This is a genomic window from Patescibacteria group bacterium, from assembly GCA_041661505.1.
In the GTDB taxonomy this organism is placed as follows: Bacteria; Patescibacteriota; Patescibacteriia; order Patescibacteriales; family JBAZCA01; genus JBAZCA01.
Genome location: JBAZUF010000004.1, coordinates 1 through 57463, shown reverse-complemented (window position 1 = coordinate 57463; position 57463 = coordinate 1). Strand labels below are relative to the sequence as shown.

Here is a 57463-nt window from a genome sequence, read left to right as displayed (position 1 = left end):
TCCCTTTGACCGGCGAAGTAATTACCCTTAGTCCGTTGGCTAAAGTGTGTATTTTATAAGTCATAGACGTCCTATATTAAGCCTGAAGCATTAAGCTTAAATTAATCCATTTTTATCGCCCCAAGGTCTTTTTTTACCTGGTCGATTAAATCTTTCTCGCTATTAAAATCTATGGCTTCCCTTAGTTTTTTACCCAAAATTACCTCAATCTCGGAGCCATAGATATCGCCGTCAAAATCGAAAATATTGGCTTCCAGCAGGTCTTTCGCTTTCGGTATAAATATCGCCGCCTTATATTCCTTCGAACCGATTGCCACCCGGCCATAATAGACGCCGCTCCCTATTTTTTCTTCCAGTTCCGGCAGGGCGATATTAGCGGTCGGGAAGCCAAAGGCCTTCCCTTTGCCTTTCCCCTTAACAACTTTTCCTTTAATTTTTATCGTCTTCATATTAAAAATGAGGGATATCCCCCATAATCCTTACCATTACGAGGCGAGACAAATCCTACTTCTCGTATTCCAAAATCGCCTGCAAGACTTTCGAATCTTCAGCCAAAGGCTCCATATAAATAATCTGCGAACGGACGACGTTTAGGCTGCCGGTCGGGCCGTGGGTTTCTTTTCCGCGCTTAACCAGCTTCAGGTTGGCGGTTTCATCCACTTCCTTTTTAACGTCCTGGGCTTGCTCGTAGTTATAATATACGTTTTCGATTACTACCGGATCGGATTTGGTATCTTTTATTTGGCCGTAGAAAATTTCGCCGTCCACCAGCTTTACCGCGTTCCAGTTGCTCCCCTTCGGTAAATTTGCTTCAGGCTTTGAGGCCGTATTTGAACCGCGGAAAAATAAAAACCATATTCCGGCTCCAACCAGGATTACGGCAAAAACAATCAAAATATATCTAAAAGCCGGATTGGCTTCCTTTGGCGCCCGGGGAACGGAAATCTTTTGCAGTTCTTTTTTTCTTGCCTCCCCTTCCCGCCCGTAAACTTTTTCAAAATCAGACTCCTTGGGCTTGGAATTTTTTTTCTTCCTTTCCGCCTCTTCCCTTAAATCGACGGTTTGTGAAAAATTGTCTGGCATATTTACTCTGTATTATTCTGCGGCAAATTAATTACCTGGACTTCTTGCGTCTGGGAATCGGTACTGCCGCCGGTATTACCGCCCGCGCCCGCGCCGGGAGTATCCGCGCCGATTCCCGCTGATCCGCTCGAACCGCCCCCAGCATTAGCGCCGTCGCTTCCGGCATTATCGCCAGCGGCCGGAGGATTTACCGAATCAGCCGGCCCGGAAGTATTGCCGCTTTCCGCCGGAGGATTTGCCTGGCCGCCGTTATGCTCGGCTACGTAATTTAAATATACTTGCGTTAAATTATCAGAACCGGAACCGCCGTCTATATTTCGTTCAATTTGCGCTGTCAACGCCGGGTCAGTGGCCGGAGTCGGTAATTCTACTTTTTTTACCGGTTCGTAATTTGGCAAGATATTGCCGGCCAGGTTCAAAGTCTTCCCGATTAAGCCGGTATATTCGGTTACCTGGATCCGCTTTTCCTCTCCTTTTTTTATCGCCTCATCTTTAGCTTCTTTTAATTCCTTTAGCCTTTTTTCCTGGATATCTTTCAATTCCCCGCTTAAATAATTTCCAAGATCTTCAGGAATATTTTTGGAGACTTTTATCGCCCCTTCCCGCATCTGGTATTGCCAGGCGCTGTTTACGACCGCGATATCCAGAAAAGTAAAATTAACGTAGTAATATTTTTCGTCGCCCTCGATTTTTTCGATTTTAAAATCAAACTTATGCTTGTCCAGATCGGCAGCAAGCAAAAGCTTATTGTCGACGCCCTGGATTGCCGTCTGTTTCTTTCCAACAGCGTCTCTTCCGGGCTCGCTAGCGAAAACCGCTCCGCCAAAAAGTAAAATCACCGCGATAATAACGATAGCGGCATTATTGTATTTCAAAAAATGGCTAATTTGGCGTCCAAAATTGGGCATATCTGGCTAGGTATCCTAAAATCGCTTATGTAGCTATATTTTACCATAAGCCCATTTTTATTTCCAATACTTAACCTTTGCGATTTTTCCGGCAAGCCTCTTAGAGTCAATTTTCACCGCGTCCGGTATATTTTTCTCCGTGAATACAACGTCAAAATAGTATTCAGTTTTTCCTAAGAGCCACTCCCCTTTCCGCTTATTTTCAATAACGACAAAAAGGCTTCGCCCCCTAAACTTATTTTTATAATCCAGAGCCATTTTTTCGCCCAGAGATTTTAATTTGGCGGCCCGCTCGCTTTTTATTTCTTCAGGCACGCGGAAAGGCAGTCTCGCGGCCGGGGTTTTTTCGTGGGCCGAAAAAGGAAAAACATGCAATCGGCTGAATTTCATCTCCCGAATAAAATTATATGTCTCTTTAAAATCTTTTTCGGTTTCTCCCGGAAAGCCGGTAATCACATCCGTTGTCAGCGCTATATCCGGTAATTTTTTCCTTATGGCTCTCGCTCGCTTCCTGAAATAAGCCGCGGCATAAGGCCGGTTCATTAACTTTAAAATTTTATCCGAGCCGGATTGCAAAGGTATGTGCAAATGCCGGCAAATTTTTGCCCCGCTCTTTTTCGCGTCAGCCTGCCTGGTGTAATCGGCCATTAGCTTTATAAGCTCATCGCTCACTTCCGTAATCTCAATTGAACTTAGCCTCACTCTACCCAAGTTTTTTATCTCTGCCGCCTTTTTCAGTAATCCCGCCAGATTCACGTTTCTCGTCCTGCCTCCTGTTCCCAATTTTTTATTTTTAAAATCTTTTCCATAAAGCCCGAGATGGATTCCGCATAATACCACTTCACGATAGCCCTTCTCCACTGCTGTTTTAATTTCCTCTAGAACTTCATCCATTAACCGGCTTTTCATTTTTCCCCGGGCATAAGGAATTATGCAATAGGAGCAAAATTGCTCGCAGCCGTCCTGAATTTTAATCGAGTATCTCGCCCGATCGTTAGCGCTTATAACCTTCGTGCACGGCATTACTTCGTCATCCTTAACCGGGCCACCGCCATCCGCCTTGTTTCTGCTTCCCATATCTCTGCCGCTAAATCCGCTTATTTTCTCCAGTTCTTTTTCGTTTCTTACGACTACCACGCTTTTCTCGTTTCCATAACCCGCCTCCTTATAAACTTTTGGCCAGCAGCCGGTAATAATAATCCGCGCCTTAGGGTTCTCTTTCCTGGCTTTAACAACCATCTTTCTGCCCTTCCGTATCGCCGTTTGCGTAACCGCACAGGTATTTACGATTGCTAGGCTCGCGTTATTTTTTACCAATAGAAAGCCCGCCGCCTTTAATTTTCCGGCCAGGACGCCAGAATCATACTGGTTAACTTTACAGCCGAGGGTGTAGATTTTAAATTTTTTTGCCATGTTTCGCGCAGACAAACCAAATTAATTTACATTTTAAAAAACTCCAGAAAAAAGGGCCGCATTGTACTGCCGGCCCCTGTGTTGTCAAAGAGCATTTAAATCGCCCGCACTCTTGATCTTAATAATTAGCTGATCAAGCCTTTTCAGAGTCAAGTTTTCGCGCGAGAACCAAACTCTTTCATTGGAAGGGACTTTTCCAGGCTATACATAGCGCTTTTAGATATGCTATAGCGTACCCGCCTCGAAGCGCCGCCTTCAGCCACTTCCAAACTTACATACTTCTCTTTGTCGAGGCACCTTTTTCCGTAGTCCAGCGGGGCCCAGCTCTGAAAGTAGCTGACCGGGACGGTCTTTCCGCTAGCCAAGGTTATGACCAAAATTCCTTTGGCGTCCCAGTCAATCGCACGGATTTCGTGATCATCCGCCCACGCTTTCTCACGCCTCTTATTTTCCTTCGCGATTATGCGGTACCGGCGGATGAAGAAAAGAAATATAACGACACCGGCAAACAAAAGAGCCAACATACCCAGCAATCTCCAATCAACGGACATGGCTTCCTCCTAGGTCAAGAAGTGAATAGCTCTGGATCCGGCCAACCACGGAACGCAAATTTATTTCGACAGACTGATTAACCAGCCTGACATAGCCAAGAGCATGGGAATGTTGTAAAAGTACAGACTTATTTTTTGGAGCCGAAAGTCGGACTCGAACCGACAACCTACCGCTTACAAGGCGGTTGCTCTACCATTGAGCTATTTCGGCAAATTGATAGAAAATAGATAATTGTACGCCGTACAGGACTCGAACCAGTGACCTTCTGCTTAAAAGGCAGTTGCTCTACCAACTGAGCTAACGGCGCATGTTGCATTGCTAACCGTCTGCCAACTTATGGCTAACGGCGCAAAACTAAAAACAATTCTGCTTAGCGCAGAGATTATTTAGTATAATAACAAATTGCCGCAAATTTTGCAATACGCGCCTCCACAGCCAATTGTTCGGTCTAGCTTTAAAATTCGGCTCTTTTAGCCCGCCCTTTCCCTGTGCATAACTAGTGAAAAACTCGTGGAAAACTTGAGCTTTTCAAAGCCGAAGAAACAGTGTAGTATGAACTTATCAATCACGCTTTAAAAATTCATTAATCCCCAGCTTATGACCGTGCCCCAAGTCGCCGAAAAAATGCCACCGCAAAATTTGGAAGCCGAAGAATCGCTTTTAGGCTGTCTTTTGATTGATAAAGACGCGATTATTAAGGTGGCCGACATCGTCTTTGATAAGGATTTCTATAAGGAAAGCCACGAACTGATCTACAGCTCGATGAAAGAATTGTTTAGCCGGCGCGAACCGATTGATATCTTAAGCTTAACCAACCGCCTGGAAGAAAAAGGCGCGCTGGCGCAAATCGGCGGCCGGACTTATCTTGCCCACTTGTCGACTATTGTCGCCACCTCATCGCACATCGTCCATTACGCCCAAATCGTCCATCGCAAAGCTACGCTCCGGCGCTTAATCGAAACCGCCGCCCAAATCGGCGAGATGGGCTATAATGAAGAGGAGGATTTAGAAAAACTCCTGGACGAAGCCGAGCAGAAAATTTTCTCGGTTTCCCAAAAATTCGTAAAAAATATTTTTATCCCCATCGATTCCCTTTTGACCGAAGCTTTTGACCGGATTGACGAATTGCATAAGCAGTCGGGAAAATTGCGAGGACTCGCGACCGGCTACTATGAGCTGGATGAAATGATGGCCGGCCTGCAAAAGTCCGATTTGATAATCATCGCCGCCCGGCCTTCGGTCGGAAAAACATCCTTGGCGCTTGATATCGCCCGCCAGACGGCGGTAAAAGTGAAAGCGTCAGTCGGCTTGTTTTCTCTGGAAATGTCTAAAGAGCAGTTAGTCGACCGGATGCTTTGCGCCCAAGCCGGCGTCAGCCTCTGGAAAATGCGAACCGGAAAATTATCGGACAAGGAAGAAGACAACGATTTTATGCGGATTGGCGACGCTATGGGCCAATTATCCGAAGCGCCGATTTTCATAGACGATTCCCCCAGCTGTTCAATCATGGAAATAAGAACCAAGGCCCGGCGCCTGCAGATTGAAAAAGGACTGGATCTTCTAATAATTGATTACTTGCAGCTGATGGAGGGCCGGGGAAAATACGGCGACAACCGCGTCCAGGAAATTTCAGAAATTACCCGGGGCTTGAAAGGCATTGCCCGCGAATTGAACATACCGGTGATCGCCCTTTCCCAGCTGTCGCGCGTCGTCGAACAGTCAAAGCCGGCCATCCCTAAATTGTCGCACCTTCGCGAATCCGGCTCGATTGAGCAGGACGCCGATATCGTAATGTTTATCTACCGCAAAGCCGCCGACCGGAATTACCGAATGGAAGATTTAAACGACGACGACCGCTACCGGGCCGAACTCCATATCGCCAAGCATAGAAACGGCCCGACCGGACGCGTTGACATGTATTTTGACGAGCAAACTACCAGCTTTAAAAATTTAGACGCAAAAGTTAACACCGGAGTTCCCCAGTTTTAATTTATCATTACTAATATATAAGCACCATGTTCAACAAACTAAGACAAATCAAAGACTTAAGAAGCCAGGCCAAATCCATCCAAAACGTCCTGTCCCAGGAAACGATTGAATCGGAGAAGGGCGGAATAAAAATCGTTATGAACGGCAATTTGGAAGTCCAATCCGTCAGCATTAACGACGGCATCGCCAAAGAAAGCCAGGAAGGGATATTAAAAGACCTGATAAACGATACGATTAAAAAAACCCAAAAGATCATGGCTAAAAAAATGCAGGAGATGGGCGGACTGCCGGGATTCTAAAGCCAGGCGCCAAAAATAAACCCATCCAGCCAAAGCCGATGAAATATCCAAAAAGCATCGAAAACCTGATCAAGCTTTTTTCAACATTGCCGTCCGTCGGGCCGAAGACCGCGGAACGGTATGTTTTTTATTTATTGAAAAAATCCCCGGAAGAATTGCGCGACTTCGGCAAAGCCCTGGCGCTTTTAAAATCAGAAATTTCCATCTGTAAAAACTGCCTGGCTTTGGTGGAAAAAAATTCCTGCCCGGTTTGCTCCGACCCTCGCCGCGATTCATCGCTTTTATGCGTCGTGGCCGACAACCGCGACATGGCGGCCATCGACTCCACCCGGAATTATAACGGCTATTACCATATCCTAAACGGCGAACTAAATGCTATTGAAGGGATCCGGCCGGAAGATTTGCACATCAAGGCGCTGATTGAAAAACTGCGCGGGAAAAAAATCAAAGAAGTGATCTTGGGCTTAAACCCGAACTTGGACGGCGAAACGACCGCTATGTATCTGACCAAGCTCATTAAGTCCGCTTTTCCCGGCATCAAAGTAACGCGCCTGGCCCGGGGCCTGCCTATGGGCGCCGATATCGAATACGCCGATGAGCTCACTTTGTCGAATTCCTTAAAATACCGAAGCGAGATGTAGTAATTACGGAAATCCGGGGACAGGCTTAAAGACTGCCCAAATTACGTCAACAAATTGCGTCAAAAAACCCGCCTCACTGGGCGGGTCTTTTTTTGAGTTCAAGTTATTAGGCGGCAATATTGGTAATCTCAACTTTAGTAAACTGCTGGCGATGGCCTTTGGTCCGCAGATACCGGATCTTATTTTTATACTTTACCACCGTTATTTTTTTTGATTTCCCGTTCTCTAAAATTTTTCCGGCTACTTTCGCGCCTAACGAAGGTCCGCCGAGGTTTAGGGTTGCCCCGTCTTCGGAAGCGACCATCAGGGTTTCAAAATCAACTTTTGAGTCCTTTTCACCGGCCAGTTTTTCAATCTTTATAATCTGGCCCGGCTTTACTTTATACTGTTTTCCGCCGGTTTTTATTACTGCGATTGTCATAAAAAAATATTGAAATTAAAACAGCCCTGCAATAAGCAAGCGCTAGTTCCTATATTATACATGTTTTTTCTTGCTTGTCAATTCGCTTCCGATCAGCCGGACAAAAGCTGATTTAACTGGCGGATTAATGGCGCCCGCAGCAACAACTACAGCCGCCGCTTTCTTTTTTGTCCCAAAATTCTTCCGCTTCCTTTTCCATCTTTTCCAGCCGCTCGTAATAATCCGGAAATTCCTTCATGTGCGCCAAAGCGATTTTTCCGGTAATAATTTCGTCGTCGTTGGTAACGTTGGTTTGGGCATCTCTTGATCCATGTTCCAGCTCGACGTCCATGCCGGCCCGGAATTGTTCCGGATCAAGCTTATCAAAATCGGCCCCGATTTTTCCGCCCACCCTTTTGGCGTCTTCCAAAGTAAAATGTTTTTTTTCTGAAGTCATAAATTTTATTTAACTAAATAGCCAGTCGGGCTGCGCGGAATCGAACCGCGGCTACATGCACCCCATGCACGCGTACTGCCACTATACGACAGCCCGTTTAAAACACTAAAGCTCCACCAATGGTCCTGTCGCCAAATACGCTTTCGTAGCGAAATTTGAAAATTTTGAAGCGAAAAGTTCAAAAAGCGACGATGTTTACAATAGTAAGCGGAGGAGCTTTTTGGACTTTGCAGCCAAAATTTTCAAATTGCAGTAGAAATGGCATTTGGCGACAGGGCCAGGCCGGTTAAATTTTGGCCTTATTCTAATGGATGCTATCCCGAAACGGGACAGAGGGCCTAAGAATTCATCTCGCAGTAAACAGGACAAAATGCCGATTCACCGCTTAACAATCCTAAAGGCGATTTAATCCTTTGAGCCTATCCCGACTCGCGAACGAGGCGGGAAAACGGCTAGCCAAAATTATACAATTTGATCCAAAATTTATGCCGGCTGGTGAAGCTTTATTGCCCCGCAAACTGCGGGGTATTTTTACTTTAGCACGCCTTTATTAATATTTCAATTAAGGAACGCCTTTATGGCCAGCCGGTTTTTATATCAGTTCTTTTCCAAAATTTCAATGACTTTATCAAAATTTTCAGCGGTAAAATCCGCTTTTTCGATTACCGATTTCCGCGCCGCGTTTTCAGTAAAAGCGATGAACTTATCCGCCGCCCCGGCTTCTTTGATTTCATAATCGGTCCAGCCGTCGCCGATAACGATTTTTTCTCCGGACAGGTTCAAGGCTTTGAGCTGCTTCCATTTGCCGCCGGTCTGGGCCAAAAAATTCTCCTTGTCAAAACCGATTATATTTCCCTCCTTGTCAAAGATGTAGTTATTGGCGCAAACGTTCTCGGGCAAAAGCCCCAGTTTAATAACTATGGGAATTACGTAATCCTTAAAACCGCCGGAAAAAACATAAATATTTTTGGCATGCTCTTTTAAATATCCGCGGTTTTTCCAAAACGACTCGGTTATATGCCCGTGCAAAAGTTTTATGAATTCGTCCAGTTCTTTTTTTCCCGCCTTTACCAGAGCCATCCTTTTTTCAAGCGACTCCCCGAAAGAAAGCTTCCCTTCCATCCCAAGGCGGGTAATTTCGGAAAAATCCCCCATAATTTTTACCTTGTCCGGATTCCCTTTCAGGGTTAAAAAAAACAATTCATCCAGGCATTCGATCTGGACTAAAGTGCTGTCAAAATCGATAATCAAAAATTTTTCTTTCATGATAGAAATGGCTTACATAATTGATTAATGCCCGGAAGGCGGAAAAAATATTTATTCTTTCATATCGTCAATCGCCTTGGTAAGCCGCTTAAAATCCTCTAAGGTGTGGGTCGGAAAATTAGCTAAGCGGAAATGAGTTTCCTTCATCTCCTTATAGCCTTTGCCGGAAATTATCCCTTGGGCGTTTAATTTTCTATGGAAATCCTCCGCGCTAACCCCGGCCGGAAGTTTTATGCATAAAACCGTCAAAGCCTTGTATTTTTCTTCCCGGGCTAAAACTTCCATCCCCTTTTCCCGGGCCCAGCTATACAGGTATTCGGCCTTTTGGCGGGTTTCTTTCTCAATTTCATTCATTCCCTTGTCCTTAAACCGTCCGGCTTGTTTTGACAACAAATACAATCCAAGAACATTAGGCGTTTCAAAAGTCTGATCTTTTACGCCGTATTTTTCCAAATTGGCAATCGAATGGACCGCGCCTACGTCTTTTCCTTCAGCGTCCATCTTTAGCGCTTTGGCTTTAGCTTTTTCATTGATAATTAAAACGCCCAAACCGGCCGGCAGCCCAAATCCTTTTTGCACCGAAAAAAACCAGGCGTCGGCCAGGCTAAAATTAATTTTATGCGCCCCGGCCGCCGATACTATATCAACGGCGATTAAAATATCCGGGTATTTATTTCTGAAAGTTTTGAGCTCGCCTTCAGCCAGGCTTACGCCGGCCGGAGTTTCGGTATAAGTAAGGGCCGCCAGTTCAACTTCTTTATCCGTTATCTCTTCAATAGCATAGTTAAAACCGTTTCCAGGCTCCACTTCCCGAACGACAGTCTCCTTGCCGATTTTTTTCAAAGTGCTGGCGAAGCGCTTGGAAAAAGATCCAAAAATAAAATGCTGGCTTTTTTTGTCGACTAGATTCCGGCCGAGTATTTCCATGCATTCGGTAGCCGAAGAGACGAAATATATCGAATAGTTTCTTGGAATATCTAAAAATTCATACAAGTTTTCGCGGGCCGAGCGAAAAATCGCTAGAAAATCTTTGTGGCGGTGGGAAAGGGAAAGAAGATTATTGTCGGCGGCTTCGCAGACGTCCTTTTTTACTTCTTCCGAGATGGCCGATGGTCCGACGTTAAAAGTCAAATACATATTTTATTTTTATAAATTAACAAGCCTTAAGGCGGTAAAACAGGCTAAGCTTTTGGCGGATTAACCGATCCGATTGTCCGGCCTTCAGTTAAAAACCTATAAACCTTTTCGCTAGTCGATAGCGCGATATCCATCTGCGCCTCTTCGGTTGAAGCGCCGATATGCGGAGTTAAAATAACGTTTGGCAGGTCCTGCAGTTCGCAAACGAATTTTTCATCGTTAGTTTTCGGCTCGCTTGTGTAAACGTCAATCGCCGCTCCGGCCAGATGCCCGGATTTTAAATATAGAGCTAAAACAGTTAAGTCAACCACATTCCCCCGGCTTAAATTAATTAAATAGCTTCCCTTTTTCATTAAGCCGATTTTTTCCTTGTTCATTAGATTTGGCGATGGGGCGTGCAAAGCTACAATGTCGGCGGCGCCTAAAAGCTCTTCCAGCGTCCCCATCTTTTCCGCGTTCCCCATCGGCAGTTTGTCATAGGGATCAAAAAAAACAACTTTCATCCCGAAAGCTTCGGCCAAAACCGAAACCTGGACGCCGATATTGCCGTAGCCGACAATCCCAAGAGTCTTGCCCCGGACTTCAAAAGATCCTTTGGCGCTTTTTTTCCATTCGCCGGCGTGCATTTCCCGATTCCGGTCGCCTAATTTTCTAAAAAGCGAGATTATGAGGCCAATTGCCAATTCGGCTACGCTTCGGGTTGAAGAATGGGGAGCGTTAAAAACCGTTACTCCGGCATTAGTGCAGGCCGGAAGGTTAACTTTATTTAAGCCGATGACGTAGCCGCCGATCACTTTTAGATTCTTGGCCGCGGCAAGCACTTCCTCGTCAATTTCGGTTTTTGAGCGGATGCCGAGCACTTCAACATCTTTAATTTTCTCTTTTAATTCCTCTTTCGCTAAAGTGCCTTTTACGAGCTCCACCTTATAACCCCTTTCCTCAAAATAAGATTTTGCTTCCTCTTTAATCCCTTCCAAAAGCAATACTTTGGCCGCCATATGTTATCTTTAAATTTGTAAATTATATTATCAAAGTTGATACATGGAAGATGATTGGCGGAAATTGGAGCCCGAGAGACGCTCCATGGCAGAATTGAGTTTGCCAGAATAGCGTCTCTCGGGTTGCGAGAACTAACTGCGGTTAGCTCCAGTCCTCATTGTTGTCGTCATCAGAGGGCTCTTTCGCGTCCACGTCCTCCAGGGAGGTTCCCTCTTTAGGGGTATTGTCTACCTCTCCCTTAGGCTGGCCCTCCTTAATCACCCTGTACCCGGCGATTGACATACTCCCTCCTCGGCGGCTTCCTATGCCGTCCTGTTTGAAATTTTTTTATTTCTGCCCCTTGCATGACAATTTCTCAACATCCCGTCGACGCTCCGAAAGAATATTTATTCGGCAAGTAGTCGGGTTTGAGTGTTTGTCAGGCTTGTCGCCTTCAATTATCGGGAATCCGCATATAGAACAAGTTCCGATAATAACGCTCCTTTCGTTTTTTTGGGACATCCTCTAACCTCCTTTCGTTGGAAATACATTGAACAGGAAACCGAAAACTAAAATTTTTCTACTTTCCGCTTTCCTATCCACTGGACTTTTGAAAGATCGAAAATATAAAATTACTCAAACAACTTTGTGCTTAAATATTTTTCTCCCCGGTCCGGAAAAATCGTAACAATATTCCCTTTATCAATTTTTTTGGCGATTTCCAGCGCCGCGAGCATAGCCGCTCCCGAAGACATGCCGACAAATATCCCTTCTTTTTTTACGATTTCCCTTGAAATTTCAAATGCTTTCTCTGTATTAATCATTATAACATCATCCAGCTTTTCGCGATTATAAATTTCGGGAACAATCGCCTCCTGCATATTCTTTAATCCCTGGATATAATGCCCTAAAACAGGTTCGGCCGAAACCACCTTGATATTCGGATTCATTTTTTTTAAATAAGCGCCGACTCCCATCAGTGTTCCCGAAGTACCGATAGCGGCGGCAAAATAGTCGATTTTACCGCCCATATCTTTCCAAATTTCTTTACCGGTTGTCTCATAATGGGCGATTTTATTATATTCATTCGAGAATTGGTTCGGATTAAAATATTTTTCCGGGCAGCCGGCTACCATTTCCTTTACTTTCATTATAGCCCCGTCCGTCCCTTTGTTCGAGCCGGTTAAAATTATACTAGCGCCAAAAGCCTTTATCATTTTTACCCGTTCCGGCGAAACAGCCGAACTCATTACAATTTCCACCGCGTAGCCTTTTAAACTTCCAATCATGGCCAGGGCGATTCCGGTATTTCCCGAAGTCGCCTCAATAATCGTTTTTCCTTTTTTTAACTTCCCTTCCTTTTCTCCCTGCTCGATCATTTTTAGGGCAATCCGGTCTTTAATGCTTCCGCCCGGATTAACGCCTTCAATTTTAGCGTAAATATTAACGCCTTCTTTATTGAACAAATTATTAATTTTTACCATCGGCGTATTGCCGATTGTGTCTAGGATATTATTGTAAAGCATTCTGGTATATAAATCTGATTCTAAATAAGGAATTAGGAACCGGAGGCGTTCCCTGAAGGCAAAGCTTGTCCTTCTAGAAAACACCTCCGGTACGCGGATCAGGATGGTACGGCGGGGTGGTCTTCGTAGACGTAAATTTCACCCTCCAGCTTAAAATTTGCCGGGGGTATCTCTTTACGCCATTTATCGCCGAATTTTTCCCATCTCTCCCCGCAGTGCAGGCAAGCAACATGTTTATTTTTACCCGCACTGTCCGTCGTCTCACGACAACAGTCTTTCATTTCATCACCTCCCTTCCGGATAATCTCCCATTTTTCCGAGGACAAAATCTTCTCGCCACTTCGTTCTACGGTCCAAAAAAACTTGCCCTGCACAGGCTGAGGAAAGCTGAAACACATGATCTCTCCGCGATGTTCTCCTCTTATGCAGAGTCCGCGGATTAGACCGTTTTGATTCCCGCTTTCCGCGCCCTCGGCAACGACTTCCGTAAAATCAAATTGATTCATGGCTATTCCTCCCAAATTTTCAAAAAGAGCGTTCACTGCATTATACCCCTAAAACGCTAAAGCCATCCCTTTGAGGATGGCTTGTGTCTTATTTTAGCTTTGTTGCTAACCTATGCATGTTCTTCTTTTTAAACCATCCTCAAAATTGCTCAATGCATGAGCCACTACCGCCACAACCGCCGGAAATGGGGGATCCAATTTTGACTTGGTTTAAATTCATATTGATTCCATTGTAGCGAAGAGCCTACCAAATGTCAATATAAAATATTTACTTTAACCTTAGCTAACATATAGCTTAGGAAACGGTTCCATGGATAAAATCCGTTTTTCTTCGTCTTCGGATATAACGCTTTTCCCTCGAAGAATCTCTATCAAAATTCTTAATTTGGCGTCTTCTTTTCTCATGGTTACAATCAAATCGCCTTTTAAATCGCCAAGCTTATCATCAAGATAATCCCGGGTTACCATATTGGCCTCAATGGGCGCTAACCGTTTTTCCAAGAAATCTTTAGTTACCATGGTTAATTCTATCGGAGTCAACCGTTTTTCCAAAAAATCTTTAGTCACCATGGTTGATTCTATATTCTCAAGCCGCTCATCAGTTTTTGTCGCAAAAACATTTATGGCGTCTAAAACATCATAAAGAGTCGGTTCTTTATCAGCCGGCTTATTTTGGTCGTTGATTATATTATTATCAGCCATAATAATAAATTATTCTTCTTATTTAAACATAGCTTATCCTAAAATCCGTGTCAAATTTTCCAGCCTGAAGCATAAAATATTAAAAAATTCTTATTTTTCTTCTTTATACAATTTGTAATTAAAACTATCGACTAAAGCCATCCAGCTTGCCTCTAATATATCAACTGATACCCCGACCGTGCCCCAGTAGTCTTTATCGTCGCAGGATTCAATTAATACCCTTACCCGGGCCGCCGTACCGTCATTCGTCGGCAATACCCGGACCTTATAATCCGTAAGCTTCATGCCGTTTAGCTGGGGATAAATTTTTTCCAAAGACTTTCTTAAAGCATTGTTTAGGGCATCAACCGGGCCGACGCCTTTGGCCGTGCTATGCTCTTCGCGATCTTTTACTTTAATCCTTACTGTTGCCTCGATGGACGGCGCCTCCCCTTCTCCGGCCTTGCAGTCAGTCACCCGGTAATCAACCAACTGGAAATAATTTTTGTTTTTCCCAAGCAGGCGGCTGGCCAAAAGCTCAAAACTGGCTTCGGCCGCTTCAAACTGATAGCCGTGGTTTTCCAATTCCTTTACTTCATTTAAAATTTTCAAGGCCGCCGGATCAGTCTTGGATAAATTAATGCCAAAGTCTTCCAATTTTTTCGCTATAGCCGAGCGGCCGGAAAGATCGGAAACTAAAATGCGCCGGATGTTCCCGACCAAAGCCGGATCAATATGCTCATAAGTCATCGGATTTTTCAAGGCGGCGTTAATGTGCACTCCGCCCTTATGGGCAAAAGCGCTTTGTCCGACATACGGCTGATAGCGGTTAGGATTTAAATTCGCCAATTCGCTGACAAAGCGGCTCGCGGCCGATAATTTTTTTAAATTTTCTTTCGGCAGGCACATAACACCCTTTTTTAAAATCAGATTGGGAATTATTGAGCATAAATTCGCGTTTCCGCAGCGTTCGCCAATCCCGTTAATCGTTCCCTGAACCTGGACTGCTCCGAGCTTAACCGCCGTCATGGTGTTGGCTACCGCCAGCTCGGAATCGTTATGGGCATGGATGCCTAATTCCGCCGCAGGAAACCTTTCTTTGACTTTAGTGATAATTTGCCGGATATCGCTTGGCATGCTTCCGCCGTTAGTATCGCATAACACCAAACAATCAGCCCCGCCTTCTAAGGCCCTAGATAAAACCGCCAAAGCATATTCCGAATCCGCCTTATAACCGTCAAAAAAATGCTCGGCGTCAAAAAAAAGCTCTTTAACCCGCGGCCTCAAAATTCTTAAGCTTTCTAAAATTATTTCCAAATTTTTTTCCAGCGGGATATTCAAAGCTTCTTTTACCTGCACGGTCCAGGCTTTGCCAAAAATTGTTACGGCTTTCGCGCCGGAATCGGCCAAGGCTTTCAGGTTCAAGTCATCTTCGGCTAAAACCGCCGGATGATGAGTCGAGCCAAAAGCAACAATAACCGCGTTTTTCAATTCGTGCTTTTTTATTTCATTAAAAAAAGCCGCGTCCTTAGGGTTAGAACCCGGCCAGCCGCCTTCAATATAATGCAGGCCTAAATCATCAAGCTTTAAGGCGATCTTTATTTTATCGGAAACCGTCAGGCTGAAATTCTCCGCCTGGGTCCCGTCGCGCAAGGTTGTATCGTAAATCTTTACTCCTTTTGGCATATTAAAAAGTTAATTAATTTATGCGCTTTATATTTTATGTCAAATGATTTTTTTGAAGTGGAGCAGGGGGAGAAATTTTTTTCTCCCCCTTCTGACGCGCTTAGTGTTGCGCCTTGACCCTTTTTAAGGGCCTCTTTAAGACAGTCCTTGATCTCCTCCGATCGGATAGGTCGGATGCCCCCTAATCCTGACTGTTTTAATCTTGCCAGAACCCGATATCGGCCAAATCTTTAACTCCTGCCGGTACGGAGGTTGGGGGTTTCTCCAGCGCCCAAAGATCTTCAAGTGGTGTTTCTGATACATAACCATCAGACAACACCTCTTGGTGCAAAATGAGCCGGGAAGTAATACTCCCCCAGTCGCTGCCGCGGCAGGTAAAGCATCTCCTCGTCTTCATCACGATCTCGAAATTTTCCACCGACTCCTCAAACCAACGGCGGCATTTCGAACAAACACCTTTAATTACAGGTCCTTGGTTTATCAGGAGATCACCGGGTTGAGGACCGATTGGATATTCCTCACCTGGCTTCAGATAGAGATCACCCCATGCAGGTTTTGCCATTTTTTCCCCTTTCTAATTGCTGGCATAAGACACAAATTTCAGCCCCGTGTTTAGCTCTTAATGCATCTTCCTCGCTGGAGGCCGTGTAAAGAAAGTCTCTTAAACAATTCTTGCACGGCACCAATAGAGTTGTTGATACAATCTCCCCGGCCTTAGTTATTGCCCTACCGCCTTGGGAAATACAATTACCAATGGCCAGAACGACTGCTTCGTAACACTTACAGTCAGGGCAAGGCAATTCCCCTCTCTTTGCTTTCCCTCTTTCTTTCCAGCTCGTGGGTACTAGCTCATAATCCAGCCCGCAATCCGGAGTCGAACACCTGCCTATTACTGCCCGCCACATAAGCCTCATTTTTTTCTCCCCCTCGTTTATAAAAAGATCACTGACTACTTTAGTATTTAGAATCCTCCTCAACCCAAGCCTTATCTTTAAAGATAAAAATTAAATTGAGGAGGGGAGAAAGACAAACTTCTTTGTCTTTCTCCCCTATCCTATCCCCAGTTCTATTTTGCATTCCTTGCAAACCGGGGACGCCATTTTGCGGATCAGGTCTTCTGGATAGTCTCTCGCGACCACCAGCTTGACTTCCTTTCCGCAAATTCCGCAGTTTAGAACGGTTACCTTTTTTTTCTCCCGCGGAACGGAGGACTTTTGAAGGAACATAATATCTCCTTTTATATCCCCTGAAAAACAATGCTCTTGGGGGCGGAGATTAATTGCTCGCGTTCCCGCTCGCGACAAGCATCGGAGCAGGAAAGCATGTTTTTTAGGGCGGCGGCGTCAAGATTGCCGCCCCTTGACTCAACTACCATTTTTTTACCGCATACGCGGCAAAAACAAACAATTCCGTCATTCTCTTCCATGCTAACCTCCTTGTGTCTGATATTTTTCGCAGTAAGACATAACTCTGTTTTCCAATAAATAATAGCTGAAAAATAAAATAATGCCTGCGAAATATTTAAAGCAGCAATCAGCCGGAAAAAATATTAAAAATGCCGTCCGGGTGTGGACGGCTGCTTATTTCAATTCGCTAACTTGACTTTATAGCTTTACCGTCCACATTAAATTCCCGGTCATAATAATGCCGGTCATCTTCATGGTAATTGTGGAAACGGTAAATTTTCTCATGTTTATATATTACCGGATAGGCTAGAACTTGTCAATAAATGCGCGGATAATAATCTTAACCGGGATTTCTTTCACGCCTCGATTGGCTAAGCTTTTGATATTTTTAACACCCGCTTACCGCTCCTGACCCTTTCTTCGTCAACTTGCAATCCCTCGATCTGGGCGGCAAGAGTCTCCGGAAAGAGGCTGTCCGCGTAAATATATAACGCGCCGCCTGGCTTTAATATCCGGCGGATTTCTTCCAAATATTCTTTTCTCGCCTGGTCGTCTTTAAGGTATTGATAGGCGCCCATGAAATCAACAACTGTATCCGCGGAATTGTCGGCCAATGCCAATTTTGGCGCTTTCATGGCGACTGAACCAGGAACCTCTTTTAACGACTGGTATCTTTTTTTCCAGTGCCTCCTTTTTTCGCTCTCGGTAAGCTCGCTTAGCTTTTCTTCCTCGATATCATCTAAGAATTCCTGGCCCAAAGGCTTCTTCGCGTATATCGCGGTTTTGTCGTGGGGACTGGTAGGAGATATAACCGTCCACTGATTATTTTTAGATTCTTTCTCTGCTTCGCCTTTCGTATAGTCTTCCAGCCCCAAAGAGAAATCTACCGAAACGAAGTTAATGTCCGGCCGCTCTTTCAATAATTCTTTTTCGAAGAGCTTTTCCACTCCGCTTCCCATATTTACGACGACGGCATTAGGCGGGATAATTTCCTTGAGGTTTAAGTCTAGAAAAGCCCGATTATGTATTTCTAAATTCTGGTCAGAGACGGAAATTATCTCGGCGTCGTCATAGGCCGATGGTTTTTCTTTCATAAATCAAAATTTTATTTCTGTTTCCGGTAAGCTTCTTTAAATATTGAATGGTAAATCCCTTCAACAAAATTCTTGTCCATCTTGAATTTTTTCACTTTATCTTTTATTATATCTTCTTCCCTTTTTTTGTCCTGGATTGGCAAGCCTTTTTTACCCTTAATTTTTCCTATCGCCCTAACTTGCCGGAAACGGTCTTTTAATAATTTAAAAACCCGGCAGTCGATTTTATTAATCGCCTCCCGCCGGAAACCCAGTTCGTCTTTTACATTAGCTTTTCTAATCCGCTCGTCCATTGATTCGCAGGCTCCCATAAATTTAAGGCGCACTGATTCGGCGTATGGATTATAATTGTGCATGTCGTAAAACAATTGCCAGTTATCGGAAGTGGTATGCGGCAGGATGGAAAGCAAGTCCGTATAGCCGGGAGTATATATTTCCTGTTCGCGGGCGCCGGCGCCGAGCAAAGCCCGCCCGACAAAATGGACGAGGCCGAGAGTATAAGCGTTTTGGCGGTCATGGTCTTCCGGGGTGGTTATGATAACTTTCAGTTCCAAGCCGGTTAAAAAATTTTTCACCGCCCCAAGGCGCGCGCCGCCGATTCTTATCGGACATAAAACGATTTGCAGGCCTTTTAACTTATAGGATTGTTTTTCAAAATTAAACTTGGTCGTAACCGGGCCGAATTGCGGATGGGTACCCATGATTTCTACGCTTTTCGGCAAATATTTTTTTAGCCAGCCGCAAGGGTATGCTTTTACTGAACAGGTGTCGACAATTAAAGATCCGGGGCGGACATACGGAGCGATTTGTTTAATCACTTTTTCGGCCGCAGAAATAGGAACTGCTAAAATTATCAAATCCGCGCTCGCCGCTAATTTTAAATTTACGATTTTTGCCCCGATTTTTTTCGCTTTGAGTTTATGGTCATTTTTAACGCGGCTTTCATATATTAAAACTTCCGCCCGTTTCGAAAAGACGCTTGCGGTTAACTGGCCGAAGCGTCCGAACCCGATTATGGAAACTGTTTTTTTAATAGGCATGCTCGTTCGCGGCTACGATAAAAGACGTAAAATTAAATTTTAAATCCTGGATGCCCTCTTCGGCCAATTCTAAATCATACAATTCGGCGCAGATTTTCGGGGCGATTACGGCGGTAGTTTCCGGCAATACTCCGTCGGCTAAATCCTTGGCGGCCGTCGCCGTATCCGGATATTCGCAGAGTTCGGCTTTGGGATATTTTCTTTTTAAATACATCCGGCATTGACGCAGCGCCTGCTGGTGCGAAGTAATTGATTTTATATCTTCCGGCTTTATTCCTTTTTTCATAAGCAGATTCATCTTTATCTCAATTTCGAACATTTTTTCGATGGCAAATATATAGCGGGCCATAGCTTCCACCGCCTCAATAACAACTCCTCCGGTCGAGTTTTCGATCGGAAAAACGCCTTTATCGATTTTTCCTTTACCCAGATCGCGCAAAACATTTTCTACGGAAGTGAGATAGGCAAGCTCATAATTTTGAATCTTTTCTTCGGTGCAGTAGTGCTTGGCGGCCTCTTCGGTAAAACTTCCCTTGTTTCCTGAAACCCCGATAATTATTTTGGCGCTCATATAAATAAGTTATATTTAACTCGCCTGCAAGAAGCCAGGCTAATCCAATCTTACCTTTATTTTCCCAAATTTTCAACCCCCGCGGTTTTTACGGGCAAATGCCGTAAAACCTTTGCAATACGTATTTTTTGTTATATAAATTACTGTTGGCTTTAAACATTACTGCTCTTTAATAATCTTTTGTGATTTGCCGCAGCAGAAAGGAGTTTGCCCGATTCGCGCCCAATCTCTTTCCTTCTGCGGCTAAAATACACTTAACTAATCCTAAATCCTAAAAAACAAGAAAAGGGAGAAAATCATGAACGCGCGCATTAAAGAAGGGTTGGAAAAAATTCAAGTAGTGCTGGGAACGCTTTCCTATGCCAAGGCTTTTAAAAACCAAATTATGGTATTCAAGTCAGGCGGCAGTGTAATTGAAGATCCTGAACATGAGGACGACCTGCTTTCAGATCTTGCAGTCTTGCAGATACTGGGTATAAAACCCATTCTCGTACACGGGGGCGGACCGGAAATCAACAAGCTTTCGGAAGAGAGAGGGATAGTAACCAGGAAAGTAAACGGTCTGCGTTACACTGACCAGCCCACTCTGGACGTAGTGCAGGAAGTGCTGAAAAAGATTAATCGCAGATTGGTCAGCAAAATCTACGAACGCGGCGGCCGAGCCTGGCAGTTGTACGGTGAGGATACTTTTACGGCAGTAAAGAAAAAAATGCTTGACGAATCGGGAATGCCCGCAGACTTAGGATTGGTGGGCGAGCCGATACGCGCGGATATTAATCAAATTGAACAGATGCTGGGACTGAATATTATCCCTATAATCACCCCTCTCGGATATTTCGAGTGTGGCCAGTTCTGCAACATGAATGCCGATGAAGTGGCGTTCTTTGTAGCAAAAACCCTTAAGGCCGCGAAGCTCGTATTTATCTCCGACGTTCCTGGCCTTCTGCGCGTTCCTGGAGATGAAAATGATGAAGATTCGGTAATAAGCACCCTGTGGACTGACGAGGTGGAAGGCTTAATCCAGGAAGGCGTAATCACCGGAGGCATGCGCCCAAAAATCGAGAGTGCCGTGGAGGCGATAAACTCCGGCGTCGGCAAGGGTGCATTTGATTGACGGCCGCTTGCCTCATTCCGTCCTTTTAGAGTTCTTTACCAAAGAGGGAATCGGAACCGAGGTGGTCCGACGGCTAATCACCAATTAACTGACTCCGGAGAGATGGTGCCCCGGATTTCTCCACCCTCCTGGCTCGTCAAAGTCAGGAGGTGTTTTTTATTAGCGAATTTTAACCAATTTTTACTGCTCTTGACACGTCTTTTGAAAATGTGTATTATTTAGGATATACAAAAATCACCAATATTTTATGAAATTCGGCCAAATCTGGTTTAGCTACTTTTATTTCTATTTTAACCTTATTAAAAGGCCGGCTTTTTGCAGAATAAATTAAAGACTAATAAATTACTTAAGAATATAACCCGGCCTTGAAAGACAGCCGGTTTTTTTAAATTTAGGGGTCTCGCGCGAAACGCGTAAATCCCTTTCAGCCAATACTATGACTAACACCAAGCGTGAGCTATTGTCAAAAATTATCAACCCCATTTCCAAGCGGACAGTTATTGTTCCGATGGATCATGGCGTTACCGACGGGCCTATTCCCGGCCTCATCAAGATGGATGAAATAATCAAAAAGGTTAAGGCCGGCGGAGCCGATGCCATTGTTATCCACAAAGGGATTTATAAATTATACAAGGATGTTATCGGCGATTTGCCGGTCTTTATTCATATTTCGGCTTCCACCGGCCTTTCCGGCTCGCTTCGAAAAGTTTTAATTGCTACCGCCCGCGAAGTTAAAGAACTGGGCGCCCAGGGCGTTTCCATCCATCTTAATTTAGGAAACGAGCACGAAGGGGAAATGTTAAAAGATTTGGGAACCGTGGCAAGAGAATGCCAGGAAGAAGGCCTGCCTTTACTCGCCATGATGTATCCGCGGACCATGATTGACGGAAAGATTGTCCATTACCGGGATACCGCCCGGGTTAAGCATGCCGCCCGGGTAGCGGCCGAGCTTGGCGCCGACATCGTCAAAGTCCCTTTTACCGGCGACGCGGAAAGTTTTCGCGAGGTGGTCGAAGGCTGTCCGATTCCGGTAGTAATCGCCGGCGGAGCCAAGGGTTCGGAAGAAATAATGCTTTCCTCAATCCGGGATTGCGTCCGGGTCGGCGCGGCCGGAGTCTCGGTCGGAAGAAATGTCTTCCAGTCCGAGGACGTTTCGGGCATGCTTGAAAAAATTAAAGACGCGGTTTACAATGCTTCTAAAATTGAGGTAAACTTAAAAAGATAACCAGGCTCCATGATTGCCTTATTAAGCCATAATTAATGGCGCCTCGCATATGCAAAAAAAATTCTGGTACCAGCCGCCAAACTGGGATAAAAAATTAATTACCGCCGCGATCGAGTCGGGATTTGAAGCGATTTATGTCGCGGAAAAAGATATAGAAAAAACCAGGGAACTTTCCCGGGCAAAAATTATTTCTACCAAAGCTCCGGCTGATTTCATCATCGGAGAAAATGCCGATGAAGTGAAGATAGAGAACAAGGAATGCGAAAACCGGGTGGTGGCCTATAAGGGAAAGATTCCGGTCATCATAAGAAATTTTGACTGGACTATCATCCCTCTGGAAAATTTAATTTCCAAAACTTCCAATTTAATCCAGCACGTCAGAAATTATAATGAGGCTAAACTGGCTTTTCTAACTTTGGAAATCGGTTCTGACGGAATTCTTTTGGAAACCGGCGATTTAAATGAAATAAAAAAAACAGCCAAACTGATAAAAGAAATCCAAAATGAAAAACTAGAGCTTTGCGAGGCGGAAATCATAAGCATTGAACAGCTGGGCCTGGGCGACCGGGTAGTAGTTGATACTGCTTCCACCTTATCCCCCGGCCAGGGCATGCTAGTGGGGGACTCTTCCAAAGCTATGTTTTTAGTATATAATGAAAATGTGGAGACTCCTTATTGCGACCCCCGCCCCTTTCGGGTTAACGCCGGCGGCACCCATGCCTATATCCGGATGCCCGGCGATAAGACCAAGTATTTGGGAGAATTAAAAAGCGGCCTCAAGGCTTTGGTAGTTGACCAAAAAGGCAATACCGAGGAAGTGATTGTCGGCCGGGTGAAAATCGAGCGGCGGCCGATGCTCATTGTCCGCGGTATTGCGGGCGGCCGGGAGCTTTCTTTAGTTATGCAAAATGCCGAGACTATCCGCCTTACAAAAAATGACGGCAGTCCTGTTTCCGTAACCAAGCTAAAGCCGGGCGACCGGGTTTTGGCTTTTATCCAGGAAGAAGAGATGGGCCGCCACTTTGGCCAAAAAATCAAAGAAACCATAACCGAAAAATAAGATTAAATCGCGCCAATAATAATTTTTGGAAAAATAAATTATGCCAAAATCCGGGACTAAAATCATCGTCAATAAATTCGGCGGAGGGATAATGATAAAAAAACTTATCCCCTATACCGAAAAAAGGATTTCCGAACAGCTAAAAGCCGGCTACCGGCCGATTGTAGTGGTTTCAGCGCTAAAAGGAGTAACTGACGAGATTATTTTATTTCTTGGGCATATCAAAGAAAAAATAAGAAGGAATCAAAGACTGGGCGGAGCGAGCGAAAAATATATCGACAGCCTGATAAAACCTTTCGTCAATAGCTTGAACGAAAAGCACATGAAGCTTTTGGAAGAAGTTTGCGTTTCCCGGGACTGGAGAAAAAACGCCAAAGCGCCCCTGGATCGGGTTTTCGGTGAGCTCGAAAATGATCTCGTCACCCTTCTCCGCTTCGGATTCTTGCCAATTTTTGACGATAAAATTACGGCTTATGGCGAAAAGCTGGCGAGCGTCTGCTTTTCCTATTATCTTAAGTCGCGGGGGTTTTCCGCCCGGGCGGTGTTTGCCGAAGAAATCCCCATCATCACCGACGATTGTTTTAAAAATGCCAACATCAATTATGATCTTTCGGCCAAATCCGCCCGAAAAACAATTTTGAAAATCAAAGAAATTCCGGTTATCCCTGGATTTTGCGGAGAAACTTTGGAGGGCAATACAACTACTTTAGGCCGGGGCGGAACCGATACGACCGCCTGCTTCCTCGGGGCGGCCTTAAAAGCGGAAAAAATTATTTTATGGAAAGACGTGGAGGGAGTTTTATCCGCTGATCCAAAAATCGCCAAAGACGCGATAACCGTTCCATTCATAAGCTATGCTGAAGCGGCCGAATCCGGCAAGGTTATCCATGACAAGGCCATCCAATACGTAAAAATGTTTAAGACTCCGGCCGAGGTGGCGGCGATTATCGACCCGGCTAAAAAAACCCAAGTCGGGCCCTATATTAAAAGCGTTAAGGGCGCGAAAATCGTCAGCTTCAAAAAAAACTTATCCCTCTTAATTATTACCGATGACCGGATGAATAATTACGGCTACCTGGCCAATGTAACGCGGATTTTGACCAGCCATAAAGTAAATTTGGACATAACCAGAAACACCCGGGACAAGCTCATTTTAGTGGCGGAAAATAACGGCAACGGCTTTGAAGAGATGATTGCCGAGCTAAAAAAGCAAGTAAAAAAACTGGAAGTATCGCCGGTTAACATGGTGATCTTAATCGGCAATCTTGATTGGAAAGACGTAAACCGTTTTAATGACATCCTGATCCGTCTTTGCCCCTATACCGAGCTCGGCGCTTTTCCTTACAAAAATTGCGTCCGGCTGGAAGCGGTCGTAAAAACCGAAGAAATGGAAAAAATGGTCCGGGCCCTGCACAAAGAATTCATAAAATAAAATATTAAGGCATTTTTATGCCCTTTGCCTGTCCTGCCAGCGAGCTGGCGGGGCTCGGTTATTTCGTTTATGAAAAAATTCAAAGTCGGGATTCTCGGGGCTACCGGCATGGTAGGCCAAAATTACATAAAACTGCTTCGCAACCACCCCTGGTTTACGGTAACTCACGTCGCGGCTTCGGCTAATTCCGCCGGCGTTAGCTATGAAAGATCGGTGGCAGGCCGCTGGCAAATGCCTGTCCCGATCCCTGAAAACGTAAAATCCTTGATTGTCGCGGATGTTGCCAATATCAAGGCGGCAAAAAAGCGCTGTGATTTTGTTTTCTCGGCCTTTGAACTGCCGGATAAAAATCTTATTAAAAAAATGGAGGAGAAATACGCGGCCGCCGGAATTCCGGTCGTATCGAACGCCTCGGCCAACCGCTGGACCGAAGACGTTCCGATGCTCATCCCGGAAATAAATCACCGGCATCTTGAAATAATTCCGGTCCAGAAAATAAACCGGGGCTGGAAAAAAGGGTTTATCGTTACCAAGCCCAATTGCAGTTTGCAAAGCTATATTACTCCGATTTTCGCAATAATTCAGGCGGGCTACCGCATAGAAAAAATCTTTATTGCCACCCTGCAGGCTGTTTCCGGCGCCGGTTATCCGGGCGTCCCGTCACTAGACATGATCGGCAATGTCGTTCCCTTTATAGCGGGCGAGGAAGATAAAACCGAAGAAGAGCCTTTGAAAATATTAGGCTCCATTAAAAAAGGAAAATTCGCCAATACCAACTTTTTGAAAATTTCCGCCCATTGCAACCGAGTGCCGGTAGCGGACGGACATCTGGCCTGCGTCAGTTTTAAGTTTAACGGCAAGAAGCCCAAGCGTGAAGAAATAATAAAAATCTGGCAAAAATTCAGAGCCCTTCCGCAGGAATTAGAACTCCCTTTCGCGCCTTTGCGGCCAATCATCTACCGCCGGGAAGACAACCGGCCCCAGCCGAGAAAAGACCGGGACGCGGAGAAAGGCATGGCCGTAACCATCGGACGCCTCCGAAAATGCAAAATTTTTGATTATAAATTCGCCGCTATAAGCCATAACACGGTTCGCGGCGCCGCCGGAGGAGGAATTTTAAACGCCGAACTATTGGTAAAAAAAGGCTACATAAGTTAATCTCAATAAGCATGGCGCGGGTACAGCAATACTTCACTGCAGGCCATTATAATACAGCTATTACATTGTAAAATGCGGCCATACAAAATCCAACCCTTGAAAAAATTAATCAATAAATCAATTATAATGCCCGGTTCCAAAAGTTTTTCTAACCGGGCTTTGGTTATGGCCGCGCTTACGGACGGCCGGACGATTTTACGGGGCGTTTCCCTTTCAGACGACACCCGGGTGATGATTAACGCCTTAAAAAAACTAGGAATCCGGATAACTAAAGTTGGGGACAAAACTAAAATTGTAGGAAATGGCGGCCGCTTTAAACCATTTAACGGCCGCATTAATGTCGGTCCAGCCGGAACTACTTTCCGGTTCCTTGCCGCCCTTTCCGTCCTCACACCCGGAGAAATAACATTAGACGGTTCTCGCCGCATGAGAAAGCGGCCGATCGGCGATTTAGTAAAAGCTTTGGGGTCGCTTGGAGCGGAAATAAAATACCTGGCAGAAAAAAATTGTCCGCCCATAAAAATTATCGGGGGTAAAATCACCGGAGGAGAGGTAAAAATGCCCGGCAAAGTATCCAGCCAGTTTTTCACTTCCCTTCTCTTAATCGCGCCGGCATTAAAACGGGGATTAAATATAAAAGTTTTAGGCAAACAGGTCTCCAAATCTTTTATCGACATGACTCTGGAGAGCCTGAAAGAGCATGGAGTTTTTGTAAAAAATAATAACTATAAAAGATACTCGGTAAGCCCGGTCGCGCGCTATAGTCCCGGCCAATACCGGATTGAGGGCGACGCGTCGGGTGCCAGTTATTTCTGGGCATTGGCTTCCATTACCGGCAGCCGAATCAAAGTAAAAAATATTCCGCCTAACTCATCGCAGGGCGACGCTAAATTTCCCGATTTACTAAAACGCATGGGCGCCAAAGTCATAAAAAATAAAAAAGAAAACTGGATTGAAGTTAAGGGGCCGGCAACTCTAAAAGGAATTAAGGTTAACATGGAAGATATGCCTGATACGGCCCAGACGCTAGCGGTTGTAGCGGCTTTTTCAAAAGGATCTACTAAAATTACCGGCTTGTCCACCCTGCGCCACAAAGAAACCGATCGGTTAAGCGCGTTAAAAACCGAACTCAAAAAAATGGGCATCCGCTCCGCTATCAGCCATGATTCGATAACCATCCAGGGCGGAAATCCTCGCGGCGCGAAAATCAGCACCTACAACGATCACCGCATGGCAATGTCCTTTGCCATAGCCGGCGCGAAAATCCCGGGCATGGTTATTAAAAATCCCGAAGTCGTGTCAAAATCATTCCCTGAATTCTGGAATATAATTAAAAGCGCGGGAATTAAATTAGCCTGATAGAGTAAAGTGCTTAACCTTATTATATGAACATCGTCTTAATCGGTTTTATGGGTTCGGGAAAAACCAGCCTGTCAAAAATCCTGGCTAAAAGGCTGGGATTTCAGGCGGTTGAAATGGATGATTTGATTGTTAAAAAAAGCCGGAGAGAAAACATCAATGAAATTTTTGAGAAAGGCGGGGAAAAAACTTTCCGGCCGCTGGAAGCCCGGGTGGCAAAGGAATTGTCGGATATTGATAAAAAAATAATTTCCACGGGCGGAGGCATTGTTATGAATGAAAAAAATATCCGCAATCTGAAAAAGAACGGAAAAATCATCTATTTAAAAGATGGGTTTAAAAATATCGAAAAAAGGCTGAAAAACGACAAAACCCGTCCGCTATTTAAGGACCGGGAATCGGCCAGAAAACTTTTTAAATTGCGAAGCCCGCTATATTCATTGTACGCGGATGAAGTTATTGACTGTATAAAAAACCCCGATCTTAACGCGATTAGCGAGAAAATTATAGCCGTCCTGGAAAAAGATTTGAAAAAAGTCTGCCTGATAATCGGCGACCCGATCGCCCATTCTCTTTCGCCCGCCATGCATAACGCCGCCTACCGGGCGCTTAAAATCGACAATCGGTTTATTTTTTTATCCGCCCGGATAAAAAAACCCGAAGTAAAAAACGCGGTAAAAGCGGTTAGAATATCCGGCATCCGCGGCTTAACCTGCACCATGCCGCACAAGGAAGCCGTAATGAAATTCCTTGATAAAATCGACCCGGTAGCAAAAAAAATCAAAGCGGTGAATACGGTAGTGAATGACAAAGGCCGGTTGACGGGCTATAATACTGATTGGCAGGGAGCGGTGATTCCTTTGGAAAAAATGACCCGGCTGAAAAATAAAAAAGTAGCTTTGCTGGGTTCCGGCGGCGCTTCCCGGGCTATCGCTTACGGCGTAACAAGAAAAGGGGCGAAGCTAACCGTATTCGGGCGGGACGCGGAAAGGGCCGGAAAACTTGCCAAAGAATTCAAGGCGAGTTATTGTGATTTTTCGGAAATTCACCGGGTTAATAATTTTGACATTATTATTAACGCGACACCGGTCGGAATGAAGCCGCGGATTAACAAAACGCCGGTCCCGGCCGAGTTTTTACATAAAGGACAAATTGTTTTTGACGCGGTTTATTCGCCTCCTATAACCAGATTATTAAAAGACGCGAAAAAGAAAGGAGCGAAAATTATTCCTGGGCTGGAAATGCTTTTATACCAGGGCGCGGCCCAGTTTGAATATTACACCGGGAAAAAAGCGCCGGTTCGAGCCATGAGAAAAGTATTGTCTAAAAATTTAAAATAATAATATCGGCAAGATTAATATGAGAATTTGCGCGGTGGTTGCGGAAAAAAATTTAAAAGAGTTCTTGTCTAATCTGCGGATTGCCCAAAAGCAGGCTGATTGGGTTGAGTTAAGGGCGGATTACATTAAAAATTTAAAGCCGGAACATATCTCCGCCATCAAAAGAGCGGTTAAAAAAAGTTCCATTTTTACCTGCCGGAAAAAAAGCGAAGGCGGTAAATTTCCGGGCGCGGAAAAAGAAAGGCTCGCCATATTAAACACAGCTTTAAAATCCGGTTTTGATTTCGTTGACATAGAATTGCCGGCCATTTCAAAAATTAAAATTCCGGGCGGGCCGAATGGTTCCAAGATAATCTGCTCCTACCACGACTTTAAAAAAACCCCGGCCTTGCCGAAGCTTAAGGATGTTGTGAAAAAGATGGGAGTTAGCAAAGCTAATATAATGAAAATTGTTACCATGGTTAATAATGAAAAAGACAATCAAAAACTTTTTGAACTGCTAGCCAGCCGGAAGAAAAATCAAGAAATGATAGTTTTGGGCATGGGCGAAAAAGGAAAAATTACACGGCTCTTATCGCCGCTTTGGGGCGGATTCCTCACTTTCGCTTCTATCGGAAAAACTACCGCGCCGGGCCAGCTTACGGTTAAAGAATTGAAAAATGTTTACCGGAAAATGGGCATCATTAAATAACATATTAATATCCAATCGAGAAAAACTATGAATACTTTTGGAAAATTATTTACTATTACTACTTTCGGCGAATCGCACGGAGCAGGCGTAGGCGCCATAATTGACGGCTGTCCGGCCGGATTGGAAATAACTGAAGCTTACATCCAAAAAGAGCTTGACCGGAGAAAGCCCGGGCAAAGTAAAATTACCACCCAAAGGAAAGAAGAAGATAAAATCCAAATTTTATCGGGCGTTACCGGCGGCAAGACCACCGGCGCTCCGATTCTTTTACTGGTTAAGAATAGCGATGCCCGTTCGGAAGACTACGAAAACTTAAAAGAAGTTTACCGCCCGGGGCACGCGGATTTTACTTATTCGGCCAAATACGGAAACCGCGAATGGCGCGGCGGCGGCCGGGCGTCGGCCAGGACGACATTAGCCCAGGTGGCGGCCGGAGCCATCGCCAAAAAATATTTAAAGGAAAAATTTTGCGTTGAAATTATAGGCTTTGTCGATCAGGTAGGAAGCGTAAAATCCGAAGTTGATTATTCCAAAGTAAGCTTAAAAAAAATCGAAGCCAATCCGGTAAGATGCCCGGATGAAACAGCGGCGAAAAAAATGATTGCCCTTATCGAAGCCGTTAAAGCGGAAGGCGACTCAATCGGCGGAAGCGTATCGGCGGTAATTAAGAATGCCCCGGTCGGCTTAGGCAGTCCGGTATTTGATAAATTGCCGGCCGATCTGGCCAAGGCTATGCTCGGGATCAATGCCGCCAAAGGTTTTGAAATCGGGTCAGGCTTTTGCGCCGTGGAAATGCGCGGGAGCGAACACAACGACTCGTTTTACGCGGAAAAAGGCCAAGTCAAAACCCGCACCAATTTCTCCGGCGGAACCTTGGGCGGAATATCAAACGGCGAAAATATTTATTTCCGGGTGGCCTTTAAGCCGACTTCAACAATAGCCAAAGCCCAAGAAACGCTCAACCGCCAAAATAAATCCATCACTTTAAAGGCCGCCGGCCGGCACGACCCCTGCATCGTTCCCCGGGCGGTTCCCATCGTCGAGGCTATGGCCGCCTTGGTAATCCTTGACCATTACCTGCGCTATAAAGCCTATAAATAATTCTTCTGCCAGGCCCATCCTAATATGCATAAAGCGCCGAACTTGCATTAAAACAAAAATCGCCCCATCAAAGTCGGGCGGTTTTTTTAGCGGAAAGTTCTGGGCGGGCGGGGAAAGCGCGTGCTTTGCTTCCCTCGCCCGACGTGCATGCTATTTAGCAGAGATCTCTCTCGCATTCTCCGCAATTGCTTCCGCATTGAACGCGAAAAGGATTGCGGAATCTCACAGGCGGACGCCGCGGAACTTGGCATATTGCCACCACGCCTTTCATGCTTCTTATTCCGCTTCTGATTGACAGCTCGACTTGCCTGTCAGGTTTTAAACTAGTATCCAGGGTCAGCCGATCCTGACCCATCACAACCACTCCATCGGGAAAATCCTTTTGCAGAGTGGTGTGTATTTCACTGGCCATCCCAGGCTGTGTCGAAATTACAAAAAGGTTCATAACTTTCTCAATTCTAGGCAGACTTATCTCTGCCGGTTGGAATTTAAGACTCCAGGCACCTAATACGGGCTCCGCCAATTATTACTTTTTAATAAAGAGCGCAATAAAACCGGCTTCATTATTGAGACCGGTTTGCATCTATAATAGATATTATCATGCTACTGCTTTTTCTGTCAAACCGGGCGTTTATTGAAAAAACCCCCAGAAAATAACCATAACTTTCGGGCATTTGACAGCAGTTTAGCTCTGTGCTATAAATAATATTAAGCAATTTAACAACTATAAAGCCTAAAACTGGATCCCTTGGTTCTGCCAAGGGACTGGGTCTAGTTTACCCCGTCTTGCGCAATACAGGACGGGAAAGGCGGCTCTTGCGCTAGTGAGGGCCCGGCTTCCTCCGTAACCAGAGGATAACTGATTTCAATTTACGAGTCAGTAAGCGTTCTCCGCCTCGGGCGGAGGAAAAAAGGGTGGCACCGCGGGATAACCTCTCGTCCTTTTATCTAAAATATTTTATTTAGATAAAAGGATGGGAGGTTTTTTAATTCCAGCGGCCGGATAAAAAAGCTGGCAACATCTTTTCCTGAATTACCCGCCGCATGCGAACGAGAAAAAACAAATTAATCTTATGACGCTGCCGAAAATAAAACTTAAGAATAAAAAACCGAGCTATATAAAATTCGCCGAGGACGCTGATTTTTTTGAGCTATTCAAAAAAATTGAAGAAAATTTCGAAGACTGCTTCATTCTCGAATCCTTGGGCGAAGAGGGCGGCCGCTCGCGCTATCACGTAATCGGGTTCGGCCCGGAAGCAATTTTGGCCGCCGCCGGAAATGAATTAAGCCTTACAAACTGCCGCGCCAAAAACGGCAAGATTGAAACTAAAAAATTCCGGGTCGAAAATCCGTATTACGCCTTAAGGAAAATTGTTCCCAATAACGTAATTTCCCGCCAATACGCCGGAGGCCTTATCGGCTATATCGCCTACGAAGGCATGAATTATTTTGAGCCGGCTATTAATCTAGCGCCGCATAAAAATTTTAGCCAGTTTAAATTCGGGGTTTACACCGACGGATTGGTTTACGATAAAATGACGGGCGAATCTTTTTACTTTCACTACGGCCAAAACCGCGCGCCCTTGATAAAAAAAATGGCCTTCGGCAAAAAGGGCGGCGGCGCAGCGGTAAAAAATTCCGGCCCGAAAAAACTTAAGGTAAAATTCATCCGGGACACAAAAACCAAAAAAGAGCATGAGGCGATGGTAAAAAGGATAAAAAAAGACATAACCGAGGGAAAAATCTTCCAGTGCGTGGCCGGGTTTAAAAGCGAATTTGAAATAAGGGGAGATGATATTTTAATTTATGAAAGTCTGCGGAAGGTCAATCCTTCGCCCCACATGTTTTACCTCAAATTCGGTCCGGAAAAAATAATCGGCGCATCGCCCGAGCTTTTATTCAGGTTAAGAGAGGGGGAAATGGAAACTTTTCCCTTGGCCGGGACGGCCGCTCGCGGGACCAGCCGGGCCGAAGATTTAAAACTTACCCGCCGACTTTTATCCGATCCGAAAGAAATCGCCGAACATTCAATGCTAATCGACTTGCACAGAAACGACATCGGCCGGGTCGCCCGGTTCGGTTCCGTCAAAGTGAAAAACGCCATGGATGTAAAAAAATTCAGCCACGTCCAGCATATTTCTTCAGAAGTGGCCGGCATCATCCGGGAAGGCGAAGACGCCTTTTCCGCCCTGGCCGCCAATTTCCCGGCCGGAACCTTGACTGGCGCGCCAAAAATCGAAGCGATGAAAATAATCGAGCGCGAGGAAAATGAGGCGCGCGGCCCTTACGGCGGCGCGGTCGGGCATTTCGGCTTTTCCGGCGAATGTACTTTTGCCATTCCCATCAGGTCATTATTCATTTACAAAAATAAGGGCTACGCCCAGACCGGCGGCGGGATTGTTTATGACTCAAAACCGGGAAAAGAATACGCCGAAATTAAAAGTAAGCTTTTCGCGATGAAGAAAGTTCTAAAAGAATTTGAATAATTCTATGAAAATCCTGATAATCGACAATTACGATTCCTTTACTTACAACCTTTACCAGTATATCGGCGAAATTTTAGAAGCCGAAAACCGGCCCTTTGAGCTTATAGTAAAAAGGAACAGCGAAATTACCGCCGGACAGATTGAAAAAAGCGGCTTTGATAAAATAGTAATTTCCCCCGGCCCCGGCGATCCGTCCGAACCGGCTTATTTCGGGGTGTGCGCCGAGGTTATAACCCGGCTGGGAAAAACCATTCCGGTTTTAGGCGTTTGCCTGGGCATGCAAGGCATCGCCCATTACTGCGGGGGAAAAGTCATAAGAGCCAAGCGGCCGATGCACGGAAAAGTAAGCCGGATAATGCATGACTCTAAAGGGTTGTTCCGCGGCCTGCCCCAAAACCTTGAAGTCATGCGCTACCATTCTCTTGTAGCCGATGCTAAATCCCTTCCCTCATGCCTTGCAATAACCGCCCGCGCCGCCGATACCGGCGAAATTATGGGGCTAAAGCACAAAAAATATCCAATCTGCGGAATCCAATTCCACCCGGAATCTTTCGCCACTGAAGGCGGAAAAATACTGCTTAAAAATTTTATTTTAGGAGATAAATAATTTTTATGATAAATGAAATTTTAAAACTGCTGAAAGGCAAAAAAAATCTCACCCGTGAACAAGCATGCGAAATGCAGATGAACATCATAGAAGGACAATTGGCTAAAGATGAAATTATTGGAATTTTCAAATCTTTCGAGGAAAAAGAAATGACCGAAGAGGAGCTCGCGGGAATTGTCGAAGCGACGCGGAAAAAAATGGCCAGGGTAAAAATAGATTTCGATACGCTGGATAACTGCGGAACCGGCGGAGACGGGTTCAGTACTTTTAACATTTCCACGGTTTCCGCGATAGTTTGCGCGGCCGCGGGAATTCCGGTGGCTAAGCACGGCAACCGGGCCGCTTCAAGCGAATGCGGTTCGGCCGACGTATTGGAAAAACTGGGCGTGAAAATAAATCTTGATCCGGACCAGGCGAAAGAATGCTTAAAAGAAGCCGGCATCGTATTCATGTTCGCGCCGAATTTCCATCCAGCCTTGAGGCATGTTAAAGACGCGCGGGCCGAATACGGGAAAAAAACATACTTTAATATTTTAGGCCCAATGCTGAATCCCGCCCAAGCCACCCATCAGCTGATTGGATTGGCGGACGCGTCCAAAGCCGGAATAATCGCCAAAACTTTGATACAGACCGGCGCTAAAAAAGTAATTCTAGTTCACGGAAAAGAAGGTTTAGACGAAGTGAGCATCGGAGGCGATACAGAGCTTTATACTTATGAAAATGGCCGGGCCGCGCGATGCGAAATAAATCCTCGCGATTTTGGCTTAAAGCTGTATAATATAGAGGAAATAAAAGGCGGCGGCGCGGATCAAAACGCCAAAATATTCTTAAACGTCTTAAATGGCAAGGCAACCGAAGCCCAGTTAAACGCCGTACTTCTAAATTCGGCCGCGGGCATGCTCGCTTTTGGGAAAGCCGGAAAAATGGAAGAAGGGATAAAATTGGCGAAAGATATGATTGAATCGGGAAAAGCTCTTAGCAAGCTTAAAGACTTTATTGAGATTTCAAACAAAGTATAGGCCTGCCTGGCCGGAGCGGCCAGGCCGCATTAAATTATCCAGATATCTTTATGCAATACAAAAAAACCAATACTATTCTTGATAAAATTTGCGAAAACAAAATCCTGGAAATTAGTGAAAGGATGAAAAAAACCAGTTTGGACGGATTGCAAGAAAAAATCAAAGCCGATAAGGAGGGCAATAATTATGAGAAAAGGGATTTTGCCGGAACCTTAAAGAAAGAAGGGCTTTCATTAATCGCGGAAATTAAAAATTTTTCCCCTTCTGCCGGCCAAAAGGCCTTCCGGGAAGGATTCAATCCTTTGGAAATCGCCCAGATTTTCGAAGACCATGGAGCCAGCGCTATATCGGTTATAACCGAAGAAAAATTTTTTAACGGCAGTCTCGGCTTTCTTCCTTTGGTAAAAGGGGCTGCCGGTTTACCGGTCCTCTCCAAAGACTTTATTTTTGATCCTTACCAGCTATATGAATCCAAGGCTTTCGGCGCCGACGCCGTTCTTCTGATCGCCGCGATTCTAGAGGAAGAGCAGCTAAAAGAATTATATTCTTTGGCTGGCCGGCTGGATCTTGATGTTTTGGTCGAAGCGCACGATGAGAAAGAATGCCAAAGCATAGCGCGGCTTATGTCCAGTATAAAAAAACCCGGCTCAAGCATCATCGGCATCAATAACCGGGACTTAAAAAGCATGAAAATTGACATAAATAATTTTCCGCGGCTTTCCTCTTTAATCCCTGATGATATAATAAAGGTGGCGGAGTCGGGAATTAATTGCCGGCTGGACGCCGTAAAAATGAAAGCGGCCGGCGCGAACGCGATTTTAGTCGGCACATCCTTAATGAAAGCCGGGAATATCGGCGAAGCAATTGACGAGTTAATGGCCTTTGATGATGGCGCCGCCGAAAATATATGAAAGTAAAATTTTGCGGAATTACTAATTTGGAAGACGCGAAGAACGCCATAGCGCGGGGCGCCGGCTATCTTGGTTTTATTGTTGATTTTCCCAAAAGCCCAAGATCTGTTTCGATTGGCAAGTTTCTGAAACTGGCAGAAGAAATAAAAACTCTTAAATCAGTGTCAAAAAATTTTCCAAAGATCGTTGCCGTTACCGTTAACATGGAAGAGTCAAAACTGCTTAAATTAGCGTCAAGCGGATTGGTTGATGTTTTGCAATTCCACGGCGATGAGGCGCCGGAATTTTGCAGCCGGTTTAAAAAAAATATCGAAGTCTGGAAATCATTTAAAATAAAAGGGGAGGAAAACGAAAAAGATAAAAAAACGGAGCTTGAAAAATACCTGGGAAAAATTGATAAATTTCTTCTGGACGCTTCCAGCGCGGAAGATAAAGCCGGGGGAAAAAAGATAAAATTCGAAAATTACAAAATTTTCACCCGGCTAAGAAAACTGGGCTGGCCTTTAATCCTGGCCGGCGGCATAAGCCCTTTGAATATAGATTCATATATTAATAAACTCAAACCGGAAATAATCGATGTATCGCAGGGAGTTGAAGACTATCCCGGAAAAAAAAGTAATGATAAAATGAAACTGCTTATGAAAAATATAATCGCGGAATAAAAAAATATGAACATCTTTATAAAAACTAAGTATGACGCCGATCGGGGCGGGCACTTCGGAAAGCTCGGCGGAAGGTATGTGCCGGAAATGCTTATCCCGGCCCTGGAAGAATTAGAAATCGCTTACGAAAAAGCAAAGCGGGATCCGGGATTCTTAAAAGACCTCATGAGCCTTTACGAAAACTACGGCGGCCGTCCGACGCCGCTTTATTTTGCCGAAAATTTAACCCGCCGCCTGGGCGGAGCCAAAATCTTTATTAAGAATGAAGGCCAAAATTTAACCGGCGCCCATAAGATGAACCACTCCTTAGGCCAGGCGCTCCTTGCTAAGAGGATGGGCAAAAAAAGGCTTATTGCCGAAACCGGAGCGGGCCAGCACGGCCTTGCCACCGCGACCGTGGCCGCTAAATTCGGCTTTAAATGCACGGTTTACATGGGCAAAGTCGATTACCAGCGCCAGCGCCCCAACGTCTTTTGGATGGAACAATTAGGCGCCGAAGTCGTCCCGGTTTTGCACGGCACCCAAAGGCTAAAGGACGCGGTAACCGCCACCCTGCAAGATTGGATAACCAACGTTGACGACACTTATTACCTCCTGGGTTCGGCTCTCGGCCCCCATCCCTACCCGTCAATCGTCCGGGACTTCCAAACCATCGTCGGGCTCGAAGTAAAAAAGCAATTAAAAGAGATCTATAAAATAAAAAAACCGGATTACATTGTCGCCTGCGTCGGCGGCGGCTCGAACGCCATCGGGATTTTCAACCCTTTTCTTGACGATAAAAGCGTAAAATTAATCGGCGTTGAAGCCGGCGGAAGAGGAATAAAAAAAACGGGCGACCACGCCACCCGGCTCCAAAAAAACCAAAAAGTCGGGGTGGTTGAAGGTTATAAATCCTATTTTATCCAGGATGCCGACGGCCAAATCCAGAATACCCACAGCATTTCAGCCGGCCTCGATTATTCCGGAATCGGGCCGGAGCACGGAAAGCTGTTTGAGGAAAACCGGGTGGAATATAAATATGTTACTGATAAAGAAGTGCTAGCCGCTTTTAAATTGCTGGCTTCAACCGAAGGAATAATTCCGGCTTTGGAGTCTTCCCATGCCGTCGCCCATGCCATCAAGCTCGCGCCTAAGCTAAAGAAAAATAAAACCATCGTCATTAACCTTTCCGGCCGGGGAGACAAAGATATTTTTATCGTGGCGGAAGCTTTAGGCGACCAGGGCTGGAAAGACTATTTAAAAAGTAAAATATAAGGCGGGCGGGAATTCCACGAAAGAGAATTCCGGCATCCATTATTATATGAATAAGATCAATTTACAGCTTGAAAAAATAAAAAAAGAAAATCGCCTCGGCTTGATGACTCACATAGTAATCGGCTATCCGACTATAAAAGAAAGCTTGAATTTAGTTAAGCTTATGGCCCGCTTAGGCGTTGATTTTGTCGAATTGCAAATTCCCTTTTCCGATCCGATGGCGGACGGGCCGACAATCATGAAAGCCAATAAGAAATCCCTTGATAACGGCACCCGGGTTCGCGACTCTTTTCGCGCCATGAAAGAGCTTTCGCGCCAGGTAGAAATCCCTTTACTGTTTATGGGATATTTTAACGTAGTCTTAAATTACGGAGTAGAAAAATTCTGCCGCGACGCCGAAGCGGCCGGAGCCAGCGGCCTTATTTTTCCCGATATTCCCTTGGAAGAGGAAGCCGAAGAACACTATATCCGCCACGCGAAGAACAACAATCTTATTCCTATCCGCCTTCTTTCCCCGGCTTCTACGGCCGAGCGAGCGAAAAAAAACGCCAAAGTAGCCGGCGGATTTTTATATTATGTCGGACGCAAAGGGACAACCGGCGTGAAATCCAGTCTGGACCGCTCTTTAAATAAGCATCTAAAAGAAATAAAACGCTATATCCATATTCCGATCGCCGTGGGTTTTGGCATATCAAAAAAAGAACACCTCCAGTCCTTGAAAGGAAAAGCTGAATTGGCGGTAATCGGAAGCGCCTGCCTAAACGCCTACACCGAGGCCCGCGCGGGCCAAGGGCTAAAGGCGGTAGAAAAATTTTTAGGGGCTTTAATAGCCGAAACGAAAATAAAAAAATAAACTTTAATATAAGTAATATAAGAGCCACCCCTTTTAGGATGGCTCTAAATTGCTTGGTTATTCCGCAAAAATCGGGTTTTGGGCGGGCTAGGCCTTGGCCGTTACTTCAATTTCAATCCTTGCGCCTTTAGGAATCCCGGCAACTTGAATTGTAACCCGGGCCGGATAAGGCTCGGTAAAATACTTGGCGTAAACTTCGTTAGCTTTCTGGAAATCGGCCAGGTCGGCTAAGAACATGGTGGACTTTACCACGTTTTGAAAGCCCATTCCGGCCTCGGACAAAAGAGCTTTTATGTTCTCTAAAACTTGCGCGGCCTGCGCTTCGATATCGCCTTCCACAAGGCTTCCGTCCGGCCTTAGAGGAATTTGCCCCGAAAGAAATAAAAATTCTCCGGATTTTATCCCTTGCGAATACGGCCCAACGGCTTTTGGCGCGTTGCCGGAACTGATTACTTGTTTCATAGCAATATATTTATTTTATAAAAACAAAATAGGCTTCAAAAAAGCTCGCCTGCCGCTTTCGCTAAAGGCCGGCCAAAAATTACTTTTGCCTCTCCGGGCGCAAGGCGCGAACCGCCGCTCCGGCCTGCCATAATTCCGAATTGCGCATATCTTCCAGCTCTTTATTTAATTTTGCCCGATAATCCGGATCGCTATTGGCTTTTAAAACCACCTGGCACTCCTCGCCGTTTTTTACCCGGCCGTATAATTTTTCAAAAACCGGTTCCACCGCCTTTCGAAATTCGTGGCGCCAGTCCAGGGCTCCGCGCTGGGCAGTCGTAGAGCAATTAGCATACATCCAATCCATCCCGTTTTCCGCCACTAAAGGGATTAGGCTCTGGGTCGCTTCTTCAACCGTTTCATTAAAGGCTTCGGACGGCGAGTGCCCCATCTTCCGCAACAGGTTGTACTGGGCTTCCATAATGCCGGCCAAAGCGCCCATTAAAACTCCGCGCTCCCCGGTTAAGTCGCTATAGACTTCTTTTTCAAACGTAGTGGGAAATAAAAATCCCGATCCTACGGCAATGCCCAAAGCCCTAACCCGATCGGCCGCCCGGCCGGTAGCGTCCTGGAAAATCGCGTAGCTTGAGTTAAGCCCTTTGCCGGCGACAAACAAGCGGCGGAGCGAAGTCCCCGAGCCTTTTGGGGCGACTAAAATAACATCCACGTCAGCCGGCGGAATGATGTTGGTTTGGTCTTTGTAGGTTATTCCAAAGCCGTGGGAAAAATAAAGGGCCTTGCCTTTGGTCAAATGTTTTTTAACAGTCGGCCAAAGAGTGATTTGCCCGGCGTCGGAAAGAAGATAGCAAATAATCGTTCCCTTTTCCAAGGCTTCTTCAATTTCAAACAAATCTTCTCCCGGTTTAAAACCATCCGCTAAAGCCTTGTCCCAGGAAGCGCCGGGCTTTCTTTGTCCGACAATTACTTTAATGCCGTTGTCTTTCAAATTTAAAGCCTGCCCCGGCCCCTGGACGCCGTAGCCGATAACGGCCACCACTTCATTAGCCAGCACTTCCCGCGCCTTTTCCAAAGGAAATTCTTCCCTGGTCGTCACCTCTTCTACTACTCCTCCAAAATCAATTTTTGCCATAGTATTTTTTTTATTAGAATATTTTAATGTTTATTAATTGTAATTAATTTTTTAAATGCTCGCAAAATGAAAAATTAAAAACAATAACTTAAATTAATAATTATTTACAAATTAACGTATCTCTTAAAGCTTGCCCCGGCGGCACCATGGGAAAAACATTAGCCTCCGGCTCGATAGCAAACTCAAGAAAAATCGACTCTTTTCCCGCCGCCGCCCGCTTTATCATCGGCGCCACCTGATCAAGTTTGGTAATCCTATATGCTTCGATGCCGTAAGCTTTCGCGACTTCGATAAAATCGGGATTGCAAAGCGGCGTAGACATATAATTTTTCTTAAAAAACAATTCCTGCCATTGGCGCACCATGCCCAAAAACCCGTTATTTAAAACAATAATCTTTATCGGCAATTTTTGTTCCATTATCGTCCCCAGCTCCTGAATATTCATCTGCAGTCCCCCGTCGCCCATAATTGACCAAACCTGGGCGCCGGGCTTGCCGGTTTGCGCGCCTACCGCCGCCGGCAGGCTGTAGCCCATACAGCCCAAGCCGCCGGAAGACAAAAATTGGCCGGGATAAGTATAGTCAAAGTAATGCGCCGTCCACATCTGGTTTTGCCCGACATCCGAAACGACGACTGCATTTTTGGCCGCTTGTTTAGAAATTTCTTCAATCACTTCAAAGGCAAAAATATGCCCGGTTCTTTTCAGCTTGGCTTCAGTTTTAATTTTATCAAGGCTGGTCCTTTCTTCTAAGGTGCAGATTTGATCGACCCAGCGCCGGCTTTTGCGCTCTCTTTTATATCCGGCCAATTTTTTGTTCATTAGCCTTAATATGCTTTTGGCGTCGCCTATAAGCGGAACGTCCACCTTAACATTTTTTCCGATTTCTCTCGCGTCAATATCCAAGTGGATTACTTTAGCCCGCTTGGCGTAATGCTCAAGATTCCCGGTAATCCGGTCGGAAAACCTGGTTCCCAGGGCGATAATAAGATCAGCGCTATGCACCGCCAAATTGGCGTAAGCCATGCCATGCATTCCGGCCATGCCGAAATTTAAAGGATGCTTATCCGGCAAAACGCTTATTCCCAAAAGCGTCGTAACAAACGGCAGTTCATTGGCTTCTATAAATTCTTTAAACTCTTCTGATCCGCCCGACAAAATTATACCATGGCCGCCGATAACAATCGGCTTTTTCGCTTCATGGATTAATTTAACTGCCTTTTCAATTTCTTTTTCCGTTTCCCGGCTTACTTTATAATCCCGTCCGGATAAAGCTTCCGCGTCCTTGTCCCGGGGATAAGAAAATTCCTTCACTTCGGCTTTAATAACGTCCACCGGCAAATCAATATGCACCGGCCGGGGGCGCCCCGAGCGGGCGAGGTAAAAAGCTTCTTTAATTATTTTCGGCAGGTCTTTTACGTCTTTAACAAAATAATTCTTCTTGGTAATAGCTTTAGTAAGCTCGGTCATTTTTATTTCCTGAAAAGCGTCCGTGCCGTAAATTTTGGTGGAAACTTGGCAGGTGATGGCCACCACGCCGATTGAGTCCATATAAGCGTTGGCGATGCCGGAAATTAAATTGGTCGCGCCCGGTCCGGAGGTCGAAAGGCAGACTCCCGGCTTGCCGGTAACGCGGAAATAAGCATCAGCCGCCATAGCCGCGCCCTGCTCGTTTCTTGGAAGGATGTGCCTTATTTTCGGATAAAAAGCCAGCCGGTCATGCAAAGGTATGGTTACCCCTCCCGGATAGCCGAAGATTACCTCGACTCCCTCTTCCAGTAATGATTTTATTAATACGTCAGCTCCGATCATATAAATTTAACATGGTAGAATATAATCAAAAATAATTCAGGCTTTTTTGTTATCCTTTCGGTATTTTTCCAGCATCTTGGTCATTTTTCTTTTAGGAATTTTTAAATTCTTCTTCCTCTTTTTAATTTCCGCGCGGCTTAGCGCCACATTTAATTTTCTTTTGGGAATATCAATCTCAATCAGGTCGCCGTCTTTTATAATGCCGATTACTCCGCCATGAAAAGCTTCGGGTTCAATATGGCCGATAGCCGCCCCCCGAGTTCCGCCGGAAAAACGGCCGTCGGTAATCAGCGCGCACTTTAATCCGGCGCCGGATATGGCGGCCGTGGGCGTAAGCATTTCCGGCATGCCCGGCGCGCCGGCCGGACCCATAAAATTAATTACGATAATGTCGCCGTCTTTAATTTTTTTCCGGGCCACGGCTTTTAAAATTGCCTGCTCGCCGGAAAAAACTTTGGCCGGCCCGGTAATTTTCAGCATCTCCGGTTCGACCGCGGTCTGTTTTACTACCGAAGTCCGCGCTAAATTCCCTTTTAAAACCGCGATGCCGCCTTCTTTATAGAACGGGTCCGAAAGCGGCCTTATTACTTTTTCATTCCGCACCCTTCCTTCTTCGGCAATTTTTAAAATATTCTTTTTATTAATAGTTATGGCTGGCTTTAAGTATTTTTTCAGGCGATTTAACACCGCCGGGATGCCTCCGGCCTGATCCAGTTCTTCCATAACATAAGGCCCGGCCGGCCGAATATGGCAAATATTGGGAGTTTGCCGGGAGGCCTGGTCAAATAGCCCGAGCTCCAGCTTAATTCCGCATTCTTTGGCAATGGCCGGCAAATGCAGGGCCGTATTGGTCGAGCCGCCGATAGCCATGTCCACTCTTATTGCGTTTAAAAACGCGTTTTTGGTCATTATATCTTTTGGTTTAATGTTCCTTTTTACCAGTTCCACAATGCGCCGGCCGGTTTCATAAGCTTGTTTCTTTTTTTTCGGATCCAGGGCGAGCGTTGTGGCAGAGCCCGTTACTGACATGCCTAAAACTTCGGTCATGGCCGCCATAGAATTAGCGGTAAAAAGCCCGGCGCAGCTCCCGGCGCCCGGGCAGGATTCGCATTCAATTTTCAAAGCCTCTTTTTTGGATAATTTTCCGGCTTCAATTTGCCCTACCGCCTCAAAATCGGAAATCACGTCCATTTTTTTTCCATTCACGATTCCCGCCTTCATCGGCCCGCCGGTTAAAATTGCCGCCGGAAGATTAAGCCTCCCGGCCGCCATTAGCATTCCGGGCGTGATTTTGTCGCAGTTAGTTACGCCAACCCAGCCGTCCAGGCTATGAGACAGCACCATGATTTCTATATTGTCGGCGATATGCTCCCGGCTAGGCAGTGACAGGCGCATTTCGACGTGCATGGCAATGCCGTCGCAAACCCCCGGTACGCCCCACTCAAACGGCACGCCGCCGGCATCGCGGATTCCCCGCTTCACCTCTTCTGACAGCTCGCGCAGATGAATGTGCCCGGGAATAATATCGTTATAAGAATCAGCCACGCCGATAAAAGGCTTTTTAAAATCCGCGCCGCGCAAGCCGTCAGCCCGCAAGAGCGCCCGGTGCGGCATAGTGGCAATTCCCTTTTTTAATTTTTCTGATGGCAGTTTCATAAGAGGCAGTTTCAAAATTAATTCGCGTATGTTAACCATTTTTCGTATTTTTCATTTTCCCCGGAAACGATTTTCATAAACTCGTCGTTAAAACGCCGGGTAATCGGGCCAAAGGCTCCGCCGGCAATCAGGCAATCATTAATAGATCCGATCGGCGTTACTTCAGCCGCCGTTCCGGTAAAAAAGCATTCATCCGCCGCTATCGCGGCGTCAAGCGTAATTGTTTTTTCTTCCACCGCGTATCCCAAATCGCCCGCAAGCTCAATAATCGACTGCCGGGTAATTCCCGCTAAAATATTTCCCAGTTTTGGGGTCGCCAATTTTCCGCCGGACACAAGAAAAAAATTTTCTCCCGGACCTTCGGCGATGTTTCCTTCAAAGTCGAGTAAAAGCGCTTCGTGGTAGCCGGCCGCTTCCACCTCTAAAAAGGAAAGGATTGAATTGACATAATGGCCGCAAATTTTCGCGTCTGCTATTGATGACTTAGGATGAATTCTTATGTAGTCCGGAACTTTTACCTTAATCGGGTCGGCCGATAAATATTTTCCCCAGGGCCAGGCGGCGATAATCGCTTCGACCGGGCATTTTAGCGGGCTGATCCTAAGCTCGCCGTAGCCGTAAAAAGCCAGGGGCCGGATATAGCCCGATTTCAAATCGTTTTTTTTCACGGTTTCAATTATGGCGGCCTTAAACTCATCCTTAGTCCAGGGCATTTTCATTTTCATCGCGTTAGCCGAGTAAAAAAACCGGTCCACGTGCTCTGGGAGGCGAAAAATCGCCGGGCCCTTTTTCGTCTCATAAACCCGGATGCCTTCAAAAACCCCCGAGCCGTAATGGAGCGAGTGGCTTAAGACATGGATTTTAGCGTCTTCCCAATTTACCAATTTTCCGTTTTGCCAGATGTATTTTGTGGTCTCCATATTATTTTTTCTTATTATAGAGAATATTATATCCCCGTTCAAACGCTTCAATCGAAGCGACAATAATGTCCGGCGAAGCGGCGGTTGAGATAACTTTGTTATCGGCTTCGTCTTTTAATTCCATAGTAACTTCCACCGTCGCGTCGGTTCCTTTGCTGTCGATTTTCACGTCAAAATTAATGAGCCAGTAATTGGGCAGTTTTTCTTTTTTAATGACTTCGCGGATCGCTCTCATAATCGCGTCCACCGGCCCCACGCCGAAAGAATTCACCCGGCAGATGCGTTTCTCGGCGATTTTTACGCAAACCTGGGCTTCGGCCTTAGCGGCTTTTGAAGTGCTCACTTTAAAATCTTCGACTTTGATTATTTTTACCGCCTTGGGATCGGTTTTTAAATTAGCTTCAATGATGTGCTGCAAATCCGATTTTCTCATTTTTTCTTCTTTATTAAAAAATTCTTTCACTTCAGCGTGGATAGCGTCCAGATAAATTTTAGTTAAGTCCAGGCCGAACTTCTTTTGCACCGTTTTTTTTATTTGGGCTAAACCGGGCGCTTTGCTAAAGAGGATTTCCGCTTTATCTTTTTCGACCGTGGCCTGGATGTTATATAATTTCATTTTCAAATAATGGTCGACTTCCGAGAGTTTCGGCTCGATTGACGGAGGCGATGGGAGAATTTTCAGCATGGTTACCGGATCTTTTAGCCCGTTTCCGGTCAAAACGCAGACCACTGTTTCATTTTTCCCGACGATTTTTTTCGAACACATTTTTTTCAAGGCGGCCAGCGAAAGCGCGGCCGACGGTTCGACAAAAATCGATTCCTCGTAAGCCAGTTCTTTTTCCGCGTTTAAGATCTCTTCGTCATTCACGCTAATCGCCATGCCTTTTGATTCTTTAATATCGCGCAGAACTTTTAAACCGTCTAAAGGGTAGCCGACGGCGACGGCCGAAGCGATTGTTTTGGGCTTGGCAATTGGATTTATTTTCGTTGACCGGCGGTTATAGGCGTCGACTACGGTATTGGCGCCTTCGGGCTGGACGCCGATGACTCTCGGCAATTTATCGATAAAGCCCAGATCGTGAAATTCTTTTATGCCTTTATAAATCGCCGCGATATTGGTCCCGCAGCCGATCGGCGCGATTAGATAGTCCGGCGCGCGCCAGGATAATTGTTCGACAATTTCATAGCCTTGCGATTTCTGCCCCTCGCCCCGAAAAACATAATCACCGGCCAAATAAAATCCGTATTTTTTCGCTATTTCTTCGGCCAGTTTCGCGCATTCCGAATAAGTGGCGCGGACTTGGATGACCCGGGCGCCATAAGCCAAAGTTTGGGAGAGTTTTCCAATCGGCGTTCCTTCGGGGACGACGATGTAAGCCGGAATACCCGCCTGACTGGCATAAGCCGAAACCGAAGCGGCCATATTTCCGGTGGAAGCCACAACCACCGCTTTGGCTCCCATCTCAAGCGCCTTAGTTATTTCCACCATAGTCCCCCGGTCTTTAAAACCGCCGGTCGGGTTGGAAGTTTCATCCTTAAAATAAAGGTTTTCCAGTCCCAGCCGTTTGGCGATTTTTTTTGATTTTCGAAGGGGAGTCCCGCCTTCATTTAAAGTAACTAATTTTTTTAAATCCAAAATTGGGTAAAAATTCAAATATTTGGTGGCGGAAATCGGCGTATATTTCAGATTGAACTGGTTTAAACGGCATTTGATAAACTCCCAGTCGTAGTGGGCTTCCAGCGCGTCGCCGCATTTTAAGCAGGCGGACGAAGTCTCTTTTTCATCCCAAACAGCGCCGCATCGAACGCATTTTAACTTATAAAATTTTACTGTCCCGTTTTGGATGGTCATATCTTTATGTTTTTTTCTCTCCCCGGGCTTTTTAAACGGCCCGCTATATTAAAAAAGCCACCTTTTAGTGTGGCAGTTTTTATCTTTTATCCATGCTGGAAAACCGCCATCTAGGTGGGTAGAATCAAGTTTACCAATAAAATATTTTGCGGTCTGGTTATCATATGATAATAGTAGTGCTTTTTGGCCCATATGTCAAGACTAAAATTGGCTAAATATTTAATTAAATTATGAAAAAGGAAGGAGGGGGATCTATAAATCAATCTGCAATCTATAGACCCCCCGGATGCTTCCAAACTTTTGGAAACACCATATTGTTACGGGTGCGTTAGCTCTTGTAAAAAAGCCTTGCGGGAAAGAGCCTGGCAGGAAAATGCCTGTTCGGGTTTTTGCCCTATGTGCTAAAATTGAGAGGCGATTCTGTCGCCGTCTGCTGGAAGCGATTTTGTCGCTTGCCGCACGCCAGGACTGCCGCGAAGGAAACAATTACTTAACGCGCCCGAAGCGAAAAACGATTAGCTCGCTTGCCATTTCAGGCGCGTTATCATAATTAGCCCACCCGTCTACAAAAGAACATCTTACAAAAAAACCCGGCTTGTTTGCCGGGGGTTCATCTTAGCTTTTTTTCTTTTTATGCTCTTACTCTAACCCGGCAAACGCGAAAAGGAGTCATTACCATGACTACTACCTCTACGACAATCAATACGATTTTTCTTGCCAGGTTAAGCATATATAAATATTATATTTTATTCCTTTACCGCTGTCAAGGCCTTGCCGGCTAAAAAGGACATCTTCCGCCAGGCGTTACGATCTATAAATATGACAAAACTTTTTTCCCCATCGCTTGCGTACCTAAAAGTTTGGCCGGGTCATCTTTTTTTGTAAACAAATCGCCGGTGCGCCAGCCTTCTGACAATGCGCGGTTAACAGCTTCTTCGATGGCAGTTGCGCCTTTTTTTGCTCCAATGTGCCGAAGCATCAACGCTCCGGTTAAAATCCGGCCTAAAGGATTTGCCTTATCCTGGCCGGCTAAAGTCGGAGCGGTTCCGGCCCCGGACTCGAACATTGCCTGGCCCGTATCAGGATTAACTGCCGAAGAACACATGAGCCCCATACTGCCCAAAGCCGCGGCCGCGCCGTCCGATAAGATATCGCCATGCTCGTTCCCGCAGGCGATAACTCCATGCAATTTGGCCGGCGTAAAAAGCATGGAATTGGCCGAGTCGACCAGTTGATGGATAAGCTCCACGTCCGGGAATTCTTCGGCGCCGATTTTCGTCGCGATTTTCCGCCAAAAATCATAGCGGGCCATGACATTGGCCTTGTCTATCGAAATTAAGGGCAGTTTCATTTCGCGGGCAGAGGCAAAGCAGGCGCGGATATATTTTTCCAGCGTGGATTTTTTATAATAAGCCAGGTCGCAGACTATCTCATCCTCCAGGCAAACATCTTTTTTCATCTTTAGCCCGATTTTCTGCCGCACCTTTTCCGGCACCTCGTCCATTAAATCGGCATTGCCAAAATAGCTGTCTTCCAATAAATAACGGATCCAGATTTGTTTTACTCCTTCTTCGGGAATAGTTTCCGGTTTTACGTTAGCGAGCGCTTCAAGCGATTTATAATAAATAATCGGCCGAAAATTTAAAAACAGACCCATTTCTTTCCTTAAAGCCAAAAGCGCCCGGGCTTCCGGCCTCATTTCCGGTTTTTCCATTCCTATGGTTTTATCAAACTTCGGATCGCCGACGCCGCCGAAAAAAATAGTTCCGATGCGAACCGCTTTTTCAAAGGATTCTTCGGGCAAGGTATCGCCATGTTCATGATAAGCATTCCAGCCCATCGGGGTTTTTTCGAATTCAATTTCTATCCCGTCCATTTTGGCGGCGGCAACCGCTATCCGGCAGGCTTCATGCATCATTTCCGGGCCAGCCCCGTCGCCTTCGACTAATGCGATTATTTTTTTAGCCATATTAAATATTAATATCCGCGGCCAGCTTTAGCATATAGCCGGCACTGCCGCCATTTTTAATTAATTCTTTTTGATAATCAGACAGGCTGAATTTGTATTGCTTCCCTTTTTCCGTTTTGGCAACGCCATTCTTCCAGTCAATTTCCAGGCTATTAGGCTTTACCTCCATCAATTCACTTATTTCTTCCGGCTGGAGTTCAATGCAGAGCAATCCATTATTAAACATGTTGTTATAAAAAATCCGGGCGAAAGACGGAGCAATAACGCATCTTATGCCGTTAGCTTCCAAGGCCCAAGGGGCGTGCTCGCGGCTTGAACCGCAGCCGAAATTTTCATCGGCTACTAAAATTTGCGATTCTAAAATTATTTTTCTCTCTTCGGCGCTGAATTGAGCGTCTTCCAGGCAATGCCTTCCCAGTTCAGCTTTATCGGTTTCGGTTAAATATCGCGCCGGTATAATTTGGTCGGTATCAATATTTTTTATCGGCGCATAGCCGGCTGGCCCGGAAAAATCTTTTTCTTCCCCATTGCCTATGTTTTTCAGCATGGCTTTATAATCAACTGGCCCGGCCTTTTTTTCTTTCCAGCCGGTTAAAGACATAGGCGTCCCGTCTTTAATTATGGAAGAAACAAATTTTTCAACTTTTTCTCCAAGTTCAATACCCAGCTCGGTAATTTTTCCATCCACTGCCGCTAAAGCCGCGGTTATTGGCGAAGCCAGATGGACCATCCCGCCCTTTCCCATCCGTCCGGGAAAATTGCGGTTGGTTGTTGAAACGCATACTTCGCCCGGCGCGATTACTCCATTTGACATCCCCAGGCAAGCGCCGCAAGTCGGAGCGCTTATTAAACAGCCGGCTTGTAAAAATATTTCGATTAACCCTTCGCGCAAAGCCTGGCCGTAAATATGCGCCGTAGCCGGCACGATGATGCACCGGATATTTTTATGTACCGGTTTTCCCATAGCTTTAAACACGCCGGCGGCAATCCTTAAATCGGAAATCCTTCCGTTGGTGCAGGAGCCGATATAGACTTGGTCAATTTTTTTGCCAGCCAATTCTTTAACCGAATGGACGTCTTCCGGGGAAAAATTATCAGTTATTACCGGCGCCAGTTTACTGGCATCCATATCAATTACCTGATCATATTTCGCATCCGCGTCACTATTCCATTTTGACAGATCAGCCAGAGCTTCTTTTCTATTTTTAAATTCATCCTTCAAAGTCGGCCAAAGGTATTCGATGGTTTTTTCATCCGTCATCATCATGCCCGAGCTAGCACCGGCTTCAATTGCCATGTTGGCGATTGTCATCCGCCCTTCCATGCTCATATTTTTCACGGCAGTTCCGCCGAATTCCAGTACCGCGTTAGCCGCGCCTTTGACCCCGATTTTTTTTATCAAAACCAAAATCAAATCTTTGGCAAAAACATTTTTCGCCAGCTCGCCGTTAAAATTTACGCGAACTACTTTTTGCGGCGGGCAAATCCAAAGCCCAGTAATTAGCGCGTTCTCCAGGTCGGTTGTCCCGACGCCGGCGGTAAACGCGCCAAAAGCCCCGTGCGTGCAGGTATGCGAATCGCCCATGATGCCGATTTGTCCCGGCCGGATCCAGCCCTTTTCCGGAATGACCGCGTGGCAAATGCCGTTGCGGCCGACTTCTAAAAATTCAATATCCATTTCCCGCGCCCAGTCCCGGACAATTTTTGACTGAATCGCCGACGCCGTATCTTTTGGCGGATTGACATGGTCAATCATCAGCTTTATCCGGTTAGGGTTAAAAACCGAATTTATCCCCCGGGATTTCATATCCAAAATGGCGTTCGGCGTTGTAATTTCATGCCCCCATACCCAATCCAAATCTAAAACCATCCTTTGGTCAGGAAAAAATTTCTTAACGTGAGCGTCAATTATTTTTTGGAAAGCCGTCTTCGGCATATTTTAAAACTTGATATATTAAAGCGAGGCCAAATACCAGCTTAAACAGTTGGCAAAAGCCTGGGCCGAAGCCTGGTTGGTATCGATATGGACGGCCCGGCCGGAAAAGGCGTGGTTTATATCATCATTAATCCGTATCCGCGCGTAAACATCGGCTAAAGCGTCCGACCCGGAAGTTACCGAAGTCGGATTCCAGGCGTCCAAAACAATATTCACTTCTTTTAATTTAGGATAAAAATTTTCCGCCGCCCGGACGACGGAATGCATGATAGCGTCATAAGGTCCGACGCCGATTTCGGCCGCGATTCCTTCTTTACCCTCTACCTCAATAACAACAGTAGCGGTCGGGATAGTTCCTTTTCCGCCCATGGCCTGGCATCTTTTTACTTTTATCGGGAAAGGAATAACGTCAATTGTTTCATGCACGATAGCCGCCAGTTCCCGGTCTTCTAAAGGCTTTCCGGCCATAGCTTCGGAGATTTTAATCGACTGCTCGTAAACTTTCTGCATCTCCTCAGAGCCAAGCATATAGCCCAGTTCCTCAAGCCTTTTTCGGAGGCCCTCCCGTCCAGATGACTGGTTGATTACCGTGGTAACTTTAGAATGGCCGTAAATTTCCGGATGCCAGCTGTAATAAGCGCTTTCCATCCCCCGCTCTTTGGCCCGGGCTTCAATCGCCTGATGGGTGCCGGATGAGCAAATAGAATTTTGCGAGCCGGCCACAACCCAATGCCTGGGGACTGACATGCCCAGGGCGTTAGCGGTAAAGTTTACGATTTTAACACAAAGCTCCGGCTTAAAATCTATTTTAAAACCGCTAAACAGATCTTGGCGCGTGTTTACATTCATTAAAACCGCCTCAAACTTGGTCATCCCCGATCGCTCGCCCAGACCGAAAAAAGTCCCTTCGACAATATCGGCTCCGTTTCTAATCGCCTCTAGCGCGTTATGGGTTGAGTGATCCGAATCGTTATGGCAATGGACCGAGATTAATGCTTTTTTCCGGTTAGGCACGTTTTTTTCAATATCCGCGATTAAATCTCCGAACTCGCTTCCGATGCGCAGTCCGGTCGTATCCGGAATATTAACTACGTCCGCCCCGGCGGAAATTACCGCCTCCACCATCTTATAGAGAAATTCCCGGCTGGTGCGGGCCGCGTCTTCCGGCGAGTATTCAACGCTTTTAAATCCCAGACTCTTCGCATAACGCACCATGCTTACCGCCTGGTCAATCGTCCACTTTTGCTTGCCCTCCACCGTATCTCCGTATTTTTCCGCGGCAAACATAGCTTTGACGAATTCGTCCGAAGAAGGAATATAGATATGGCATAAATCGCATCCGGCTTCGCGGATCGCGTCAATGTCTTCTTTTTTCGCCCGCGCGAGTCCGCCTAAAAGCGGCCGCTTAACCTTCGCGTTCTTGTCTACGAAACCGACGATCCTTTTTGAATTTTCTAACTGCACTGGAGAACTGCCCGGAAAGCCGATTTCGATCCGGTCGATTCCGCCTTCCAAAAGGTATCTTACATAAGTAAGCTGATCCTTGGGGCTCATAGCGCCGCCGGAAACCTGCGCCGATTCCCGAAGGCAGACGTCGTTTAATTGGATGTATTTTTCTTTAGCCATATTTTTTGCTGGCCCGGCCCGTTTATATTCACGGCAGGCTGTGTATTTAATTTACCTATAAAATATAAAAAAGTCCACCTTTTCGGGCGGCTTTGCGTATCTTTCCGTCTAACATTTTATGTCAACACAAAATCGCCGCCCGTTTTAAAGGCAATAACAATAGCAAATTAAGTTTTAGCGATTTTATCTTCATACTTTTAACGCTCAATTCCGATCTTATCTTCTAATTTAGTTACCCGTTTTTGCAGATCATTTACGTCGAGTTGATAGGCGACATTCATCATTTTTAATTCAAGATTTTCCTGACCCTGGCTTAATCCTTTGAGCCGCGAGTCTATATTTTCAAATTTTTTATCAACATCGGTCGCGTAAGCGTTAACAACCTCGACTAATTCATTGACCGCTTCATTGGCGCTGTCAATTTTCTTTCCCAACTCATCCCGAACGCCGTTTATCTCTCCCTTCAAATCATCCCTCACACCGTCAATCTTTCCGGTCAAATCATCCCTCACACCGTCAATCTTTCCGGTCAAATCATCCCTCACACCGTCGATCGCCGCCATAAGATCTTTCATGGTCGGTTCTTTTTCATTATTTAGATTGTCCTGGTTTAAATTTCCCTCCATATATAAATATTTTTTCTTATTCTCTAACTATACATTTTCCGAAAAAAGCTGTCAAATAAACGCTCTTTTCACCAATTAAAAAGGAAGGAAGAGAGGTTCGAGAATTTTCAACCGGATAGCGCGCACATTTCGCTGTCCAGGAAAACTCTCGAAGCCTCTCGGTTTACGCGGCAGGGTCCTTACAGGATAGAAATACGGCAGAGCGCTGCCGTTCCTTTAGGACCCAAGGAGGGACTTTACGGCGCGTAGGACACAAATACCTGTGGTAAGGGATACATTAGGCTAGGGGGCAATCCTACCCCCCTCCAGATAACGGTTCCGTCGGGTGTTTCTATCTCGACACCCTTCGTGTTTGTGTCCAACTGCGTCGTTGTGGTTCCATCGCTCATGGTGTGTCCTCCATTTAGTTTTTTGCCCCGGCCCAAATTGATTTAAGGGCCGCCGCAGGGGCAGAAGGTTAAAAAACAATATTTTTCCCCAAAATTACCGCCGCGGAAACAACTTCCTTCATAGCTTAACCACCCTCTCTTTTGTAGTATTAAATTACCGGACATGTGCAAGGCTTTTGAGCCGCCCGGCAGCCATGAAGTTAGTGTACCGCAAAAGAAGAATGATCATTTGCCATAGCAAGACAGCCTGTCATTTCCCTTTCGCGGCGCACTATTTGTTTTTTGCGCGGTATTTTGTGATATTCCTTGTAAAAGAGCTTTTCTAAAAAAACCCGGCTCCTTTTTTGGCCGGGTTTTGGTATTTTATCTATTCTTTATCTGTTTAACCTGTTTTAACCCGGCAGTCCATGTCAAAAATCATTACCTTTACGGTAATCAACATGCCCATAAAACCTAAATAGTTTTTTGCCGAATATTGCATATTTTTGCAGGGTTTTCTTACTTATCCATATCTTAACCTATCTCCCGAATCCCGTCAATAGGCCGTAATATTTTACGCCCGCATTAGCCTATTCCAATATCCCGTCGATATTAACGTCGTATAAAATCTTTTCCTGGATATGGGTGTATTTAATAATCTCATTTTTTTTGAACCAGTTGGGAATCTCTTTCTCCGCCTCTTCAACCGTTCCGGAAGCGTGGATCAGGTTGCGGACTGAACGCGAATCCATGTCGGCCATAGCGTATGTGTCCAATGTAAAATCGCCCCTGATTGTTCCGACGTCCGAAGATAAAGGCTCGGTCGCGCCGGTGATTTTTCTTACCAATCCAACCGCTTGGTTTCCCTGCCAGATCATGGCGATAACCGGTCCAGAAGACAAATACTTGGCGTTGGATTTCAAAACCGCCATGCCGTTGTCGCGGTTAGTCTTATAAGGCGACTTTAATCCCTTCTTTTCGTAGGCCGCCCGGGCCTTGCGGCCGACTTCTTCCAGCCACTCTTCTCCGCCGACGTCGTAATAATGCTTTTCGGCCATTTCAACCCCGGCTACTACAATTTTTAAAGCGATTAGTTTTAAACCGGTGCGCTCATAGCGCTTTAAAATTTCGCCGACTAACGATCTTTGCACTCCGTCCGGCTTGATAATAACTAAAGTGCGCTCTTCTTTTGGATGAATCATATTCAATTATCAATTAAAAATTATCAATTATCAATATTGTTAATTGATAATTGAAGATTGAAAATTAAGTTTAAAGGTACTTTTGAATTTTCTCTACAATCTGCGACGGCGTAACGTCGGCTTTAACGATATAATCGGTGGCTCCCAGTTTTTTCCCTTTTTCAACGTCTTCGTTGGTCCCTAAATTAGTCATAATAATAACCGGAACTTTTTTTAATGATGAATCAGAGCGCATTTCAGCCAAAACCGAAAATCCGTCCACCATCGGCATCATTATATCCAGTAAAATCAAATCCGGTTTTTCTTTCCTGGCAATCTCCAAGCCGGTTTTCCCGTCGCTGGCCGTAAAAGCCTGATAGCCATGATCTTCCAGTTTCATGCGGTACATAGAAGAAAGCATCGAGTCGTCTTCAATCACCAGTATTTTCTTCCCGCCCGGATTCATTTTTTTTCCTTTGGACGCTTCGGAATTATTTTTTTCTCCGGCTTCAACCGCCGCTTTTTCCGGTTCAGCCGTCTCGTCGGCTGTTTTTTCATCGGTCTTCGCCGCTTCTTTTTCAGGCTCCGCTTCCGCGGTTTTTTCTTCTTTGGCGGCATCTTTTGCTTCTACATCCTCTTCAGCCGCCTTCGCGCTTTTTATTTTTTTGGTCTTTGGCATAGTTAAATACTTGAAACTTATCCGGCTTTACTGCCGGCTTTTCTTTATTATACCTTATATTCCAAAAAATTCAACACCTTTTCAAAGCTTTCATTATCCATTTAGGCCTCAATTTTTAACCGAAATTTCCTCTCCGTCGCTCACAAGGCGTACGCTTCCCTCTTCATCGGTCCGGAAAATTTTGGCTTTAACGCGATCAAGCCTCTTTAGTACGCGCAAAGACGGATGGCCAAAGCTATTGTCCGCCCCTACTTCAATAACGGCCATTTCCGGTTTTACCGTTTTTAAAAACTCCTCGCCGGTCGCTGTTTCCGACCCGTGATGCCCGACTTTTAAAACATCAGCGGATAAATCAATCCCCTCCTCAAGCATTTCTTTTTCTTCCGGCTCTTCGGCGTCCCCGGTAAAAAGGAAGCTGGTATTGCCGTAAACCAGCCTCATAACGATTGAAGTGTTGTTTAAATTCTCCGCTTCTTTTCCCAAAAAACTCTCAAGCGGAAAAAGTATTTCCAGCCGGGCGCCTTCCCTATTTTCATCGCCGCCGTCTTTGCCGTCTGCAAGCAATACACTCTGCGGCCGGTCAATAATCATTAAAGGTATTTTTTTATCCCGGACAATTTCCAGCCATGCCAGGTAATTCGGCGAGGTATGCGAAACCCCGGTATATAAAATCTTTTTTACCTCATACCTCTTTATCACTTCAATCAGTCCGGTAACATGGTCGTCATGCGGATGCGTTAATACCATTAAATCAATTTGTGAATCCCAGGGCGGCAAAACGTCCGAGAGCCGTTCGATTACCCGGGCGTTCGGCCCGCCGTCAATCAGGATGTTTTGTCCGCCCGGCGCCCTAATCAGTTCCGCGTCGCCCTGGCCGACGTCTAAAAAATCCACTTCCAGCTTGTCCGCCGACTTGTCCGCCGAAGAGGCGGATTTTTGAACGCCCTGGCCAGCCAGCTTTTCACCAAGCACCAGTCCGCCATTTCCATGCAAATAAACCGCCCAAAACAAAAAAACCGCTGTTAAAACAACCGCTATCCCGGAAAAAACGCCAAAAACTTTTTTTTGAAAACTCATCTCCTTATAATAAATTGGTTATCAGCGCGATCATTGATACACACGGATTTTACCTGTTTTTCAATAACATATTCGCCCCTGTTATTTTTTGTACAGCTGGCTGTGAGTTCCCAGTCCAATAAAAAGAATCTCTTTTCCGTTATTTTTTTCTTTAAACACTGCCCTCCAGTTTCCGGTTATGTTGATGCTCCGGCTCCCTGAATATTTTCCGCAAAGGGCATGATTATTAAGCTGTGAATAAAATTTATCATTTTCAAATATTTTTAAGCGTTCGTAAAAATTTCTCCTGATTTTCTCGGGAGCTTTTTCGGCGTCTTTTAGAAACCTCCTTGTATAATGAATTAGCATATCCAGCGAAGAGTTTTCGCTATTTTTTCTTGCCGTCTTTTTTCTTTATCCGCCCCTCAAGCTGTTCGATAAGATCATCAACGCTATCGGCGGTATAATAATTTCCCTTCTTCCAGTCTTCTTCCGCTTTTTTTATTGATCTGATAAGCCGGGCGGAAGGAATTTCCGGCTTATTAAGGCTGAAGCAGACTTCTTTTGTCCTGATAACATTCCTCAAGTAAGCATTTAAAAGCCCGCTTAAAGAAAGCCCTAAATCGGCGGCGACTTTTTGGGCTTGGCTTTTAACTTTCGGGTCAATTTTTACGTTTATTACGGCTTGATTCATATTATTACTTTATATATATAAATTATATACAGAGTATATACATAATTATCAAGGCTGTCAAGGCTTATTTCGGTTTCATGCGCAGTAATGTTAGCGGGTATTTCTTTATCTTCCCTACTTCGCGCATCTAAACCCGACTTCAGGCAAGCTCTCGGTCGGGGCGTGCGACAGGTCTAAAGAATATACTCCGTTCAGGCCCCGGATATACCCGCGGACGTTGCCGCCGGTTTCACCAGTCATAATTTTACCAATTCCATTGTCAGTGTCAGTCATATAATAAGGAGGGCGGATGATGCCGAGCGACTTATATGAAGACACGTCGCCGTACTCGGCCCAGTCAAAGCTTCCGACTAAAGGCAAGTCGCCCCGGTTAGCGATCCCTTTAGTCCATTCGCCCATTCCGGTTAAGCCGTAGATTGAATTGCCATTAGTAAGAGCCAGACCCGAAGCTGAAAGAGAGAGCTGTAAACCTTCTTTTCCGGCGTCCGAGTCGTTCGCCGCCACCCGGGTAATATTTTCGGCGATGGTCATCCATTCAGAGTCGGTCGTCAAATGATAACCTTCGCCTAAAGACTGGCAGTGGATATCGGCTTCGCCCTGCGAAAGGCTAGTCCAGTAAGCAGTGGAAGAATCAATTGATTGCGGTTTATCCCCTATGCTCGCCCGGTTAGCCATAATGCAAAATCCGGGCAGAGTCCCGTACTCGGCCGAACCGGGGATCCAGACGTAGCCTTCGTCGCAATAGCCCTCGTACGCTCCGGCCACGACTTTTCCTTCAACGCCTAAGTCGCCCATAGTGTCGTCAACTTTTTCGTCCAAGCGCGATGAGCAGGCGCCGGAAGAGCAGACCATAATTCGGCCGTCAACTTCTAATTCTCCGACAATCGCCACTTTTCCCTGGGACGACACATTCATAATACTAACGTCCGCCGAGCGGAAATCGGCGACGTCGCCTTCACCCGCCTGGTTTACGACAAAGGCGGCGGCGGCCGGGGAGTCTTCGCCGGTTTCGATTTCGACCAGAGCTTCGGTCGAGGTCGCGGAAATATTTAGAATCTCAACTTGATCGGCAATGGAATCAACCCGAGCGTTTTCTTCCTGCAGGCCTTTTATTAAAATCGGAGCCAGGCCGTCATAATTCAAGCCTAAAGTCCGATTCGGATCATTTCCAATATTAACGATTTCGGGTATTAGCGTTAAAACCTCCTGGGCGATTAAACCAAGGTAGGTGCCGCCTGCCGGCTTATCTTTCCAAGTAAAGCTAACCGGGTTTAATTGCAATAAGGTATCAAGGCCATAGCCCAAGCTAACGATATTTTCCTTTAGCCGCGCGTCAGAAGTATTTATAACTCCGTTAGTGGCGTACACCTCGCTAAAGCGATAAGTAGCGTCGCCCAAGGTATAGGTATTATTATTGTTCGGCGTAATCACCCCGTTTACCTGCAATACTGTTTTCGGGCTCGTCGTCCCGATGCCGACGTTGCCGGCTATTGAAGCATTTCCGCTGAGCCATAAATCTGTCCAACGCGCGGTTGAAGCTCCTAAACTTATCATATTGTCACTGGTAATATATGGTCTAAAAGCCCCATTAGTA

57 protein-coding genes, 3 tRNA genes and 1 pseudogene (1 of these 61 cut by a window edge) are annotated in these 57463 nt (G+C 45.6%); 19 read left to right on the top strand and 42 right to left on the bottom strand.

All coding sequences use genetic code 11. From position 1 onward, the window contains the following. The 8 genes from WC715_04550 to WC715_04515 all read right to left on the bottom strand — a co-directional run. A protein-coding gene (locus WC715_04550) for a pitrilysin family protein (protein MFA6171687.1) crosses the window boundary here: on the bottom strand, positions 1 to 64 show its start. Its footprint begins 1250 nt before the window's first position; 64 of the gene's 1314 nt are visible here — the first part of the coding sequence; its start codon is at positions 62 to 64; its stop codon lies off the left edge, out of view. A gap of 37 nt (positions 65 to 101) precedes the next feature. Further along, entirely contained in the window at positions 102 to 449 is a 348-nt protein-coding gene (locus WC715_04545; GenBank protein ID MFA6171686.1) for a riboflavin kinase, read from the bottom strand. A gap of 55 nt (positions 450 to 504) precedes the next feature. After that, the gene (locus WC715_04540; GenBank protein MFA6171685.1) at positions 505 to 1083 is read right to left on the bottom strand and encodes a hypothetical protein; all 579 of its coding nucleotides are present in this window, start codon (positions 1081 to 1083) and stop codon (positions 505 to 507) included. Positions 1084 to 1085: 2 nt separating this feature from the next. Next, entirely contained in the window at positions 1086 to 1991 is a 906-nt protein-coding gene (locus WC715_04535) for a hypothetical protein (GenBank protein ID MFA6171684.1), read from the bottom strand. Between the two features lie 57 nt (positions 1992 to 2048). Next, positions 2049 to 3404 (bottom strand): tRNA (N(6)-L-threonylcarbamoyladenosine(37)-C(2))-methylthiotransferase MtaB, encoded by a 1356-nt coding sequence (gene mtaB / locus WC715_04530; GenBank protein ID MFA6171683.1) that lies wholly within the window; start codon positions 3402 to 3404, stop codon positions 2049 to 2051. 149 nt (positions 3405 to 3553) lie between these two features. Further along, on the bottom strand, positions 3554 to 3928 hold the full coding sequence (locus WC715_04525; GenBank protein ID MFA6171682.1) for a hypothetical protein: 375 nt from the start codon (positions 3926 to 3928) through the stop codon (positions 3554 to 3556). Between the two features lie 163 nt (positions 3929 to 4091). Next, a tRNA-Thr gene (locus WC715_04520) sits at positions 4092 to 4166 on the bottom strand. Positions 4167 to 4190: 24 nt separating this feature from the next. After that, positions 4191 to 4263 (bottom strand) — tRNA-Lys (locus WC715_04515). A 290-nt stretch (positions 4264 to 4553) separates the two neighbouring features. Between WC715_04515 and dnaB the strand changes: the two genes are divergently transcribed. The 3 genes from dnaB to recR are packed head-to-tail and all read left to right on the top strand — an operon-like array spanning position 4554 to position 6885. Continuing rightward, positions 4554 to 5945, top strand: a complete 1392-nt coding sequence (gene dnaB / locus WC715_04510) for a replicative DNA helicase (GenBank protein MFA6171681.1) — start codon at positions 4554 to 4556, stop codon at positions 5943 to 5945. A gap of 26 nt (positions 5946 to 5971) precedes the next feature. After that, entirely contained in the window at positions 5972 to 6244 is a 273-nt protein-coding gene (locus WC715_04505) for a YbaB/EbfC family nucleoid-associated protein (protein MFA6171680.1), read from the top strand. A 38-nt stretch (positions 6245 to 6282) separates the two neighbouring features. Next, positions 6283 to 6885 (top strand): recombination mediator RecR, encoded by a 603-nt coding sequence (gene recR, locus WC715_04500; GenBank protein ID MFA6171679.1) that lies wholly within the window; start codon positions 6283 to 6285, stop codon positions 6883 to 6885. Positions 6886 to 6991: 106 nt separating this feature from the next. On the opposite strand, the gene rplU is transcribed toward recR, so the two are convergent. The 17 genes from rplU to WC715_04415 form a co-directional block, all read right to left on the bottom strand. After that, a complete protein-coding gene (gene rplU / locus WC715_04495) occupies positions 6992 to 7306 on the bottom strand; it encodes a 50S ribosomal protein L21 (GenBank protein ID MFA6171678.1) in 315 nt (104 codons plus the stop codon). A gap of 124 nt (positions 7307 to 7430) precedes the next feature. Continuing rightward, positions 7431 to 7742: a DUF5661 family protein gene (locus WC715_04490; protein MFA6171677.1), complete on the bottom strand. Its 312-nt coding sequence runs from the start codon at positions 7740 to 7742 to the stop codon at positions 7431 to 7433. 25 nt (positions 7743 to 7767) lie between these two features. Further along, a tRNA-Pro gene (locus tag WC715_04485) sits at positions 7768 to 7838 on the bottom strand. 501 nt (positions 7839 to 8339) lie between these two features. Beyond that, positions 8340 to 9008 carry a hypothetical protein gene (locus WC715_04480; GenBank protein MFA6171676.1) on the bottom strand — a complete coding sequence of 223 codons (669 nt, stop codon included), beginning with the start codon at positions 9006 to 9008 and terminating at the stop codon, positions 8340 to 8342. Positions 9009 to 9059: 51 nt separating this feature from the next. Beyond that, positions 9060 to 10145, bottom strand: a complete 1086-nt coding sequence (locus WC715_04475; GenBank protein MFA6171675.1) for an aminotransferase class V-fold PLP-dependent enzyme — start codon at positions 10143 to 10145, stop codon at positions 9060 to 9062. 44 nt (positions 10146 to 10189) lie between these two features. Beyond that, entirely contained in the window at positions 10190 to 11143 is a 954-nt protein-coding gene (serA, locus tag WC715_04470; protein ID MFA6171674.1) for a phosphoglycerate dehydrogenase, read from the bottom strand. Positions 11144 to 11285: 142 nt separating this feature from the next. Next, entirely contained in the window at positions 11286 to 11426 is a 141-nt protein-coding gene (locus WC715_04465; protein ID MFA6171673.1) for a hypothetical protein, read from the bottom strand. A gap of 329 nt (positions 11427 to 11755) precedes the next feature. Further along, the gene (locus tag WC715_04460) at positions 11756 to 12649 is read right to left on the bottom strand and encodes a cysteine synthase family protein (GenBank protein ID MFA6171672.1); all 894 of its coding nucleotides are present in this window, start codon (positions 12647 to 12649) and stop codon (positions 11756 to 11758) included. 98 nt (positions 12650 to 12747) lie between these two features. Beyond that, on the bottom strand, positions 12748 to 13155 hold the full coding sequence (locus WC715_04455; GenBank protein MFA6171671.1) for a hypothetical protein: 408 nt from the start codon (positions 13153 to 13155) through the stop codon (positions 12748 to 12750). A 279-nt stretch (positions 13156 to 13434) separates the two neighbouring features. After that, the gene (locus WC715_04450) at positions 13435 to 13857 is read right to left on the bottom strand and encodes a hypothetical protein (GenBank protein MFA6171670.1); all 423 of its coding nucleotides are present in this window, start codon (positions 13855 to 13857) and stop codon (positions 13435 to 13437) included. 90 nt (positions 13858 to 13947) lie between these two features. Next, positions 13948 to 15522, bottom strand: coding sequence for a citramalate synthase (cimA, locus tag WC715_04445; protein MFA6171669.1), 1575 nt, complete (start codon positions 15520 to 15522; stop codon positions 13948 to 13950). Positions 15523 to 15718: 196 nt separating this feature from the next. Next, a complete protein-coding gene (locus WC715_04440; protein ID MFA6171668.1) occupies positions 15719 to 16084 on the bottom strand; it encodes a hypothetical protein in 366 nt (121 codons plus the stop codon). Between the two features lie 487 nt (positions 16085 to 16571). Next, positions 16572 to 16748 carry a hypothetical protein gene (locus tag WC715_04435; protein MFA6171667.1) on the bottom strand — a complete coding sequence of 59 codons (177 nt, stop codon included), beginning with the start codon at positions 16746 to 16748 and terminating at the stop codon, positions 16572 to 16574. 11 nt (positions 16749 to 16759) lie between these two features. Further along, positions 16760 to 16948, bottom strand: coding sequence for a hypothetical protein (locus WC715_04430; GenBank protein MFA6171666.1), 189 nt, complete (start codon positions 16946 to 16948; stop codon positions 16760 to 16762). 351 nt (positions 16949 to 17299) lie between these two features. Then, positions 17300 to 18022 carry a methyltransferase domain-containing protein gene (locus WC715_04425; protein MFA6171665.1) on the bottom strand — a complete coding sequence of 241 codons (723 nt, stop codon included), beginning with the start codon at positions 18020 to 18022 and terminating at the stop codon, positions 17300 to 17302. An 11-nt stretch (positions 18023 to 18033) separates the two neighbouring features. Beyond that, a complete protein-coding gene (locus tag WC715_04420) occupies positions 18034 to 19062 on the bottom strand; it encodes a prephenate dehydrogenase/arogenate dehydrogenase family protein (protein MFA6171664.1) in 1029 nt (342 codons plus the stop codon). Beyond that, a complete protein-coding gene (locus WC715_04415) occupies positions 19052 to 19633 on the bottom strand; it encodes a prephenate dehydratase domain-containing protein (GenBank protein MFA6171663.1) in 582 nt (193 codons plus the stop codon). The genes WC715_04420 and WC715_04415 overlap by 11 nt, the downstream gene beginning before the upstream one ends. 298 nt (positions 19634 to 19931) lie before the next feature. Here WC715_04415 and argB point away from each other — a divergent pair, with 298 nt between their 5' ends. From argB to trpA, 16 genes are all read left to right on the top strand, one after another. Further along, positions 19932 to 20747: an acetylglutamate kinase gene (argB, locus tag WC715_04410; GenBank protein ID MFA6171662.1), complete on the top strand. Its 816-nt coding sequence runs from the start codon at positions 19932 to 19934 to the stop codon at positions 20745 to 20747. Between the two features lie 436 nt (positions 20748 to 21183). Next, a complete protein-coding gene (locus WC715_04405; GenBank protein ID MFA6171661.1) occupies positions 21184 to 21972 on the top strand; it encodes a 2-amino-3,7-dideoxy-D-threo-hept-6-ulosonate synthase in 789 nt (262 codons plus the stop codon). A 49-nt stretch (positions 21973 to 22021) separates the two neighbouring features. Further along, complete coding sequence (locus tag WC715_04400; protein MFA6171660.1) at positions 22022 to 23032, top strand: 3-dehydroquinate synthase II; 1011 nt, start codon at positions 22022 to 22024, stop codon at positions 23030 to 23032. 40 nt (positions 23033 to 23072) lie between these two features. Beyond that, positions 23073 to 24464 (top strand): aspartate kinase, encoded by a 1392-nt coding sequence (locus tag WC715_04395; protein MFA6171659.1) that lies wholly within the window; start codon positions 23073 to 23075, stop codon positions 24462 to 24464. Between the two features lie 69 nt (positions 24465 to 24533). Further along, complete coding sequence (gene asd / locus WC715_04390) at positions 24534 to 25622, top strand: aspartate-semialdehyde dehydrogenase (protein MFA6171658.1); 1089 nt, start codon at positions 24534 to 24536, stop codon at positions 25620 to 25622. A 72-nt stretch (positions 25623 to 25694) separates the two neighbouring features. Continuing rightward, positions 25695 to 26981, top strand: coding sequence for a 3-phosphoshikimate 1-carboxyvinyltransferase (gene aroA, locus WC715_04385; GenBank protein ID MFA6171657.1), 1287 nt, complete (start codon positions 25695 to 25697; stop codon positions 26979 to 26981). Positions 26982 to 27007: 26 nt separating this feature from the next. After that, positions 27008 to 28321, top strand: a complete 1314-nt coding sequence (locus WC715_04380) for a shikimate dehydrogenase (protein ID MFA6171656.1) — start codon at positions 27008 to 27010, stop codon at positions 28319 to 28321. 19 nt (positions 28322 to 28340) lie between these two features. After that, the gene (gene aroD / locus WC715_04375) at positions 28341 to 29012 is read left to right on the top strand and encodes a type I 3-dehydroquinate dehydratase (GenBank protein MFA6171655.1); all 672 of its coding nucleotides are present in this window, start codon (positions 28341 to 28343) and stop codon (positions 29010 to 29012) included. Positions 29013 to 29039: 27 nt separating this feature from the next. After that, a complete protein-coding gene (gene aroC / locus WC715_04370; GenBank protein MFA6171654.1) occupies positions 29040 to 30113 on the top strand; it encodes a chorismate synthase in 1074 nt (357 codons plus the stop codon). Between the two features lie 1073 nt (positions 30114 to 31186). Next, positions 31187 to 32599, top strand: a complete 1413-nt coding sequence (locus tag WC715_04365) for an anthranilate synthase component I family protein (GenBank protein ID MFA6171653.1) — start codon at positions 31187 to 31189, stop codon at positions 32597 to 32599. A gap of 4 nt (positions 32600 to 32603) precedes the next feature. Further along, the gene (locus WC715_04360; GenBank protein MFA6171652.1) at positions 32604 to 33206 is read left to right on the top strand and encodes an aminodeoxychorismate/anthranilate synthase component II; all 603 of its coding nucleotides are present in this window, start codon (positions 32604 to 32606) and stop codon (positions 33204 to 33206) included. 5 nt (positions 33207 to 33211) lie between these two features. Further along, positions 33212 to 34225 (top strand): anthranilate phosphoribosyltransferase, encoded by a 1014-nt coding sequence (trpD, locus tag WC715_04355; GenBank protein ID MFA6171651.1) that lies wholly within the window; start codon positions 33212 to 33214, stop codon positions 34223 to 34225. 50 nt (positions 34226 to 34275) lie between these two features. Beyond that, positions 34276 to 35136, top strand: coding sequence for an indole-3-glycerol phosphate synthase TrpC (gene trpC / locus WC715_04350; GenBank protein MFA6171650.1), 861 nt, complete (start codon positions 34276 to 34278; stop codon positions 35134 to 35136). Beyond that, positions 35133 to 35798, top strand: coding sequence for a phosphoribosylanthranilate isomerase (locus WC715_04345; GenBank protein ID MFA6171649.1), 666 nt, complete (start codon positions 35133 to 35135; stop codon positions 35796 to 35798). The genes trpC and WC715_04345 overlap by 4 nt, the downstream gene beginning before the upstream one ends. 6 nt (positions 35799 to 35804) lie before the next feature. Further along, positions 35805 to 37052, top strand: a complete 1248-nt coding sequence (gene trpB, locus WC715_04340; GenBank protein MFA6171648.1) for a tryptophan synthase subunit beta — start codon at positions 35805 to 35807, stop codon at positions 37050 to 37052. Between the two features lie 46 nt (positions 37053 to 37098). After that, positions 37099 to 37905, top strand: coding sequence for a tryptophan synthase subunit alpha (gene trpA / locus WC715_04335; protein ID MFA6171647.1), 807 nt, complete (start codon positions 37099 to 37101; stop codon positions 37903 to 37905). Positions 37906 to 37992: 87 nt separating this feature from the next. On the opposite strand, the gene WC715_04330 is transcribed toward trpA, so the two are convergent. The 17 genes and pseudogenes from WC715_04330 to WC715_04250 all read right to left on the bottom strand — a co-directional run. Further along, positions 37993 to 38367 carry a RidA family protein gene (locus tag WC715_04330; protein MFA6171646.1) on the bottom strand — a complete coding sequence of 125 codons (375 nt, stop codon included), beginning with the start codon at positions 38365 to 38367 and terminating at the stop codon, positions 37993 to 37995. 79 nt (positions 38368 to 38446) lie between these two features. Beyond that, on the bottom strand, positions 38447 to 39496 hold the full coding sequence (gene ilvC, locus WC715_04325; GenBank protein ID MFA6171645.1) for a ketol-acid reductoisomerase: 1050 nt from the start codon (positions 39494 to 39496) through the stop codon (positions 38447 to 38449). A 100-nt stretch (positions 39497 to 39596) separates the two neighbouring features. Beyond that, complete coding sequence (gene ilvB, locus WC715_04320) at positions 39597 to 41306, bottom strand: biosynthetic-type acetolactate synthase large subunit (protein MFA6171644.1); 1710 nt, start codon at positions 41304 to 41306, stop codon at positions 39597 to 39599. A gap of 36 nt (positions 41307 to 41342) precedes the next feature. Continuing rightward, a complete protein-coding gene (gene ilvD, locus WC715_04315; protein ID MFA6171643.1) occupies positions 41343 to 42962 on the bottom strand; it encodes a dihydroxy-acid dehydratase in 1620 nt (539 codons plus the stop codon). A 17-nt stretch (positions 42963 to 42979) separates the two neighbouring features. Then, positions 42980 to 43882 (bottom strand): branched-chain amino acid transaminase, encoded by a 903-nt coding sequence (locus WC715_04310; protein MFA6171642.1) that lies wholly within the window; start codon positions 43880 to 43882, stop codon positions 42980 to 42982. 1 nt (position 43883) lies between these two features. Beyond that, the gene (locus WC715_04305) at positions 43884 to 45734 is read right to left on the bottom strand and encodes a threonine synthase (protein MFA6171641.1); all 1851 of its coding nucleotides are present in this window, start codon (positions 45732 to 45734) and stop codon (positions 43884 to 43886) included. 811 nt (positions 45735 to 46545) lie between these two features. Next, the gene (locus tag WC715_04300) at positions 46546 to 47703 is read right to left on the bottom strand and encodes an isocitrate/isopropylmalate family dehydrogenase (GenBank protein ID MFA6171640.1); all 1158 of its coding nucleotides are present in this window, start codon (positions 47701 to 47703) and stop codon (positions 46546 to 46548) included. 1 nt (position 47704) lies between these two features. Then, the gene (gene leuD / locus WC715_04295; GenBank protein MFA6171639.1) at positions 47705 to 48250 is read right to left on the bottom strand and encodes a 3-isopropylmalate dehydratase small subunit; all 546 of its coding nucleotides are present in this window, start codon (positions 48248 to 48250) and stop codon (positions 47705 to 47707) included. 120 nt (positions 48251 to 48370) lie between these two features. Further along, positions 48371 to 49639 (bottom strand): annotated as a pseudogene (locus WC715_04290) (3-isopropylmalate dehydratase large subunit). 18 nt (positions 49640 to 49657) lie between these two features. After that, a complete protein-coding gene (locus tag WC715_04285; protein MFA6171638.1) occupies positions 49658 to 51265 on the bottom strand; it encodes an alpha-isopropylmalate synthase regulatory domain-containing protein in 1608 nt (535 codons plus the stop codon). 197 nt (positions 51266 to 51462) lie between these two features. Continuing rightward, entirely contained in the window at positions 51463 to 51891 is a 429-nt protein-coding gene (locus WC715_04280) for a hypothetical protein (GenBank protein ID MFA6171637.1), read from the bottom strand. 958 nt (positions 51892 to 52849) lie between these two features. Beyond that, a complete protein-coding gene (locus WC715_04275) occupies positions 52850 to 53461 on the bottom strand; it encodes a nucleoside-diphosphate kinase (protein MFA6171636.1) in 612 nt (203 codons plus the stop codon). Positions 53462 to 53531: 70 nt separating this feature from the next. Further along, on the bottom strand, positions 53532 to 54119 hold the full coding sequence (locus WC715_04270) for a response regulator (protein ID MFA6171635.1): 588 nt from the start codon (positions 54117 to 54119) through the stop codon (positions 53532 to 53534). A 108-nt stretch (positions 54120 to 54227) separates the two neighbouring features. Next, positions 54228 to 55196 carry a ComEC/Rec2 family competence protein gene (locus WC715_04265; GenBank protein MFA6171634.1) on the bottom strand — a complete coding sequence of 323 codons (969 nt, stop codon included), beginning with the start codon at positions 55194 to 55196 and terminating at the stop codon, positions 54228 to 54230. An 81-nt stretch (positions 55197 to 55277) separates the two neighbouring features. Then, positions 55278 to 55544, bottom strand: coding sequence for a type II toxin-antitoxin system mRNA interferase toxin, RelE/StbE family (locus WC715_04260; GenBank protein MFA6171633.1), 267 nt, complete (start codon positions 55542 to 55544; stop codon positions 55278 to 55280). Positions 55545 to 55563: 19 nt separating this feature from the next. Next, positions 55564 to 55869, bottom strand: a complete 306-nt coding sequence (locus WC715_04255) for a type II toxin-antitoxin system RelB/DinJ family antitoxin (protein ID MFA6171632.1) — start codon at positions 55867 to 55869, stop codon at positions 55564 to 55566. Between the two features lie 114 nt (positions 55870 to 55983). Beyond that, positions 55984 to 57463: tail fiber domain-containing protein (locus WC715_04250; GenBank protein MFA6171631.1), on the bottom strand; the 1480-nt coding region annotated here is incomplete at its 5' end.

Excerpts from the sequence above, each read along its gene's own strand:
- WC715_04545 (MFA6171686.1), bottom strand. The coding sequence starts at position 449 with ATGAAGACGATAAAAATTAAAGGAAAAGTTGTTAAGGGGAAAGGCAAA.
- WC715_04540 (MFA6171685.1), bottom strand. The coding sequence starts at position 1,083 with ATGCCAGACAATTTTTCACAAACCGTCGATTTAAGGGAAGAGGCGGAA.
- WC715_04535 (MFA6171684.1), bottom strand. The coding sequence starts at position 1,991 with ATGCCCAATTTTGGACGCCAAATTAGCCATTTTTTGAAATACAATAAT.
- mtaB (MFA6171683.1), bottom strand. The coding sequence starts at position 3,404 with ATGGCAAAAAAATTTAAAATCTACACCCTCGGCTGTAAAGTTAACCAG.
- WC715_04525 (MFA6171682.1), bottom strand. The coding sequence starts at position 3,928 with ATGTTGGCTCTTTTGTTTGCCGGTGTCGTTATATTTCTTTTCTTCATC.
- dnaB (MFA6171681.1), top strand. The coding sequence starts at position 4,554 with ATGACCGTGCCCCAAGTCGCCGAAAAAATGCCACCGCAAAATTTGGAA.
- WC715_04505 (MFA6171680.1), top strand. The coding sequence starts at position 5,972 with ATGTTCAACAAACTAAGACAAATCAAAGACTTAAGAAGCCAGGCCAAA.
- recR (MFA6171679.1), top strand. The coding sequence starts at position 6,283 with ATGAAATATCCAAAAAGCATCGAAAACCTGATCAAGCTTTTTTCAACA.
- rplU (MFA6171678.1), bottom strand. The coding sequence starts at position 7,306 with ATGACAATCGCAGTAATAAAAACCGGCGGAAAACAGTATAAAGTAAAG.
- WC715_04490 (MFA6171677.1), bottom strand. The coding sequence starts at position 7,742 with ATGACTTCAGAAAAAAAACATTTTACTTTGGAAGACGCCAAAAGGGTG.
- WC715_04480 (MFA6171676.1), bottom strand. The coding sequence starts at position 9,008 with ATGAAAGAAAAATTTTTGATTATCGATTTTGACAGCACTTTAGTCCAG.
- WC715_04475 (MFA6171675.1), bottom strand. The coding sequence starts at position 10,145 with ATGTATTTGACTTTTAACGTCGGACCATCGGCCATCTCGGAAGAAGTA.
- serA (MFA6171674.1), bottom strand. The coding sequence starts at position 11,143 with ATGGCGGCCAAAGTATTGCTTTTGGAAGGGATTAAAGAGGAAGCAAAA.
- WC715_04465 (MFA6171673.1), bottom strand. The coding sequence starts at position 11,426 with ATGTCAATCGCCGGGTACAGGGTGATTAAGGAGGGCCAGCCTAAGGGA.
- WC715_04460 (MFA6171672.1), bottom strand. The coding sequence starts at position 12,649 with ATGCTTTACAATAATATCCTAGACACAATCGGCAATACGCCGATGGTA.
- WC715_04455 (MFA6171671.1), bottom strand. The coding sequence starts at position 13,155 with ATGAATCAATTTGATTTTACGGAAGTCGTTGCCGAGGGCGCGGAAAGC.
- WC715_04450 (MFA6171670.1), bottom strand. The coding sequence starts at position 13,857 with ATGGCTGATAATAATATAATCAACGACCAAAATAAGCCGGCTGATAAA.
- cimA (MFA6171669.1), bottom strand. The coding sequence starts at position 15,522 with ATGCCAAAAGGAGTAAAGATTTACGATACAACCTTGCGCGACGGGACC.
- WC715_04440 (MFA6171668.1), bottom strand. The coding sequence starts at position 16,084 with ATGGCAAAACCTGCATGGGGTGATCTCTATCTGAAGCCAGGTGAGGAA.
- WC715_04435 (MFA6171667.1), bottom strand. The coding sequence starts at position 16,748 with ATGTTCCTTCAAAAGTCCTCCGTTCCGCGGGAGAAAAAAAAGGTAACC.
- WC715_04430 (MFA6171666.1), bottom strand. The coding sequence starts at position 16,948 with ATGGAAGAGAATGACGGAATTGTTTGTTTTTGCCGCGTATGCGGTAAA.
- WC715_04425 (MFA6171665.1), bottom strand. The coding sequence starts at position 18,022 with ATGAAAGAAAAACCATCGGCCTATGACGACGCCGAGATAATTTCCGTC.
- WC715_04420 (MFA6171664.1), bottom strand. The coding sequence starts at position 19,062 with ATGCCTATTAAAAAAACAGTTTCCATAATCGGGTTCGGACGCTTCGGC.
- WC715_04415 (MFA6171663.1), bottom strand. The coding sequence starts at position 19,633 with ATGAGCGCCAAAATAATTATCGGGGTTTCAGGAAACAAGGGAAGTTTT.
- argB (MFA6171662.1), top strand. The coding sequence starts at position 19,932 with ATGAACGCGCGCATTAAAGAAGGGTTGGAAAAAATTCAAGTAGTGCTG.
- WC715_04405 (MFA6171661.1), top strand. The coding sequence starts at position 21,184 with ATGACTAACACCAAGCGTGAGCTATTGTCAAAAATTATCAACCCCATT.
- WC715_04400 (MFA6171660.1), top strand. The coding sequence starts at position 22,022 with ATGCAAAAAAAATTCTGGTACCAGCCGCCAAACTGGGATAAAAAATTA.
- WC715_04395 (MFA6171659.1), top strand. The coding sequence starts at position 23,073 with ATGCCAAAATCCGGGACTAAAATCATCGTCAATAAATTCGGCGGAGGG.
- asd (MFA6171658.1), top strand. The coding sequence starts at position 24,534 with ATGAAAAAATTCAAAGTCGGGATTCTCGGGGCTACCGGCATGGTAGGC.
- aroA (MFA6171657.1), top strand. The coding sequence starts at position 25,695 with ATGCGGCCATACAAAATCCAACCCTTGAAAAAATTAATCAATAAATCA.
- WC715_04380 (MFA6171656.1), top strand. The coding sequence starts at position 27,008 with ATGAACATCGTCTTAATCGGTTTTATGGGTTCGGGAAAAACCAGCCTG.
- aroD (MFA6171655.1), top strand. The coding sequence starts at position 28,341 with ATGAGAATTTGCGCGGTGGTTGCGGAAAAAAATTTAAAAGAGTTCTTG.
- aroC (MFA6171654.1), top strand. The coding sequence starts at position 29,040 with ATGAATACTTTTGGAAAATTATTTACTATTACTACTTTCGGCGAATCG.
- WC715_04365 (MFA6171653.1), top strand. The coding sequence starts at position 31,187 with ATGACGCTGCCGAAAATAAAACTTAAGAATAAAAAACCGAGCTATATA.
- WC715_04360 (MFA6171652.1), top strand. The coding sequence starts at position 32,604 with ATGAAAATCCTGATAATCGACAATTACGATTCCTTTACTTACAACCTT.
- trpD (MFA6171651.1), top strand. The coding sequence starts at position 33,212 with ATGATAAATGAAATTTTAAAACTGCTGAAAGGCAAAAAAAATCTCACC.
- trpC (MFA6171650.1), top strand. The coding sequence starts at position 34,276 with ATGCAATACAAAAAAACCAATACTATTCTTGATAAAATTTGCGAAAAC.
- WC715_04345 (MFA6171649.1), top strand. The coding sequence starts at position 35,133 with ATGAAAGTAAAATTTTGCGGAATTACTAATTTGGAAGACGCGAAGAAC.
- trpB (MFA6171648.1), top strand. The coding sequence starts at position 35,805 with ATGAACATCTTTATAAAAACTAAGTATGACGCCGATCGGGGCGGGCAC.
- trpA (MFA6171647.1), top strand. The coding sequence starts at position 37,099 with ATGAATAAGATCAATTTACAGCTTGAAAAAATAAAAAAAGAAAATCGC.
- WC715_04330 (MFA6171646.1), bottom strand. The coding sequence starts at position 38,367 with ATGAAACAAGTAATCAGTTCCGGCAACGCGCCAAAAGCCGTTGGGCCG.
- ilvC (MFA6171645.1), bottom strand. The coding sequence starts at position 39,496 with ATGGCAAAAATTGATTTTGGAGGAGTAGTAGAAGAGGTGACGACCAGG.
- ilvB (MFA6171644.1), bottom strand. The coding sequence starts at position 41,306 with ATGATCGGAGCTGACGTATTAATAAAATCATTACTGGAAGAGGGAGTC.
- ilvD (MFA6171643.1), bottom strand. The coding sequence starts at position 42,962 with ATGAAACTGCCATCAGAAAAATTAAAAAAGGGAATTGCCACTATGCCG.
- WC715_04310 (MFA6171642.1), bottom strand. The coding sequence starts at position 43,882 with ATGGAGACCACAAAATACATCTGGCAAAACGGAAAATTGGTAAATTGG.
- WC715_04305 (MFA6171641.1), bottom strand. The coding sequence starts at position 45,734 with ATGACCATCCAAAACGGGACAGTAAAATTTTATAAGTTAAAATGCGTT.
- WC715_04300 (MFA6171640.1), bottom strand. The coding sequence starts at position 47,703 with ATGGCTAAAAAAATAATCGCATTAGTCGAAGGCGACGGGGCTGGCCCG.
- leuD (MFA6171639.1), bottom strand. The coding sequence starts at position 48,250 with ATGCTGAAAAACATAGGCAATGGGGAAGAAAAAGATTTTTCCGGGCCA.
- WC715_04285 (MFA6171638.1), bottom strand. The coding sequence starts at position 51,265 with ATGGCTAAAGAAAAATACATCCAATTAAACGACGTCTGCCTTCGGGAA.
- WC715_04280 (MFA6171637.1), bottom strand. The coding sequence starts at position 51,891 with ATGGAGGGAAATTTAAACCAGGACAATCTAAATAATGAAAAAGAACCG.
- WC715_04275 (MFA6171636.1), bottom strand. The coding sequence starts at position 53,461 with ATGATTCATCCAAAAGAAGAGCGCACTTTAGTTATTATCAAGCCGGAC.
- WC715_04270 (MFA6171635.1), bottom strand. The coding sequence starts at position 54,119 with ATGCCAAAGACCAAAAAAATAAAAAGCGCGAAGGCGGCTGAAGAGGAT.
- WC715_04265 (MFA6171634.1), bottom strand. The coding sequence starts at position 55,196 with ATGAGTTTTCAAAAAAAAGTTTTTGGCGTTTTTTCCGGGATAGCGGTT.
- WC715_04260 (MFA6171633.1), bottom strand. The coding sequence starts at position 55,544 with ATGCTAATTCATTATACAAGGAGGTTTCTAAAAGACGCCGAAAAAGCT.
- WC715_04255 (MFA6171632.1), bottom strand. The coding sequence starts at position 55,869 with ATGAATCAAGCCGTAATAAACGTAAAAATTGACCCGAAAGTTAAAAGC.